Source organism: Bacillota bacterium, from assembly GCA_029961055.1.
GTDB lineage: Bacteria > Bacillota > Sulfobacillia > JAIMAT01 > JAIMAT01 > JAIMAT01.
This window is the reverse complement of the sequence record JASBVM010000012.1, coordinates 112976-165474: the sequence shown is the minus strand read 5'-3', so window position 1 is coordinate 165474 and position 52499 is coordinate 112976. Positions and strand designations below refer to the sequence as shown.

Below are 52499 nucleotides of genomic sequence, written 5' to 3'. Positions count from 1 at the left end.
GACCATGATGGTCACGGCTCCCGACATCACCGATGGCAACCTGACCGATCCGCGCGGGATGCTGGAGCCGGACGGGCAGCGGGGGATGCGCTACACCGACGAGCGGATCGCCCGGGCGGTCACCCAGGGGCTGGACGCGGAGGGGAAGCCGCTCGACCCGATCATGCCGCGCTGGCAGCTGACCCCCGACGAGGTGCGCGCGCTGATCGCCTACCTGGGGACGCTTCGCTAGCCGGGCCTGCCGCGGGTGCCCGGGGAGCGGGTCCGCTCCGGCATCATGGCGTCGGATCCGCCACCATGACGCCGGACCCGGACGGACTTGGGGGGGACGTCCCCTCCACCTGCCGTGCCTGGATTCCCACACTTCGCGAACGGCGAACTGGACGCGCCGGCCATCATCGGTAGACTGGAGGCAGCGGGGCGGCTTTCCGGCCCGCGGGGAGGTCAGCCATGAAGAGCTTCCGGTACCTGATCGTCGGCGGGGGCATGGCCGCCGACGCTGCCATCGATGGCATCCGCGAGGTCGACGGGGAGGGCTCCATCGGCCTCTTTTCCGAAGAACGCTTCCCGCCCTACAACCGGCCGCCGCTCTCCAAGGGGCTCTGGAAGGGGGAGCGGCTGGAACAGAACTGGCGGAAGGTGAGGGCGCCCGAGGGCGTCGAGGAGCACCTGGGGACGCGGATCGTCGCGCTCGATCCCGGGGAGCGGACGGCGTTCGACACGGACGGGAACAGGTGGGGATACGAGAAATGCTTCCTGGCCGTGGGCGGACGGGTGAAGCGGCTGCCCTTCGCCGGGGAGCTGGCGCAGGCGGGCGACCTGATCTACTTCCGGACCATGGAAGACTACCTGCAGCTCCGCTGGAAGGCGGCCGTGGAGGGGGAGTTCGTGATCGTCGGCGGCGGCTTCATCGGCGCCGAGGTGGCGGCCGCGCTGCGGATGCAGGGGAAGCAGGTGAGCATGATCTTCCCCGAGGCGACCATCCTGGAGCGCCTCTTCCCGGCGGAGCTGGGCCAGGCGGTCAACCGCGCCTACGAGGAGAAGGGGGTCCGCCTGCTCACCGGCGACGTGCCGGTGGAGATCGCCCGCCAGGGCGAGCTCCTGGAGGTGCGGAGCCAGAAGGGCGAGCGGCTGCGGGCGGGCGCGGTGGTCGCCGGGCTGGGCATCGCGCCCAACCAGGAGCTGGCGCGGGAGGCCGGCCTGGCGGTGGAGGACGGGATCGTGGTCGACCGCTTCCTGAGGACAAGCCAGCCGGACATCTTCGCCGGCGGGGACTGCGCCCGCTTCCCGGCGCCCGCGCTGGGTCCGGGGAGGACGCTCCGCGTGGAGCACGAGGACAACTCCAACGCCCAGGGACGCCTGGCCGGGCGGAACATGGCGCTGGCGGCCACCGGCAAGGCGCCGGGGGCGGCGCGCGACGACGGGGAGGGGCTGGAGCCGTACGACTACCTGCCCTTCTTCTACTCCGACATGTTCGACCTCGGCTACGAGGCGGTGGGGGTCCTCGACTCGCGGCTCCGGACCTTTGCCGACTGGAAGTCGCCCATGGAGGAGGGCGTGGTCTACTACCTCGACCAGGACCGGGTGGTGGGCGTCCTCGACTGGAACGTCTGGGACGCCATCCCCCAGGCGCGCGCCCTGATCGAGGAAGGGGGCTCCTACCCGGACCCCAGCCGGCTGAGCGGAAGGATCGGCGCATGAACGAAGCGCTCCGCTGGCCGCGGCGGAACGACCCCGCCTCCGTCCTCCGGCGCCAGGCGGTTCTGCGCGGGCTGGAGGGCTGGCGCGACGTCGGCGCGCGCGAGGCGGTCTTCCGCCTGCCGGAAGAGCGCGCGGGCTGGGATGAGGCGGTGGAGTGCCTGACCGCGCAGGTGGCCATCCCGGTCAGCGTGGTCGGGCCGCTGGAGGTGGAGCTGGGCGAGTACGGCCTCGACGAGGGGGGACGGCTCCGGGAGCACGCCCGCAGCCGGCAGCGCGTCTGGGTCCCGCTGGCCCAGACCGAGGGCGGCCTGGCAGCCAGCGTCCAGCGCGGGGCCATCGCCGTGGCCGCGGCCGGCGGCATACGGACCTTCGTCCTGGAGGACCGGATCACCCGGGACACCTGTTTCTTCTTCCGCACCTCCGCCGACGCCATCGCCTTCGCCCGCTGGGTGGAGGCCGAGGCGCCCCGCATGGCCGACTGGCTCCAGGAGACGGCCGCGGGCCGGAGCGAGGCCTCCCACCTGCGCCTGGGCCAGAAGCCGCTGGTCAGCCGGCACGCGCTCCTGCGCGAGGTGCGGACCCACGTGGTCGGCCCCTACTGCCACGTCCTCCTCCGTTTCACCACGGGGGACGCCTGCGGGCCGAACATGATCACGCGGAACGCCTACCTCCTGGCCAAGCACTACCTGATGCCCCGCTACCCGGCGGAGGCGGGGGCCCCGCCGGAGGAGTTCGCCCTGGAGACCAACATGGGCGGGGACAAGAAGCCCAGCTTCCTCTACTTCCAGGAAGGCCGCGGCAAGACGGTGCTGGCCGAGGCGACGCTGGCGGAGGGCGTGCTCCGGCGGCTGCTCCGCACCAGCTCGCGGCGGATGATGCGCCTCGGACTGGCCGGGATGCACGGCACCATCGCCAGCGGCATGCAGTCCATGGCCTTCACCCCCGCCTCGGCGGTGGCGGCGCTCTTCGCGGCCACCGGGCAGGACCTGGGCATGGTCGGCACCAGCTCCATGGCCCACGCCACGGCCGAGCGGGTGGAGGGCGGGCTCCACGTCTCCATCCGCTTCCCCGGCCTGGAGGTGGGCACCGTCGGGGGCGGGACCGGGCTTCCGCACCAGCGCGCCTTCCTGGAGATGATGGGCTGCACCGGCCCGGGTTCCGTCTACCGGCTGGCGCAGATCGTGGCGGCCACGGCGCTGGCGCTGGAGGTCTCGGCCGCGGCCGCCATGTCCATGGCCGACAGCGAGGGCTTCGCCCAGGCGCACACCGAGCGCGGCGGCCTGCGCGGGCGCCGCGAGGTGGAAGACGGGCGGTCGGACCGCCCGAAGGAGGTGGGAGCGCGATGATCGAGCTGTTCCCCAAGCTGGAGGAAGACGTCTTCCTTACCCTCTACCACAAGGCGAGGAAGACGCAGCTCACCTCCCTCGACTTCGACTGGGAGGCGCCGAGCGGCTTCGACCCCCGGGAGATGCAGGCGCTCGCCCGCGTCCTGACGCCGGTCTACCTGGGCGAGCAGTCGGCCATGCTGGGCGCGGCGGCGGCGCTGCCGCAGATGTTCAACGCGCACGAGACCAGCGTCCAGCTCTACCTGAGCAGCTTTCTCTCCGACGAAGGCAGGCACTTCGAGATTCTCACCCGCTTCTACCAGCGCGCCGGGGAGCACCCCGCCCGGCTGCGCGAGATCCCCGAGATGCTCCGCTACCACCACCGGCTCCGGCAGGGCGACCGCTTCGACTGGGCCTGGGGCATCCTCATCTCCGACCTCTACTCGAGCCTCTTCTACAAGCTCTTCGCGGAGGCCCGGCCGGACGCGGTCTTCGGCCGCATCTCCTCCGCCGTGCTGGTCGACGAGTCGCGCCACAAGGCCTTCGCCCACCACTACCTGAAGCGGGCGCTGCCGCGCCTGGGCGAGGACCGCCGCCGCGGCCTGGTCCGCATGGAAGAAGACCTGATCGAGATCATCCGCGCCATCGAGAGGAAGCTGGAGGAGGACGCCCGCGTGCTCGGGCTGGACGGGCGCGAGATCGTCGACCGCTGGATCGCCGACATCGAGTACCACGCCCGCCGGATCGGGCTGAAGCCGGCCACCGGCCAGGACGGCGACGACGGCGACGACGGCGGGCCGCTGGCGGCGGAGCCGGGTCCGGAGGCGCTGGCGGGTACGGGGACGGCCCTCCCGGGCGACGACGACCGGGGACAGGACGCCGCCGCGGGCCTTGAGGGCGCCTTCGAGCGGCCGGACGACCAGCCGCGCCGCCGTCTCTTCACCATCCCGCTCGACCGGCTGGCCGAGCCCCTGGGCCAGGCGACCGGCCGGGTGACGGAGAAGCTCCGCCACTGCGGGGCCTGCGCCGTGGCGCTCCTCTGCAAGAGCCGGATCGTCCGCAGCGCGCTGTCCGCCGGCTCGTAGCGGGCGGTGGCCGTCGGCGCCTCCCGGGGCGCGCGGGGCGGCTTCCTCTTCGGCGGCTCCTTCCGGACGGAGCGGAACCTGCGGATGGCGGCCTCGTCCTGACGATCTTGCCGGTGCGCGTCTCTTTCTTCGCGCAGCGCTCGCGCGTCGGGGGGCAAGTTCAGCGGCGGCAAGGGCCGATGGCCGGAGGGGAGCGTGGAAGAGGGGGACGGAGCGGGAAGCGTCTTGGAAGGGGCGGGCGCCGGGCCTGTCCCCTTCCGCGTGCGCCTGGGGGTCCGGGCGGAGGTTTCGCCGCTCAGGTGCTAGCCTCCGGGGGAACCGTCTGCCGAGGTGGGCCGGTCGGATCGGGGCCGGAAGAGCGGCGTCAGGGGGCGGACGCCGGGCAGGCCGCTTCGACCCAGCGGGGGAAGCCCCCATGCATCCTCCAACGTGCGGAGCAGGGAGAGGTGCGAGAAGGGCAGCCCCGACCTGTAGCCCGGCCTGGCCAGAGGGGAGAGCGCCACCAGAAGCGTCCGCCCGCCGCCCGGAGCGAGCCCGGGGGCGGCGCTGGCGTCGTCGCCCGCCCCCTCGTCCCAGGTGACGAAGAGGACGCTCCGGCTGTCCCAGGCGCGCGAGGCGGTCAGCTGCCGGACGAAGGCGCCGAGCCAGGCGTCCGACGCGGCCAGCGGGCAGTCGTGGCCGTCGTGGCAGAGGTCGGGGACCACGAAGGCGAAGGCGGGCAGCCGTCCCGCGCGCAGGTCCCGCGCGAGCGCGTCAAAGCCGACGATCCGGCTCCTGCGGGCAGGCGAGCGGCGGATGTCCTGGAAGTAGCGGAACGGGTTGTGTTTGCCCGCGTAGCGGGTGAGGGGGTTCCAGGGGCCGAGCCAGCCGGGACGGGGAAGGCCCTCCATGTACGCCTTCCACGAGAGGCCCGCCGCCTCCAGGCGGTCGACCAGGTTGGGAGCGTCCACGGTGCAGAACCAGCAGTCGCTGTGGATGCCGAAGGTGTCGCCGCCCAGCAGGGCCAGGTAGTTGGGGAGGCTGGGGTGGGCGACCCCGTAGGTTTGGAGGGCGGTGGCGCCCTGCCGCATCAGCTGCTGGAGTCGAGGCGCCGCACCCGGAGCCAGGAGCGCCGGCGCAGGCCGGTTCTCCAGCACCACCAAGACCACGTGGGAGAAGCGCGGGACGCCTTCCCGGCCGAGCGGCGGGAGGCCCGCGCTTCCGCCCGGACTTGCCGCCGGCGGAGATCCCGGCGAAGCCGCCGGGCTGCCGGAGGGGGCGAGTTCTCCCCGGGGGCGAGCCGGGCTTCCTCCGGTCGAGCCCGGAAGGTGGGCGCAGGCGGCGAGCCCCACCCCGGCCGCCAGCAGGAGCGGGAAGAGAAGCGCGAGGCGCGTCCGGCCCCGCCGGAGCCCCCGCCGGATGCCGGTGCCCGCCCGCCGCGGCCGCCCCGGAACCACGCCACCGGCGGCTTCGCCGGGATCTCCGCCGGCAGCAAGTCAGGCGGAAGCGCGGGCCTCCGCCGCTCGGCCGGGAAGGCGTCCCGCGCTTCTCCCCACGTGGTGGTGGTTTTGGGAGAACCAGCCTGCGCCGGCGCTCAGGGGAAGGAGCGGTGTCAGCGACCCTGCCGTTCCCAGCCGTGATCGGCGTCAAGCCGGTCGGGCCGCCGGGCGCTTCTCGGGCAGCCGCCTGCGCTGGTCTCGGGTGCCGCTCCCGGAGACGGACCGGTGACCGGCTAGCCCCGGCTTCCCCCGGGTCGGGTCGCCCTGCCGCCGGCCTTCCGGCGGGCCGCCGCCCGCCGGATCCGGCGACGTGGCGGGGCAGGGCGCTCGGATGGGCAGCCCAGGAGCCAGCCCTGCCCCAGAGGAACCCCGAGGTGGCGGACGCGCTCGAGCTGTTCCGGTCGCTCGATCCCCTCGGCGACGATCCGGCTGGGCAGCCGGCTGGCCCAGTCGATGAGGCCCTTCACGGCCGGCCCCGAGGTGGCGTCATCCGCCACCAGCCGGGTGAGCTTCCGGTCCATCTTGACGTAGGCGGGGCGGAGCTCCATCACCTGGGCCAGGTTGGAGTAGCCGGCGCCGAAGTCGTCGACCGCCGCCTCGACCCCCTGCAGGCTGGCACAGAGACGGCCCAGCAAGGCGACGGCCTCCGGCGAGCTCTCCGCCTCGCTCAGCTCCAGCACCAGGCGATCCCCTGCCCGCCGGCCGCGGTCGATCCGTTCGCGCAGGTCCGGCACGGCCAGAAGCGTGGCCGCCCGCACGTTGAGGAAGAGCCGGGCGCCGGAACGCACGGCCGGCGCCAGCTCCCGCCAGCTGGCCAGCGCCAGGTCCAGCGCCCCGGCATCGAGCCGATGTACGACGCCCACGGCGTGCGCGGCAGCGAAGAGCCGCGAGGGCGATTCCCACGCGCTCCGCCGCGGGCCGCGGAGGAGCGCCTCGTAGCCGTGGACCTCCCCGCTCTCCAGATCGACGACGGGCTGGAAGACCGTGTGGAATCCCAGCCGGCGCAGCCAGCGCGCGCCCGATCCCCGCTTCCTGACGATGCCCATGCGCCGCCTCGCTTCCCGCCGACCCCCCAGGCTAGGAAGGGAGCAGCGCCCCCGGCTACCCTCCGCACGGGCGATGTTGGGCCGGCAGCTCCTCCGATGGGGCGGGTCGCAAAGGATGAGGCGGGAGGGAAGGCGGTGCGGGCGGCGACCGGTGGCGCGCGCCGCCCTCCGTCTCCGGACCGATCCGACCCCTACCCCCGCGCCAGCGCTCCCAGAAGCGCGGAGACCATGCCCACCAGGAAGATCCCGTCGAAGACGCCGGCGCCGCCCACGCTCAGCGACAGCGCGTCCTGCCGCAGCACCTCGCGCAGGTGGAGGAGGTCGGCGCCGATCAGCGTGCCCAGGACGCCGCCCACGTAGGCCACCGGCGAGACCTCGGCGCCCCGGGCCAGGAGGAAGGCGACCGCCGCGGCGGCCAGCGGCGGGATGAAGGGCGGCAGGACGATGCCGACGCCGGCCCGGGGCCGGGCGATCCGCTCGGCCACCAGCGTGACCACGCCGATCGTGACCAGCATGGGCAGGAGGGGGCCGCGGATGAGCAGGTAGAGGGCGAAGAGACCCGGCAGCAGCGCCCCGCCCACGTTGAGGTAGACCACCTGCTCCCGCACCTCCGGCGGGTAGTAGAAGAGAAACGACCGCAGGCCCGCGGCCGGCCGCTCGTAGTAGACGGTCCTTCGCCAGACGGGGATGTTGATCACGCTTCCCACCAGCGAGCCGGCGAAGAGCCAGAAGGACTCGGCCGGCGAGAGCCCCAGGGCGCTGAACGAGGCGGCCGAGAGCTGCGCGAAGAACGAGAAGAAGAGCCAGGGCAGCGCCAGCAAGAGGAGCAGGAGCAGGAGGAGCGGCACGCGTCAGACGCCTCCCCGCAGCGGGGCGATTTCCACCTCCTGGCCGCGCTGGAGCCCCAACTCGCGCCGGGCGCTGCCACGGTGGACTGCCACCAGGATATCGCCGGACGAGTCCTCGAGTAAGAGCGCTGCACCCTCGGGCACGTCGCCGAAGGTGCGGGCCACGGGCAGCCGCCAGCTCCGGCCGCCCGCCGCCAGCCGCGCCGGCCGCCCGGGGGCCAGTCCGAGGTCGCCGAGGAGCCGGGCCGGTGCGCGCAACCGCGCCGACCCGAAGGGGTCGAAGAGGATCACCGTGGCGATCAGGCGCGGCTCGGGCGCCTTCTCCAGCCGCGGCTCCGGGAGCGGGGCGGGGAGCAGGCTCTCGGGCTCCACCGGGGGTCCCATGGCCTCCGGCGGGAGACCCTTCGCCAGGTGGGCGGCCGCCGGCGCGAAGAGGTCACGGCCGTGGAAGGTGGAGGAGAGCCCGGGCAGCCGGTAGGCGGGATTCTCCAGGCTCCAGGCGCCCTTCACCCCACCCAGGGCGGCGGCCGCGGCCATGAGCAGGCCGTTGTCGGGTCCCACCAGCAGGTCGCCGCGCGCCGCCAGCACCACCACGGCCCGCCGCCCGCCGCCGACGCCGGGGTCGACCACCGCCAGCCAGACGCTGCCCGGCGGTGCATAGGGAGCGGCGTCCATCGCCACCAGGGCGCCCGCCGCCACGTCGAAGGGCGGCACGTGATGACTCAGGTCGATCACCGGCACCTCCGGCGCGATGGAGGCGATCACCGCCCGGCAGATCCCGGGGTATTCCGACGCGCCGAAGTCGCTCAGGAAGAGGACAGGCCGCACCCCGTCCCTCACCACCTCAGCTCAACCACTCCCCCGCGTCCACCGGGAGCGCCGCACCCGAGAGCGGGCAGGCGGGGTCGGCCAGCCAGCGGACCACCGCCGCCACGTCCTCCAGGGGCGCCGCGGGCCGGGGCAGGACCGCCCGCTGCCGGGGCATCCCGCCCTCCGCCCGGCGAGGAGGCCGCCCGCCGCCTCGGCCGGACGCATCCAGGTGCCCTGCGCCCCCGGTCGCCCGGAGCACCGCGTTGACGCGGACGCCGGCGGGCGCCAGCTCCCGCGCCAGCCGCCAGGCCAGCGCCAGGCGGGCGCGGGAGAGCATGGCGTGCAGCGACCCTTCCCCGAGGCTGCGGACTGGGGCGGGGCCGGCGTCCACCACCACGGCGCCCCCTTCCGGCCCGAAGTAGGGCGGCGCCAGCCGGCAGAGCTGCCAGGCGCCGAGAAGCCCGCGTTCCAGCAAGTCGTCCAGGTCTTCGCCCCCCGACCCGTCCTCCCTTCGCGCAGGGCCGGGGGCCGCTCCCGGGGAGAGCTCCGCCCCCGGGGCCGCGATCTCCTCCCCGAGACCGACGAAGAGGGCGGACGCCGGCCCGAAGTGGTCGCGGGCCCGCCGGAGTGCCTGCTCGACGCCCGCGGCGCTGCGCACGTCGACCCTCACCGGCAGCGGCTGGCCTCCCAGGCTGCTCACCGCCGCCACCAGCTCCCCCCCCGGGTTCCGGTCGAAAAGCGAGAGCGAGGCGTGCTCCGCGGCCCAGAGGAGGGCGCACGCCCTGCCCAGCCCGGTGCCGGCGCCGGAGACGATCACGTGCCCGCGGCGGCGGGAGCACGGCTCGGGGGGTGCGGTGCCGCCGGCCCACCGCGGCCCGGCCGCCAGCGCCTCCGGCCAGGTGGCGATCGGCCCGGGGAAGAGCGGTGGCAACGCCGCCCCCGGCGCCGCCTGGACCGTCCCCGTCAGCCAGTCGGCGCGCCGGGAGAGGAGGAAGGCCGCCAGCCGGGCCAGCGCCTCCTCGCCCCCGGCGGCGCCGGGCAGGAGGAGATGGGCGGTGGCGCCGCGCGGACCCAGCTCGTGCGCCAACGCCTGCACCAGCCCGGCCAGGGCGGCGTTGCCCAGCTCGGCCAGCGCGCCGCCCGAGGCGGCGAACCCCACCAGGAGGTGGCGCCGGACGGGGGCCGGGGCGCTGCGGACGCTCCGCTCCGTGGCGGCCAGCGCCCTGATCAGCTGGCGCAGCTGGCCGGGCTGCGCCTCCAGGAGCGAGGCCGCGGGCGGGAGCGCCCCGGCCACCGTCACCCGTCCGGCCGGCTCTCCGGCGACCCCCGCGGGGAGAAGCGCCTGCTGCTCCGAGCGGAGCCGCTCCAGTGCGCCCAGGAAGCGGCGGATCCCCGGCTCGAGCCCCTCCCCCGCGACCGCGACGCCGTCGGGCGAGACGGGCGCCGTTGAAAGCCTGGCCATCGCATCCACCTCGGCCCGCCTCTTCCACGGCCTCTCCGCGGCTCCTCCCGCCTCTTTCCCCGCTCCCGCGCCAGGAAGCGCGCCAGCCGGTCCTCGCCGTCGCAGCAGCAGGGAAACCGTCGGCGTGCGGCGAAATGTGGGGTCGAATGTGGTATATACCACAATAAGCCAGTACGTACCGCGCAAAGGCGGGCTGAGGCCGGTGAGCCGCATGGAGGAGCGCCGGGAGCCGGAGGCTGTCGGGGGTGGAAGCTCTGCGACGCGGGGCGGACGGCGGGGCGTCCGGCTCGACCCCGGGCGCCCCTATCACGAGCAGATCCTCGGCCACCTCCTGGAGGCGATCCAGACCGGCCGGCTCGCGGTGGGGGCGAGGCTTCCCTCGGAACGGGAGCTGGCGGAGCGATACGGCGTCAGCCGGATGACCTGCCGGCGCGCGTTGCAGGAGCTGGTCGACCTGGGCCTGGCCGAGCGGCAGGTGGGCCGCGGCAGCTTCGTCGCGCAGGCCAAGGTGCGCCAGCAGCTGCAGGGGCTCACCTCGTTCACCGAGGACATGCGGGCGTTGGGGCTGCGGCCGTCGAGCCGGCTGCTCGCGGTCGGCCGGCGCCTGCCCGACGCCGAGGCGCAGCGCCTCCTCGGCCTCCGCCGGGGAGAGCCGGTCCTCTACCTGAAGCGGCTCCGCCTGGCGGACGGGAGGCCCATGGCGCTGGAGATCAACCACCTGCCCATCCTCCGGCTGCCCGGCCTGGAGGAGCTGCCGGAAGAGGTGCTGGAGGGCTCGCTCTACCAGCTCCTCGCCGGGCGCTGGGGGCGCCGGCCCACCCGGGCCACGCAGACGCTGGAAGCGTGCCGGGCGGGACCGGAGCAGGCGAGTCTCCTGGGGGTCGAGCCCGGCGCGCCGCTTCTCCGCATGACGCGCCTGACGCTGGACCAGGACGGAGTGCCGCTGGAGTTCGTCCGGTCATACTACCGGGGAGATCGATACCGCTTCCAGGTCGAGTTGCGCCGCCCGTGGAGCGCGGCACCCGGCGCGGCGGTCGGAAGGCAGGAAGGGGGTGACGGCCCCGGCGAGGCCGCGGGGAGGAACGGAGAGGTGTAAAGGATGCAGCCCGTCCGCCCGGATGAGGCGGCGGGCCGTGGTCCCGCGAGGAGGGACGAATCGATGGAAGGTTATCCGATCTGGGTGGCGGCGGCGCTGGCCCTCTGGGGCTACGTCGGCATCGTGCTCCAGCTGGGCCCCGGGCTCTGGTGGCAGGAGGCGCTCATCGCCGGTGCGGTCACCGGCCTGATCGTCGGGGATCTGCCCCTGGGGCTCACCATCGGAGCCACCCTGACGCTGATGTCGCTGGGCCTCTGGACCTACGGCGGGGCGACCATCCCGGACTTCCAGACCGGCGCCATCATCGGCACGGCGATCGGCGCGCTCGGCGGCGGCATGTCGGCCGGCCTGGCCGTGGCCGTCCCCACCGCCCTGCTGATGACGCAGATGGACGTGCTCGGTCGTGCCGTCACCACCTTCTTCATCCATGCGGCCGACCGGTACGCCGAGGAAGGCAACGAGCGCGGCCTCGCCTGGATGCACTTCCTGGGACAGATCCCATGGGGTCTCACCCGGGCGATCCCCATCTTCCTGGCGGTCTGGCTGGGCGCGGGCCCGATCCAGTCGCTGGTCCACTCCATGCCCGCATGGTTCACCGACGGCATGACCACCACCGGCCGGATCCTGCCCGCCCTGGGCTTCGCGCTCCTGCTCTCGCAGCTGCCGCTGAAGAGGTACTGGCCGTTCCTGCTCCTGGGATTCATCCTCTTCGCCTACCTCAAGATGCCGGTCATCGGCATCGCGCTTCTGGCCGTGGCTGTCGGCTTCATCGTCAACATGGTGCAGGCGGGGGGGCAGTCCAATGTCTGAGCCGGTGGAGAACCGTCCCGTCGACGGCGGCGGCGAGGGGCCGATGGAGCTGGATCAGGCGACCGTCCGCAGCGCCATGTGGCGGCACATCCTCACGCTGCAGTGGTCCTGGAACTACGAGCGGATGCAGGCGCTGGGCTACTGCTACTCGATGCTGCCCGTGATCGACAAGGTCTACAAGACCAAGGAAGAGCGGATCGCCGCCATGAAGCGGCACCTGGCCTTCTACAACACCAACCCGCAGGTCGGCTCGCCACCCATCTTCGGGGCGACGGTGGCGCTGGAGGCACAGAAGCAGGGCCAGATGGTGGACAGCCTGAAGGTGGCCCTGATGGGCCCGCTGGCCGGCATCGGCGACACGCTCCAGGCCGTGCTCTACCGGCCCATCATCGCCGTCTTCGCCGCCTCCATGGCGCTGTCGGGGAGCCTGGGAGGACCTCTGCTCATGTTCCTCTCCGGGCTGCTCTGGACGGCGCTCATGATCCCGCTCTTCCGGCTCGGCTACCGCGAGGGCGTGGGCCTGGCCGCGCAGGTGGCGGAGGGCGGGCTGGTGACGCGCATCACCGACCTGGCCACGCTGATGGGCGTCATCGTCATCGGCGGCTTCGTGCCCAGCATCATGGCCAAGGTGCAGACGCCGCTCGAGTTCGCCCGCAGGGTGACCGTCCAGGGCAAGGTGACCGAGCAGGTGGTCAAGATCCAGTCGGTCCTCGACCAGATCGTGCCCTACCTGATCCCGGTCCTGCTGGTCGCCTTCGCCTACTGGCTCCTGCGCGGGCTGCGGCTTTCGCCGGTCTGGGTGATGGTCGTCCTCTTCGTGGTCGGCTTCGGCCTGAGCGCGCTCGGCGTGCTCTGAGATCCATCGGATGAGGGTGCGTCCCGCCTCCGGCGGCGGGCGCACCCTCGCCTGGCGGGGGGGTCTGACCGACGTGGTGGGCGTGGTCCTGGTCTCGCACGGCCCGCTGGCCGAGGGGCTGAAGGGGGCGGCCGAGATGATCGTCGGCCCCCAGGAGCGTCTGGCGGCTGTCGGCATGGATGCGGCGGCCGACGTCGAAGCGTTGCGGGCGGAGATCGAGGGCGCGCTCGCCCGCGTCTCGGAAGGCGCGGACGGCGGCCTGATCCTGGCCGACATGCTGGGCGGCAGCCCGTCCAACGCCAGCGGCTACGCGGCCCTGGCCGGCACGCCGGTCATCTGCGGCGTCAACCTGCCCATGCTGCTCGAGGTGCTCATGCGCCGCGAGTCGGCGGGCCCGCTGGAGCTGGCGGCCGCAGCGCTGGAGGCGGGCCGCCAGGGGGTCACCGACCTGGGCGCCCGCCTCTCGGGGGGCGCGGGCTGAAGGGCGGGCGGGATGCCCGGAGGGGGGAATGATGTGGCGGTCGTGCACATGCGGATCGACAACCGGCTGATCCACGGCCAGGTGACGACCAGCTGGGTGGGCGCGGTGGGCGCGGACCGGATCGTGGTCACCAACGACGACGTGGCCAAGGATCCCGTCCAGAAGCTGCTCCTGCCCCAGGCGGCGCGGGGGGTGCCCACGTCCATCCTCTCCGTGGAGGAGACGCTGGCGTTCGCCCAGAGCCCCCAGGGTCAGAAAGAGAAGGTTTTCGTCATCGCCAAGCTTCCTTCGGATGCGCTCAGGCTCCTGGAGGGCGGGCTGAAGCCGGGCGAGGTCAACGTGGGGAACCAGGCGCCCGCGCCGGGCACCAGGTTCAAGATGGTGACCCACTCCATCGCGGTGACTCCCGAGGAAGCCGAGATCTACCGGAAGATCGCGGCGCAGGGCTACACGCTCACCTGCCGGATGATGCCCAGCGACCGCCCCACCGACTTCCTGGAGCTCCTGAAACGGAACGGCCTATGAGCGCGGGGCGGGAGCGACCGGCCCGCGCCGCCCGGGCCGGCTGGGCGACGGCGTCCGTCCGGCTCCGGCCGCCCGTCGCCATGGGTGGCTACGCGGCCCGCCGGGAGCCCGCCCGCGCGGTCCACGACCCCCTCGAGGTGCGGGCGCTGGCGCTGGGCGACCCGGAGGACGGAGCGGCCGGTTCCGGGCAGCCCCTGATCCTGGCCGTGGCCGACCTGCTGGCGGTGGACGCCGGCCTGGTGGCGGAGGCGCGGCGGCGCCTCCAGGCGAGGCGACCCGGTGCCCGGCTCTGGCTTGCGGCGACGCACACCCACTCCGGGCCGGACGTCGGGCTGGGGCGCCTCTCCGACGGCCCCTCCGATCCGGAGGTGGAGGAGGCCGTCCTGGCCGCCGTGCTGGAGGCGGCCGAAGCGGCATCCGGCTCCCTGCGGCCCGTCCGCCCGGCCTGGGTCTCGGCGCCGGCCGCCGGGGTGGGGACGCCCCGCGACCATCCCCAGGAAGGGGCCGAGCTCGACCTCGACCTGCTGATCCTCGACCCGGCGGACGGCGACACCTCCGGGAAGCCGCTGGCGGTCTTCGGCAGCTTCCCCTGCCACCCGACGGTGCTGGGCGAGTCGAACCTGGAGATCTCGTCCGACCTCCCCGGCGCCTTCCGGCGCCGGCTGGGGGAGAGGCTGGACGATCGAACGTGGGTGGCGCTGGCCACCGGGGCGGCGGGCGACGTCAGCACCCGGCACACCCGCAGGGGGCAGGATTTCGCGGAGGTGGAGCGGCTGGGCGGCCTCCTGGCCGATCGCGCCCTCGAGCTCCTCCCCCGCAGGCGCCCTCTCGCGCCGGGAGGTCCGGTCGCGGCAAGCCGGCTCCGTCGCTTCGCGCCCAAGGAGCCGCCTGACCCCGTCCTCCTGGAGCGGACCGAGAGCGAGTTGCGGGCGCGCCTGGAGGCGGCGCGGCGAGCCGGGCGCCAGGCCGAGGCGCGGACCGTGGTCACCGCGCTCCAGGGGGTGGAGGCGGTCCGGAGGCTCTCCGACCGGCTCGGCTCCCTCGACCTGGAAGCCGAGCTGGCCGCGGCGGCCTGGGGGGAGCTCCGCCTGGCGGCCGTCCCAGGCGAGCTCTATCACCGTCCCGGGGACGCCATCCGGCGGTCCGGCGGCCGGCCCACCCTGCTGCTGGGCTACGCCAACGGCTACCTGGGCTACATTCCGGAGGCGTCGGCCTACGGCCAGGCCGACTACGAGGTGCTGACCAGCCCCTTCGGGCCCGGCGCCGCGGAGGAGATGGTCTCCGCCTTCCGGGAGCTTCTGGCGGCTCTCGAGGTCGCGGCGGGCGGCGAGCACGGAGAGGGAGGCGCGGGGGCATGACCGGGGCGACGGAGAAGGGGTCGGAACGGGTGGCGCTCTTCGCCGAGCGGGTGAGCGGCATGATCCGGGCGGCCGCCGAGGAGCAGGGCGAGGCGATCGGGCAGGCCGCCCGGCTGGTGGCGGAAAGCCTCGCGCGGGGCGGTCTCCTCCACCTGCTGGGCACCGGCCACTCCCACCTGCTGGCCGAGGAGATCTACTCCCGGGCAGGCGGCCTGCTCCCGGTGCAGGTGATCGAGTCGGCGCCGCTCATGCTCCATGAGGACGCGGTCGCCTCCGGCGACTGGGAGAAGCTGCCCGGCGTGGCCGCCATCCTCCTGGAGCATGCGGCCGTCGACCCGGAGCGGGACGTGCTCCTGGTCATCTCCAACTCCGGCCGGAACGCCGTGCCGGTGGAGGCGGCGGAATGGGCGCGGAGCCGCGGGATGCCGGTCATCGCCCTGACCTCGCTCGCCCACTCGCGCTCGGTCGCCTCGCTGGCGCCCTCGGGGCGGCGGCTCTTCGAGGTGGCCGACGTGGTCCTGGACAACCTGGGCGAGCCGGGGGACGCGGTGATGGAGCTGCGTCCGGGCCTGCGCGTGGCCGCCACCTCGACGGTGGTCGGCGCCTGGCTCCTCCAGGCGCTGGTCCTGGCCACCGCGGAGCGGTTGCTGGAGGAAGGGGCGGAGCCGCCGGTCCTCCGCTCGGGCAACGTCCCGGGCGCCGAGGAAGCCAACCGCGCGTTGCTCCTGCGCTGGACGGGCAGGCTTCCTGACGCGTACGAGCGGCTGCGGCGAAGCGTCGCGAAGGGGGTTGGAGCGGATGACGGGAAGGCTTGACGGCCGGGGAGGGGAGCGTTTCGGGAAGGAGCTCTTCTGGCGCCGGGCCTCGGAGGTGCTGGAGCGCGTGGTGGCGACGCAGGGCGAGGCGGTCCGCAGGGCGGCGGAGCTCTTCGCCGGCCGCATCGAGCAGGACGGCGTGATCCATGCCTTCGGCACGGGCCACTCCCGCGCCTTCGCCATGGAACTGGCCAACCGGGCAGGCGGGCTCGTCCCCTTCGACATGATGAGCCTCGAGCAGCTGGTGCTGGCGGGCTGGCCTCCCGAGCGCGTCTTCGACCCGGAGCTGGAGCGCGACCCGGAGGCGGGGCGGGCGCTCCTGGCGCTCCACCGGCTGGAGCCCCACGACGCCTTCATCATCGCCTCCAACTCGGGCGTCAACCCGGCCGTCGTCGAGGTGGCGCTGCGGGCGAAGGAGGGCGGTTACCCGCTGGTGGCGGTCACCTCGCTGGAGCACACGCGGCAGGTGGAGTCGCGCCACGAGAGCGGGAAGAAGCTGGTCGAGCTGGCGGACGTGGTGGTGGACAACTGCGGGCCCTTCGGGGACGCGCTTCTGGACCTGCCGGGCGGCGGGCGCGCCTGCTCGGTCTCCTCGCTGACCGGTGCGCTGATCGCCCAGATGCTGACGGCGGAGATCGTGGGGCTGCTCCTCGAACGCGGCCAGCGGCCGCCTGTGCTCATCTCCGTCAACGTGCCCGGCGGGAGGGAGCGGAACGAAGAGCTCCGCCGGCACTACGCGGGGCGAGTCTGAGGGCGGGAGGAGGCGGGCGCCCGTGCCTCCCAGGGTCCTGCTCGCCGGCCCAGGCTCCATCGCGGAGCGGGTCTACCTGCCGCTTCTGGCCTCCGGCGGCCGGGTGGAGCGGGAGCTCCTCTGGGCCCGGCGGCCGGAGCGGGCGGAGGCGGCGGCCCGGCGGTGGGGCTTCCGGCGCTGGAGCGCGGAGCCGATCGACGCCGCGCTGGCGCGCCGCTGGCGCGAGGAAGGGATCGTGGCCGCCTTCGTCCACGTGGCCACCGAGGCGCACGCGGCGGTGGCGGTGCCGCTCCTGGAGGCGGGGCTGGCGGTCTACCTGGACAAGCCGCTGGCCTACCGGCTGGAGGAGGCGGAACGGATCGTGGAGGCGGCGCGCCGCTCCGGGGCGCCGCTGGTGGTGGGGTATAATCGCCGCTGGGCGCCCCTGGTAGAGGCGGCGCGCGCGGCGGTGCCCGGACCGGTCTGGGTGCTGGCGGAGAAGCACCGCGCGGTCCCGGGGCCGTTCAGCGCTCTCCACGACCTGTGGGACGACTTCGTCCATCCCCTCGACTTGGCGGTCCAGCTGGGCGCCGATCGCCTGGGCTGGGTGCAGGCGCGGTGCGACGACGAGGGCCATCTCCTCCGCCTGGTGGTGGGCCTGGAGGGGGAGGGTCCGGCGAGCGCGGTGGTGGCCATGGTCCGCGGCGCCGGAGCCGACAGCGAGCGGCTGGAGTTGTGGGGCGCCGGCGGGCGGAGCGCGCGGGTGGAGGGCCTGGAGCGTCTGGAACTCGCCCTCCCCGGCCAGCCCGGTTGGCTGCGCCGCGAGAGCGGCGCCTGGGAGAGCGTCGCGCGGCGGCGGGGATTCGAGGGGGCGATCGCCCACTTCCTGGGGCGGGTGGCCGCCTGGAGGCAGGCAGACGACGGGCGGTCGGCGTTGCGGACGGAGCGGCTGGCCGACGAGATCCGGCAGAGGGTCGGGTGGTGAAGGTTGGAGGCGCGGCTGCAGCCCGAGGCGCAGGAGGGGTCGGGACTCCTGGCCTTCGACGTGGACGGGACGCTCATCCCGTACGGCGGCGTGATCTCGCCCCGCGTGCGCCAGGCGATGGAGCAGGCCCAGGCCGCGGGGTGGCGCCTGACCATCCTGACGGGGCGCTCCTGGCCCGAGCTGCGGCCGATCCTGCGCCAGATCCCCTGGTTCTCCGGGCCGGTCGCCTGCGCCAACGGGGCGGTGGTGGCGCAGGCACCCGGGGGCGAGCTCCTGCGCGTCCGCCGGCTCGAACGGGAGGCGGCGCTGCGGGCGGTGCGCCTCCTGGAGGAGGAGCGGGCGCTCTTCTGGGTCTATGGCGTGGAGGAGGCGTACGTCGGCTGGCGCACCTGGCGCGACCGGATCGCCCGTGATCCCATCCTGGGGAAGGCACGGGCGCTGGGCTGGCTGGTGCGGGCGCTCCGCTTCCGGCGCGTCGGCTTCCGGGCGGTCCGGCGGACGCTGGAGGTGGTGGAGCGGCTGGACGCGCCCCCGACCCACCTGACGGTGCTGGTCCGGCCGGAGGCGCTGGAGGCGGAGCGGGAGCGATACCGCGCGCTCTTCCCGGAGTTCCAGGTGGAGGCGGTGACCGAGGCGTCGCTGGATTTCCTTCCTCCCGGCTCCGACAAGGGGGAGGCGCTCCTGGCGGTGGCGCGGCTCCACGGCATCGATCCCCGGCGGACGGTGATGGTGGGGGACAACTTCAACGACGTCCCCGCCTTCAAGGCGGCCGGGTACGCGGTGGTGATGGGCGGCGCCCCCCGCGAGGTCCGCCGCCACGCGGACGTGGTGGCGCCGGCGGCGCGGGAGGACGGCGCGGCCTGGGCGGTCGCCCACCTCCTCGCCCGGGACGAGCATCGCAGCGGGAGATGAAGCGAGGATGGAAGCAGGAGCGAGCCGGCGGCCAGGAGGGCCCGGGGAGCGCCTGACCGCGCTGGTGGCCGGGCGGGTCTATGCCCCGGAGGAGGTGGCCGGCCCGGTGACGGTGGTGCTCCGCGGCCAGCGCATCCTCGATCTCTGGCGGGGGACGGGCGCCGAGGAGGCCGCCGCCCGCCTGGGCGAGGCCGGCCGGGTGATCGACCTGGGGGAGGCATGGCTGGCGCCGGGCCTGATCGACCTCCACACCCACGCCTTCCGCGGCCACGACGTGACCACCGGCAGCGCCGGGGAGATCGCCGCCATGGCGCGGGAGCTGCCGCGGACCGGCGTCACCGCCTTCTTCCCCACGGTGGCCAGCACGCTGCCCGGGCCGACCGAGCAGCAGGTGCGGCGGATCGCGGCGCTGGCCGAGGAGGGACCCGAGCCGCCGTCGGCCCAGGTGCTGGGCGCCCGGCTGGAGGGCCCCTTCATCAGCAAGGCGAAGAAGGGCGCCCAGTACGAGCCGGCGATCCGCCCTCCCGACACCGGGGAGCTGGCGCGGCTGGTGGAGGCGGGACGGGGTTGGCTCCGCCTGATCGACTTCGCGCCGGAGGAGGATGCGGGCGGCCGCTTCCTGGCGGCGGTGGTGGCGCACGGCATCATCGCCTGCGTCGGCCACACCATGGCCAGCTACGAGCAGGCGGAGCGGGCGATCGACGGCGGTGCGCGCCACTGCACCCACCTCTTCGACGCCATGACGCCGGTGGGCCACCGGGCGCCGGGGGTACCCGGCGCCTTCCTGACCGACCGGCGGGCGACGGTGGAGGTGATCGCCGACGGGATCCACCTCCATCCCGCCGTCCTGCGGCTGGTCCTGGCGGCACGGGGGGCCGACGAGGTGGCGCTGGTCACCGACGCCGTGGCGGCGGCGGGACTGGGCGACGGCGAGTACGAGTTCACCGGGCGCCGCGTGGTGGTCCGCGACGGGGCGGTGCGGCTACCGGACGGGACGCTGGCGGGGAGCACGCTGACCATGGACCGCGCGGTCCGGACCATGGTCACCCGCGCCGGCGCCTCCTGGGAGGAGGCGATCCGCATGGCCAGCTGGACGCCCGCCCGCATCGCCGGCGTCGACGGCCGCAAGGGGCGGATCGCCGCCGGCATGGACGCGGACCTGGTGGCGCTGGACCGGGAGGGCGAGGTGCTCGCCACGTGGACGAGGGGCCGGCTCGCCTTCGAGAGGGAGGGCTTCGGTTCGGGCCGCTAGCGTCGGGAGGTCCTACAGGAGGGGTGGAGGATGACGGAGGAGACCCGGGTGGTGATCGGCCAGGCCGAGGGGCTGCACGCGCGTCCTGCGGCGGAGTTCGTCAAGCTGGCCAACCGCTTCCGGTCGACCGTGCGGCTGGAGCTGAACGGGCGGCAGGCGGACGGCAAGAGCATCATGGCGGTGATGGCGCTGGGCGCCAACCATGGCGCGGAGGTGGGGCTGCGCGTGGAGGGGGAGGACGCGGAGGAGGCCCTGCGGGCGCTGGAAGCCTTCCTGAGGGGGAGCGGCGCCTGATGGCCGGACGGCGGCTGCACGGGGTCGCCGGGGCGCCGGGCGTGGCGCTGGGGCCCGCCTTCGTCTTCGCTCCGGTCGCCGGGGGCGGGGCCGACGCGGAAGAGGCGGCCGGTCCGGCCGGGACGGCGGGAGGCGGCGAGGGCGCCGCCCCGTCGCCGGAGCAGGAGGTGGCCCGCTGGTTGGATGCGCGCCGGCGGGTGGAGGAGGCCTACGCGCGGCTGGTGGAGCGGGCGCGCCAGCTCTCCGCAGGCGGCGCCGCCGGGAGCGCCGCCGAGGAGGGCGTCGCCATCCTCGAGGCGCAGCAGATGATGGTGGACGACTCGGGGCTGGAGCAGGCGGTGCGCGAGGCGGTGGCGGCGGGGAGCCGGGCGGAGGCGGCGACGCGGGCGGCCATCGAGCGGTACGCCGCGCTCTTCGCGGGGCTGGAGGACGCCTACCTGCGGCAGCGGGCGGACGACGTCCGCGAGGTGGGGGAGGCGCTCCTGCGCGCCCTGGCCGGCGAGCCGCCCATCCCGCTGGCCGACCTGCCGCGCGGCTCCATCCTCTGTGCCCGCGAGCTGGGCGCGGGGGCGCTCCTCGCCCTGGACCGGGAGGCGCTGGCCGGCCTGGCGCTCGGCAGCGGCGGGCCGACCTCGCACGTGGCCATCCTCGCCCGCTCCATGGGCGTGCCGGCGGTGCTCGGTCTGGGGGCCTTCCTCGACCAGGTGCCGCCGGGCGTCCAGGTGGCGGTCGACGGGGAGGCGGGCGACCTCTGGGTGGAGCCCGCGGGCGAGGAGCTCGAGCAGCTTCGTCGCGCCGAGCGGCGGGAACGGGCGGAGCGGCGCGAGCTGGCGGCGTTGACCGGCCAGCCCGCGGTGACGCCCGACGGCCTCCGGGTCGAGCTGGTGGCCAACATCGGCGGCCCCGGCGACGTGGAGCCGGCGCTCCAGGCGGGCGCCGAGGGTGTCGGCCTCTTCCGGACGGAGTTCCTGGTCACCGGGCGCGAGACGCTCCCCGGCGAGGAGGAGCAGGTGGAGGTCTACCGCCGCGTCCTGCGGGGCATGGGCGGCCGTCCGGTCATCTTCCGCACCTTCGACATCGGCGGGGACAAACCGGTCCCCGCCCTTGACCTGCCCCGGGAAGCCAACCCCTTCCTGGGCTACCGCGCCATCCGCATCGGCCTCGAGCACCCCGACCTCCTCCGCACCCAGGTGCGCGCCATCCTCCGGGCGGCCGCCGAGGAGGCGCCGGCCCCGGACGGGGTGTCGCCGGCGCGGATCATGCTCCCCATGGTGGCCACGGTGGAGGAGGTGCGCGGGGCGCGCCGGCTGCTGGACGAGGTCCGCGCCGGGCTGGTGGAGGAGGGGCGCTTCCCGCGGGAGCTCCGGGTGCCGCTGGGGATCATGGTGGAGATACCGGCCGCCGCGCTGATCGCCCGGCAGCTGGCCCGGGAGGTGGACTTCTTCAGCATCGGCTCGAACGACCTGGTCCAGTACACCCTGGCCGCCGACCGGACCAACGAGCGGGTGGTCGGCCTCTACCAGCCCTTTCACCCGGCGGTGCTCCGGCTGATCGGCCTGGTGGGCGAGGCGGCGGAGGAAGCGGGCATCCTCTGCGGCATCTGCGGCGAGATGGGCGGCGACCCCCGGGCGACGGCGCTCCTCCTGGGCCTGGGCGTGCGCGAGCTGAGCATGGCCGCCGCCTCCCTGGGACGGGTGAAGCGGGAGGTCCGGCGGACCCCGCTGGCACGGGCGCGGGAGCTGGCCGGAGAGGCGCTCGCCTGCTCCACGGCCGCCGAGGTCGAGGAGCGGGTCGAGGCCTTCCGCCGAGCGCTGGAATCCCGGGAGCCGGGCGCCGGGGGCGCCCCGACCGGCCGGCCATGAGGCTCGAGATCCTGGAGGACGAGGAGGCCATGAGCCGCCGCGCGGCGGAGATCATCGCCGACGCCATCCGGGGCAAGCCCGACCTGGTCCTCGGCCTGGCCACCGGCGGGACGCCCGTGGGCACCTACCGCGAGCTGGTCCGCCTCTACCGGGAAGGAAGGGTCGACTTCTCGCGGGTGACCACCTTCAACCTGGACGAGTACGTGGGTCTCGACCCGCGGGATCCCCGCTCCTACCACGCCTACATGGAGGAGCACCTCTTCCGGCACGTCAACCTGCGGCCGGGGGCGACCCACCTCCCCGACGGCTGGGCCGAGGACCTGGAGGCCGAGTGCCGGCGCTACGAGGCGGCGGTGGAGGCCCACGGCGGCATCGATCTCCAGCTCCTGGGCATCGGCCGCGACGGCCACATCGGCTTCAACGAGCCGGGGGCGCCCTGGGAGCGGGGGACGCGGGTCGTCCGCCTGAAGCCGGAGACGCGCCAGGACAACGCGCGCTACTTCGGCGGCGTGGTCGACGCGGTGCCCCAGCGGGCCATCAGCATGGGCATACGGACCATCATGCACGCCCGCCGCCTGCTCCTGCTGGCGGCCGGGCCGCACAAGGCCGAGATCGTCCAGCGCGCCATCGAGGGGCCGGTCTCACGCCACGTGCCCGCCTCGATCCTCCAGCTCCACCCCGACGCGCTGGTCCTTCTGGACGAGAGCGCCGCCTCGCGGCTGACGCGGGTCCGGCCCGGGGCGGAGAGAGGCCGCGGCTGAGGAGCCCGGGAGGTGGTGCGATGCGGCTGGTCGTGGGGATCACCGGCGCCAGCGGCGCCGTCTTTGCGGTCCGCCTGCTGGAGGTTCTGCGCGAGCTGGGCGTGGAGCGTCATCTGGCGGTGACCGCTTGGGGGAGGAAGACCATCGAGCACGAGCTGGGCCGCCCGGTGGAGGAGGTGCTCCGCCGAGGAGCTGGTCGACCACTTCGTGGGCCGGGTCCTCGACCGCTTCGGCGTCGCCCACGGGCTCTACCGCCCCTGGCCGGGGATGGGGCCGGAGCTCAGGGCGGGCTCGCCCCCGGAGCCGCCAGCGTCGCCGCCGCTGTGAAGGCGAAGAAGACGACGGAGATCCAGCCGTTGACGGCGAAGAAGGCGGCGTCCAGGCGGGAGAGGTCGTCCGGCGAGACGATGGCGTGCTCGTAGACGAGCAGACCGGCCATGACCGCCACGCCCGCCAGGTAGAGGCCCCCGCGCCAGTCGTCCACCCGCAGGCCGGGGCCCAGCAGTCCCGCCGCGTGGCCGACGGCCAGCGCCAGCAGCACCACCGCCGCATGGCCGAGGCGCGCGATGCGGAAGGCGCGCGGCAGGCCGAAGCGGGCGGGGATGGAGTGCAGCCCGTACCTTCGGTCGAACTCCAGGTCCTGGGCGGCGTAGAGGATGTCGAAGGCGCCCACCCAGAGCGCCACCAGCGCCCAGAGCAGGAAGGCCGCCGGCCCCACGGAGCCGGTGACGGCCACCCATCCCCCGAGGGGAGCCCACCCGTCGGCGATGCCCAGCACCAGGTGGTCGAGCCAGGTGAACCGCTTGGTGTACGAGTAGACGACCCAGCACCGGGCTGACCCGCGCGCGGACCCGGCGCAGTTCGCCCCGCTCCTCCAGCGCCTCCAGGAACTCGCGCAGGTCGCGGTACGCTCGTCTCTCCGCCATGAACCGCCAGAGCCTCCTCGTGCGCCGTTCCGCCGGTCGCCGCCCCGGCGGCCCGCTGCACCTCCCCCGTCGGGGCGGCAGCCTCGCCCTCCGGGCAGGTTCCCCCCCATGGTACAATCTTTCCGAGACCGACTGGTCGGTCTAAATGCTCCCTGGAGGTGCCGTATCCAGCATGAGCGAGCGATGGGGCTCCTGGCGGGAGCCTGGGGCGGCGGCCCCCCTGGCCACCGCGACGGGGGAGGCCAACCGCGGCTGGATCTCGCCGTCCCCCCTGCCAGGCCGGATGTGGGCGGCGGTGGCGCCCGGACCCGGAGGGCCGGAGGTCCTGAAGCTGGAGGAGCGGCCGCTTCCTGAGGCGGCTCCCGGTCACGTCCTGATCCGGGTGCGGACCGTCGGCGTCAACCGCGGCCTCGACCTGGAGGCGCGCCAGTTCGGGCCGGTCTGGGGTGTCACCTTTCCCCACGTGGGCGGCGTCGACGCCGCCGGCGAGGTGGTGGCCTGGGCGCCCGGGGTGACCGGCTGGGAGGCGGGCGAACGGGTGGCGGTCCTCCCCTGGCTCACCTGCGGTCAGTGCCCGGCTTGCCGCCGCGGCCAGACCACGGCCTGCGAGCGCTTCGCCATCTGGGGCGTCCACACCGACGGGGCCGACGCCGAGTACGCCCGCGTCCCGGCCTCTCTCCTGCTCCGCCTGCCGGAGGGGGTCGACTTCGCCGAGGCGAGCGCCGCCATGGTCTCCTACAGCGTCGCCTGGCACCTGCTGGTCACCCTGGGCGGGGTGCGGCCGTCGGACACGGTCCTGGTCCTGGCGGCGGGCAGCGGGATCGGGGTCGCGGCCCTGCAGATCGCCCGCCTCCACGGCGCCCGGGTGCTGGCGGCGGCGGGCGCGCCCTGGAAGCTGGAGCGGGCGCGGGAGCTGGGCGCGGACGGCGGCATCCTCTATCACGACCTTCCCCTGGACGAGGAGGCGCGCCGCCTGACCGGGGGGCACGGCGTCGACCTGGTGGTCGACAACCTGGGCGGCGAGTACTGGGAGCGTGCGGTCCGCAGCCTGGCCACGGGCGGGCGGCTGGTGACGGCGGGCGTCACCGCCGGCGCCGAGGTGAAGCTCAACGTCCGCCACGCCTACCGCAACCACCTGACCTTCTACTGCGCCGAGGCCTCCTTGCGCCACGAGGCCGAGGCGGTGCTCGACCTGATCGCCCGGGGGACGCTCCGCCCGGTGATCCAGCGGCGCTACCCCCTGGCGCGCATCGCCGAGGCGCAGGAGGCGCTGCTCAGCCGCGAGGTCTTCGGCAAGCTGATCATCGAGGCGTAGGCGGCGCGACCCCGCCCGGCCCGGCGTCGCCCGGCCCGCCGCCGGCACCGCCGCGCCCGCCCTCCCGGGGCGGCAGGCCCGGGTAGCGGTCGTAGACCACCGCCAGCGCCTGGACGGCGTCCAGCCCCCAGTGGGCCAGCCATGGCGCCAGGAGGCCGCCGCTCCAGGCGCGGAGCCAGGCGAGGGCGCCGCCGTAGACCAGGAGCGCCAGCAGCGCGGGCGGCCTGCGAAGGTACTGGACGTGGACCAGGGTGAAGAGGAGCGTGGCGGCCGCGGCCCCCAGCGCCGGCTGGAGCCAGCCGCGGAAGAGCGTCTCCTCGGCCAGCGCGACGAAGCCGGTGAAGGCGAGCGCGCCCGCGGCGCGGAAGCGGCGGAAGAGGAGCGGCGTCACCGTGTCGTTGTAGCGGGGAAATCGCCGGCTCAGCTCCAGGTCGAGGAGACCGAGGAGGAGCCCGGCGCCGGCCCCCGCTCCGGCCGCCGCCCAGCTGGCGCCGTTTCGCCAGCTTCCCACCGGGGAGCCGGGATCCCGGAGCCAGCTGCCGCCCCAGCCCAGCACCAGGAAGAACGCCTCCTGGGCCACCAGAAGCCAGGTGGGCGTCCGTTCCAGCGCCTCCCGCCAGCCTTCCTGCACCCGCACCCTCCCCCTTCCATAGGGTAGGAGCGCCGGGGGGAGGTCGGCACGTGGCGGAAGGAAGACGGCAGACGGCCTCCCGGGCGGTGGCTCCCGCCGGCCGCCCGGCGGGTCTCGTTCCCCGCCTGGGGACGCTCCTCCCGTACATGGGGCCGGCCTTCGTGGCCAGCATCGCCTACGTCGACCCCGGCAACTTCGCCACCAACATCGCCGCCGGCTCGCTCTTCGGCTACGACCTGCTCTGGGTGGTCCTGGCCGCCAACCTGGTGGCCATCCTGGTGCAGAGCCTGGCCGCGCGGCTGGGGATCGCCACGGGGCAGACGCTTCCGGAGCTGAGCCGGCGGTTCCTGCCGGCGCGGCTCAACCGCTTCCTCTGGGTGGTGGCCGAGCTGGGCACCATGGCCACCGACCTGGCGGAGCTGATGGGGGCCGCGCTGGGCCTCCGGCTCCTCTTCCACCTGCCGCTCCTGGCCGCCGCCCTGCTGGCCGGGGCGTCGACGCTCCTCCTGCTGAAGCTGGAGGAGCGCGGCTTCCGGCTGGTGGAGGAGGTGATCATCGGCTTCCTGGGTGTGATCGCGGTCGCCTATGTGGGGGAGGTCTTCCTGGCCCGGCCGGCCTGGGGCACCCTCCTCCCCCACCTGGTGGTGCCGCGCCTGGACGGCGAGGAGCTCCTCTACGCCGCCGGCATCTTCGGGGCGACGGTGATGCCGCACGTGGTCTACCTCCACTCGGCGCTGGTGCTGCCCCGGCGTACCGGCGCGGACCCCGCGGTGCTGGACCGGTACGAGCGCATCGACGTTCTGGTCGCCATGAACGTCGCCTTCCTGGTCAACGCCAGCCTGCTGGTGATGGCGGCGGCCGCCTTCGGCGCCCGGGGCCTGGAGGTGTCGGGCATCGAAGAGGCGCACCGGACGCTCCGGCCGCTCTTCGGCCCGGCGGCGGCGACGGTCTTCGCCGTCGGCCTCCTCGCCTCCGGGCTCGCCTCCAGCATGGTCGGCACCATGGCCGGCCAGACCATCCTGGCGGGCTTCGTGGACGTGCGCATGGGCCTGCTGGAGCGCCGGCTGCTGACGCTCCTGCCGGCGGTGGCGGTGGTCGCCCTGGGGTTCGACCCGGTACGGGTGCTGGTGCTCAGCCAGGTGGTGCTCAGCTTCGCCCTGCCCTTCGCGCTGGGCCCGCTGGTCTTCTTCAACGCCGACCGGCGTGTGATGGGGGAGCGCTCGGCGCCCCCCTGGCTGACAGGCCTGGCGACGCTGGTGGCGCTGGCCGTCGTCGCGCTGGACCTCCTGCTCCTGGCCCAGGCGGCGGCCGGGCTGCTCAGGCGGTAGGCGTCGCCCGGGGTTCGCCCCAGCGCCTCCTCGCCCAGGCGAAGAGGAGCGCTCCCGTGGCGCGGCCGGCGCCCGCCAGCAGGAAGAGCCCGGGAACCCCCGCCAGGGGGAGGAGGGCCGTCCCCACCAAGGGCGCCACCGCCGCCAGCGCGTAGAGCACCAGGTTGAAGAGCGCCACCAGGGCCGTCCGCTCCTCCGGGCGCGCCACCGCCAGGACCGCGTTGAAGTTGGCGATGGTGTAACCGGCCGCCCCGATCCCGGTGACGCTGTTGGCCAGCAGGAGGAGCCAGGGGTTCCGGGCCCAGGCGTAGACCAGGGGGACCGCGAGGAAGAGGGCGGTGCTGGCCGCGTAGGTCCAGAGCACGCCCCGCCGGTCGTGCCAGATGCCCCAGAGCCGCGAGGTGAGGATGGCGGCCAGCGAGCTGCCCATGCCGATGAGGCTGATCCAGGAGCCCGGCAGGTGGAGGAGGCGGACGTAGAAGATCGGGTAGGCGGCGGCCGGCAGCATCAGCCCCGCCTGGAAGATCGCCCCGCCCAGGAAGACCAGCCGCGGGAGCGGCCGCCGCAGCGCCTCGCGCGCCACCTCCAGGTCGCCCGGCCTCTCCGCCCCTCCCTCTCCCCGGATCCCCCCGATCGCCCCGCCCTGCGCCGCCGCCGGCGCGCCGCCCGCCTCCGGCGGCTGGAGCCTGCGCAGGAAGAGCCAGGAGGCGACCGCCGCCGCGCCGCCCGCGAAGAGTCCGGCCGCGCTCCCCAGGCGCGTGCCCAAGAGATCCAGGAAGAGGCCGCCCAGCAGGGTGCCCAGGAGCGTGGTCAGCGAGACGAAGAGGTTCCGGTCGCCGAAGACCCGTCCCCGCAGGTGGCCGGGGAAGAGCTGGGCCATCAGCGCCGTCCAGGCCACCAGCGCCAGGGTGGCCGCCCCGTTGGCCAGCGTGGTGGCGAGCACCAGCAGCCAGGCCAGGACCGGCCCCGGCGCGGGCAGAAGCGGCACCGCCGCGAGGAGGAGGAGGCCCGCGCGGGCGGCCAGCGCCCAGCGGAGCATCACCGGGCGGGCGCCCTGCCGGGCGATCAGGCGGACCGCCCAGGGCTGGACGAAGCTGGCCAGGAGGGGAGGCAGCGCCGAGGCGAGGCCGACCAGGAGGACGGGCCCGCCCAGGCGGACGACGTACACCCCGAGGAAGCTCCCGAGCACGCCGGTGCTCAGGTTCGCCAGCGCGCCCTCCAGCAGGCTCCAGGCGGCGTTCCTCCGGACCGCCCGCGGCGCCGGATAGGCCAGGAGGGCGCCCAGCCAACGGCGGGGCCCGTGCGTCATCCATCGGAACCAGCGCGCCGGACCGCGGCTGCGGGCGTGGGCCATGGCTCTCTTATAGCAGATCGCCGGGCGGAGGGGCCGGACGGTCCGGCGTGGAATGGCGGAAGGGACATCGGTCGACCGGGGGCGAGCGCGATGGAGGAGAGCGTCGTCCGCCTCGAGGAGCTGTCGAAATCGTACGGCGCCCACCGCGCCGTCGACCGGCTCAGCTTCGAGGTGCGGCGCGGCGAACTCGTCGGCTTCCTGGGGCCCAACGGGGCGGGGAAGACGACCACGCTGCGGATGCTGGCCGGGCTGCTGCAACCCAGCGGGGGTCGCGCCCGGGTGGCCGGCTACGACGTCTGGCGCCAGCCGCTGGAGGCGAAGCAGCGCCTGGGCTACGTGCCGGACGTCCCGGTCCTCTATGAGAAGCTGACCGGCCGCGAGTTCCTCGCCTTCGTGGGCGACCTGTGGCGGGTCCCTCCCGCCGTCGCCCACCGGCGCGCGGCCGAGCTGCTGGAGCTGTTCGCCCTGACCGGGCAGGCGGACGATCCGGTGCAGAGCTACTCCCGCGGCATGCGCCAGAAGCTGGCCATCGCCGGTGCCCTCCTGCACGACCCGGAGGTGCTGGTGCTGGACGAGCCCACCATCGGGCTCGACCCGCGCTCGGCCCGGCTGCTGAAGAACGTGCTGCGCAGCTTCTGCGCCCGGGGCGGGGGCGTCCTCATGTCCACGCACGTGCTGGAGATCGCCCAGCACCTCTGCGACCGCGTCGTCATCCTGCAGAACGGCCGGCTCCTCGCCCAGGGGCGTCCGGAAGAGCTGGCCCGGGGCGCGGACCGCTCGCTGGAGGACGTCTTCATCGAGCTGACCGGCGGCGAGGAGGTCGCCGACCTGGTCCGGCTCCTCGGGGAGGAAGAGCGCGGGTGAGCCTCGGTCGCCTCCTGGGCTGGAAGCTGCGCATCGCCTGGAAGGGCTTCGCCGCGGGGAGCCGGGGGAGGGGCTGGCTCTGGCTTCCCGTCGTCCTCGTCGTCGCCTCGGCCTTGGCCATCGGGTGGGGAGCGGCCGTGGAGGCGCTCTTCCGCGGGCCGATCCGCCCCGGCTCGCCGCTGGCGCTCCCGCTGCTGCACGCCCTGCTCTTCGCGGGTTCGGCGACCGCCCTCTTCCTCGCCGCGGGGGCCGCCTTCTCCAGCCTCTACGCCGCCTCCGATCTGGAGCTTCTCTTCAGCGCTCCGCTTCCGGAGCGGACCGTCTTCCTGAGCAAGTTCGCGGAGGTGGCGGCCACGCCTCTCGCCGGCGGCCTCCTCTTCGGCCTGCCCGCGGTGACCGGGCTGGGGCGGGCCTGGGGGGCGGGCGCCGCCTACGCGGCGGAGGCGATCTGGCTGCTCCTGGCCACGATCCTGGGCAGCGTCGGGATGGGGTTGCTCCTGCACCTCGTGGTGATGCGGGTGGTGCCTCCCTACCGGACCCGCGAAGTGGGGGCGGCGGTGGGGACGCTCCTGGGCGCCCTCATCTACGCAGGCGGCCAGCTGGCACCCCGCCTGGTTCCGGACGGCGGGAGCCTGCCCGCCCCGGACCGGCTCTCGGGCCTTGCCCACGGGCCCTGGCCCACGCTCTGGGCGGCCGAAGCGTGGACGCGGGCGGCGGGAGGCGATCCGGCCGGAGCTCTGGGCCCGCTGGCGGCGGCGACGCTGGTTGCCGCCCTGCCGCTGGCGCTCGGGCTCTGGCTGGTGCCCGAGACCTTCCGGAGCGGCTGGGCGGGCTCCCGGGAGACGGGTCGTCGTCTCCGTCGCCGGCGGCCGGAACCGGGGACCCGGGATGCCGAGCCGGCGGCGGGAGAGAGCCGGGTCGGCCGCCGGGTGGGTTCCGCCGCCGGTGGCGGGCGGGGGGGCTGGGCCCCCGCGGTTTCGGTGGCGAGGAAGGAGCTGCGCACCACCTTCCGGGACCTGCGGCTCTGGTCGGACACCGCCTACGCCCTGGTGGTGGCCGTGGTCGGCTTCATCCTGCCCAGCGGCGCGCCCGGCCGGGAGGGGCCGCTCCCCGCGCCCCTGGCGGGTGTGGCCGGAGGCGCCTCCCTGTGGGCGGCGGCCCGCGGCGCCCTGGTCGCCGCGCTCTTCGCGGCGCTGGTGAGCGGCCAGGTCGCCCTGACGGCCTACGGGCGGGAGGGGAAGAACCTCTGGATCCTGCGCGCGGCCCCCGTCCACGGGAGCGAGGTGGCGCTGGGGAAGCTCCTCGCCGCTCTCGCCGTGAGCGGCTCCCTCAGCCTGCTCCTCGCCGTCGCCGTGACGCTGCTGGCGGGGGGCGGCTGGGTACAGGCGACGGGGGCGGGCCTGATCGGCCTCGCGGTGGCCGCCGGTTTCTCCGCCTCGGCGCTGGCGGCGGGGGCCTCCTGGGCCCGTCCGGAGGCGGAGGATGTCCGCCACAGCGTGGCGAGGGTGCAGGCCCTGGCGACGATGGCCGCCGGCGACCTGCTCTTCGCGGCGGCGTTGGCAGCGGCTCTCCTCCTCGGGTACCTTGGATGGGTGCGTGAGGCGGGCTGGCTCCTGCGCGCCGGCCTGCTCCTGGCGGTGGCGGTGCCCGCCGGCACGGTGGCCCTGGCCGTCTCGGTCGCCGGTCGGGCCTGGGAGCGGCTGAGCGCCTGAGGGCCGGGGCGGGGAGGGGCGGGAGCGTGGAGCGAGAGGTCGAGGCGGGCGAGCGGGTGGCGGTGGGACGGGCCCTCGGCCGGAGGGGCATCGCCAGGGCCACCCTGACCATCCTGGTGATCACCGCGGTCTCCAAGCTCTTCGGCTTCGCACGGGAGGCGGCGATCGGGGCGGCCTTCGGCGCCAGCCGCGTGGTCGACGCCTACCTGGTGGCGACCAACATCCCGATCCTCTTCTTCGCGGCGGTCAACGCCGCCGCCACCAGCGTCATCATTCCCAACTACGCCCGGGTGCGGGAGCGGGAGGGCGAGGAGGAGGCCCTCCGCTACGCCAACGCCGCCCTGATCCTGATCTCCGTCGGCCTGATCGCGGTCACCGCGGCCAGCGAGCTGCTGGCGCCCTGGCTCGTGGGCTGGATGGCGCCGGGGTTCGGGCCGCAGGAGCGGGCGCTGACCGCAGGGCTCACCCGCATCCTGCTGCCGGCGCTCCTCTTCCAGAGCCTCGCGGGCTGGGCGGCCGGCATCCTGGAGTCCAACCAGCACTTCGCCGCGCCCGCCGCCATCGGCATCCCCTACGACATCCTGATCGTGCTGGGGGCGCTGGTGGGCGGGATCCCCGTGGCGGCGCGCTGGGGTCCCGAGGCCGGCGTCGCCTTCCTGGCCGCGGGAACGCTGCTGGGTTCCGCCAGCCAGCTCCTGATCCAGCTTCCCTTCCTCCGCCGCCACGGCTGGCGCTTCCGCTGGGTCTGGGCGCCGGGGATGCCGGCCATCGTGGAGAGCGGCCGCATGCTGGTGCCGGTCCTGATCAGCTCGGGCGCCAACGCCGTCAACCTCTTCGTCGACCGCCTGCTGGCCTCCTGGCTGGCGGCGGGGAGCATCGCGGCGCTCAACTACGGCAACCGGCTCTACGGCGTCCCCGCGGGGCTGCTGGTGACGCCGCTGGTCACCGTCCTCTACCCGACCTTCTCCGCGCAGACGGCGGCGGAGGAGATGGACGCCTTCCGCAACGGGGTCCGCCGCGGGCTCGGCCTGATGGCGGCGGTCACGGTGCCGGCCGTGGCGGGCATGGTCCTGCTGCGCTACGAGATCGTCCGCGCCGTCTACGAGCGGGGCGCCTTCGACGCCCGGGCGACCGGCATGACGGCGGTGGCCTTCGCCCTCTACGGCCTCTCCCTGCCGGGCGGCGGCTGGAGCCTTCTGCTGACGCGCGCCTTCTGGTCGCTCCGCGACAGCCTGACGCCCATGTGGGTGGGCGTGGCCACCGTGGCCATCAACGTCGGCCTCAACCTGGTCCTGGTCCGGATCATCGGGCTGGCCGGCCTCGCCCTCTCCACCTCGGTGGCCACGACGGCGGGGGGCTTCCTCCTGCTCCTGCTCCTCCGGCGGCGGACGGGGCCGCTCGGGGGCCGCAGCCTGGCCGTCGAGGTGGGGAAGTCGCTTCTGGCCAGCGCGGCCATGGCGATGGCGTTGGCCGGGCTCCAGCGGCTGCAGCCGGCCGCCCGCCTGGCGCACCTCCTGGGACGGAACCCCGCCGCCCCGGGTTCGCTGGTCGACCTGCTGGCGGTGGCGCTGGTGATCGTCGCCGGCATCGCGGTCTACGGGGCCGCAGCCGCCCTCCTGCGCATGGAGGTGGCCGCCTTCGTCACCGAGACGGTGGGCGGTCGGATCGGCCGCCGTACCGGCTCGGCTCCGGCGGAGGGCCGTCCCTAGCTCCCGCGGGCGCCGCTCGCCGCCCGTTCCCGTGCCGGGCGCGGGTCGCTCCCTGCCCGCGGCCAGAGGCGGACGGCGCGGAGGGGGATGGCGATGCGGCAGCGGGCGCCCGGCAGAGGCGCCTCGCCGCCCGCGGAGCGCCGGACCACCAGCGTCAGCGGGCCGGGCAGCTCCACCCAGGCCTCTTCCTGCTCGCCGGCGGTCCAGCGCTCGCGCAGGATCCCTTCCACCGCCACCTCCCCCGGGCGCGCCTCCTCCCCCTCCATCAGGAGGCGGACCGCGCCGGGAGCCACCGACCACATGACCTCGCCTTCCATGCGGTCCGGCGCCGGGTCGGAGAGGCTGGCGGGCCCCGCCGCCGGCGCAGGGGGGCCCGTCCAGGGCAGGAGCAGGCCGCCGCTCTCCAGACGCCCCCGCTCCAGGCGGCCGGGGAAGGTGTTGACCAGGCCGAGGAGGCGTGCCACCTCCGGCGTCGCCGGGCGGCGGAGCAGCTCCTCGGCGGGCCCCGCCTGGAGGAGGCGGCCGCCCCGGATCACCAGGAGCTCGTCCGCCAGGAAGGCCGCCTCTTCCGGGTCGTGGGTCGCCAGGACCGTGGCCAGGCCGGTCTCGCGCTGGAGCTGGCGGAGGTGGAGCCGGAGCTCTCGCCGCAGGGGGGCGTCCAGCGCCGAGAGCGGCTCGTCCAGCAGGAGGAGCCTCGGCCGCGCCGCGAGCGCGCGACCCAGCGCCACCCGCTGCCGCTGGCCCCCCGAGAGCTGGCCGGGCAGCCGCTCCGCCAGGCCGCCCAGCCCCAGCCGCTCCAGCCAGAAGGTTGCCTCGGTCACGTCGTCTCGCGCGGCGAGCAGGAGATGCTCCCGCACCGTCAGGTGCGGGAAGAGCGCGTAATCCTGGGGGACGTAGCCGACGCCCCGCTCCTCCGGGGGAAGCGCGCCCAGCTCCGCCTCCCCGAGGCGGAGCTCACCGCCGCCGCGGCCCTCCACCCCGGCCAGCAGGCGGAGGGTGAGTGACTTGCCCGAGCCGGAAGGGCCGAGCAGGGCCAGCCGCGGTGCGCGGGCGACGTGCGCCAGCCGGAGCGAGAAGCCGTCGAGCTCCGCCTCCAGGCGGAAGCTCAGCGTGCGCGCGCCGGCGGAGGCGGCGGAGAGCGCCGCCCGCGGGCGGGCGGGCGGGTCGGGCGGCGCTGGGGGGGCGGCCGGCGCGGGGCCCGCGCCGTCGACCCGGAGCAGGCCGGCCCGGCCCCGGTGCCCCAGCCCCGGGGAGAGGCGGCCGGCCAGGAGGAGGAGAAGCACCGCGACCACGATGGCGGGGGCGACCGGCACCAGCGCCGCCCCCAGGCCGGCGCTGCCGAACTGGACGAAGGTGTAGACGGGCAGCGAGGCCGGGTGGTAGGCCACCATCACCGTGGCGCCGAAGTCGCCGAAGGCCCGCAGCCAGGCCAGGAGGATGCCCGCGCGGACGCCCGGCCAGGCGGCCGGCAGCGCGATGCGCAGGAATCTCGCCAGCGGCCGCATCCCCAGCGTCGCCGCGACCTCTTCCAACGAGGGGTTGACGGCGGCGAAGGCGGAGCGGGCGGAGATGACCAGGAACGGCGCGCTGACGAAGGCCTCCGCCAGCGTCACCCCGGCCAGCGAATCGGTCAGGCGGCCGCCGCTCCAGCGGCCCAGCCAGGTGTAGGGGCCGATCACCAGCAGGAGCAGGATGCCGCTGACCAGCGGCGGCAGCGCCAGCGGCACCTGGACCAGCGCCTCCAGCAGGCCGAGCCAGCGGCCGGAGCGGCCGCGGCGGCGCGCCAGGAAGTAGCCCAGCGGAATCCCCCCGGCGGCCACCGCCAGCGTGGCCAGGCTGGCGCTGAGGAGCGAGGTCTTCAGCGCCCCGTAGAGCCCCGCCGGGTCCGGCGGGCCCAACCGGCCCGTGGCGGCCGCCTGACCCGCGTAGACGACGTAGACGCCGACGGGCAGGAGCAGGTAGAGGGCGAGAAGCCCGGCCAGCCAGGGGAGCGGCCCGGCGGAGGGGGCGGCGGGAGGCCGCGCTCCGGGCCGGCGTGCGGTCTCCGCGCTCACGAACCCGCTCCGAGGAGCTGTGCCAGTTCGGCCGGCACGGCGGTCCGGTCCCCGTGCAGCTCCGGCCTGAGCACCTGGAGCCCGTCCTCCTCCAGCGCCCTCCGCCCTCCGTCCCCCTCCAGCCAGCGGAGGAAGGCGATTCCCGCCTGCCGGTCCGGCGCCTGCTCCATGAGCGCGAAGGAGTAGACCGCCTTCAGCCGGATGGCCGGGTCGACGGAGAGGGTGGGCAGGCCGGCCTCTTTCGCCTCGTTGGCGTAGAAGAAGCCCGCGTCCAGCTGGCCGGCCTCGATCCGGCCCAGCAGCTCCTCCTCGGGGAAGATCTGTTCCGGATTCTCCGGCGAGCCCAGCAGACGCCGGACCAGATCCGGACGCCCGTACCGCCGGGCGGCCGCCTCGACCAGGCGGATCGTCAGCTCGCCCTTGGGGTCGATGCGCGGGTCCGTCCGCCCGAGGCGGAAGCCGGGCTCGGCCATCACCTCGTACCAGGGACGGTTCTTCAGCTCCGAGGCGAAGCGGCTGGAGGGGCTGTAGCCGATCAGGAGCGGCGCCTCGGCGAAGACGGCGTACCAGCGGAGCCGCTGGCCTCCCTCGTTCCCCATCAGCTGCCGGTTGACCGAGGGCGAGGCGCTGACGAAGACGTCGACCCTCTTCAGCCCGCTCCGGATCTGCTGCGCCAGCCCCTTGGAGCCGCCGGGATAGCCGCGGAAGCGGCAGCCGGTCGCCTTCTCGAAGGCGGGCCGGACGCGATGCTCCATCAGGTTGACCAGGGAGGCGGCGTACGCCACCTGGACGGTCTGCCCCTGGCAGGGCGGAGCGCCGGAGCCGCTCGGCCCGCCGCCCGCGCCCCGGGCGGAGTCCCCCGCACCGCCGCGGGTGGTGCCCGCCGCGCCGCCGCACCCCGCCAGCAGCAGAGCGACCAGGAGCACCGCCAGCCGGGCGGACCCGCCGCGCCTACCCCGCGCCTTCCTCGTGCGATCCGCCAACCACACGCCTGCCCACCCCCCGGGTGTCGTAAGGGCCGAAGAGTTCCAGCTCCCGCAGAAAGGGGCCGCTCACCAGCCTGTCCATCAGGAGGGCGGCCCAGGGCTCCTCCAGCCGCGCTTCGGGCAGCCAGAGCTCGGACTGCTCCTCGCTCACGGGCAGGAAGTCGAGCCGCCAGCTCTCGGCCGCCGCCGCGGCGGCCAGCGTCACGTCCGCCAGGCCGGCGGCCACGCGGGCCGCCGCCTCCCAGTGGCCGGAGACCTCGTCCTCGTAGCCGGCCACCTCGGCCGGGGCGAGCCCGGCCTCGGCCAGCTGGCGGTCGAGCAGGGCGCGCGCCCCGGAGCCGCGCTCGCGGTTGACCAGCCGGAGCCGCGCCAGGTCGCGGGCGTCCTGGAAGCCCAGGGGATTGCCGCGGCGGACCAGCCAGCCCATGGGCCAGCGCGCCACCAGGAAGCGGGCCACGCCCTCCCGGGGCGCCGGGGCCTCCCCCGCCGCGCCGCCGTGGTGGATCAGGGCGGCGTGGACCCATCCCGCCTCCAGCTGCGCCAGCGCCGAACCGTTGCCCGCCTCCCACCAGAAGGCTTCGAGGGGGCCGGCGTCGCGGCTGGCGTGGGAGGCCAGGAGCCCCAGCGCCGGGTCGCAGCCGGCCAGGAAGAGGCCCTCGCCCCCGGCCAGGCGCCGCACCCGGGCGGCCGCCCCCTCCCGCTGCTCCACCACCGCGTGCGCGGCCCGGGAGGGCCAGCGCCGGTCGCCCAGCCCCTCCAGGCCGCGGGCGATCCAGCGGGAGCCCATCCGGGCCAGGAGCACCCGCTCTCCAGGCCGGGCCCCGGGCGTCTCCGCCTCGACGGGACCGGCCTCCTCCTCCAGGGTGAAGAGCTCCTCCACCGTGCAGCCGAGCGCCTTCGCCAGGCGGAGGGCCGCCCCGACGCCGGGCGCGGTGCGGCCCGACTCGAGGAGGCTGACCGTCTGGCGGCTCAGACCCGCCTTGCGAGCCAGCTCCGCCTGGCTCAGGCCGGCGGCCAGCCTCCGCTGGCGCAGCCGGTTCCGGAGCCGATCCGGCCCGTTCTCGTCCATGCCGCTTCCTCCCGCGGGCCTGGTCATGTCGTGTGTATTGGACAACATGCCAACGATACCTTCCACGGCGACCGCATCGAGGGACCGACCCGGCTGCGGGCGGAGCCCGGGCGAGGTGGATAAGCCGGTCCCCTTCCGGCCAGACTCCCATGGATGAGCAATGTGGACAAAAGATGGAAGCGGGCGACGGCGCTCTCGGTCCTGGCCGGGTTGCTCCTGGGCACGGTGGTGGCCGCGGCGCGGTTGCCGGCCGGGGAGGCGGGGCCGGGCAGAGCGCCGCGCGTGACGCGGCCGGCCGGGCCGACCGCCGGCACGGCCGAGGCCCGGCCGGCCATGGCGCCCCCCGGGAAGACCGGTGCGGCGGCCGACCGGCAGGGCGTCTCGCGGGTCGACCTGGAGTCGCTCCGTCTCCCGCCCCTGCTGGACGGGTGGGCGCGCCTCGCCCTCCGCGACCCGCGGGCCGCCGTCCGGACCATGGAAGCGCTGGCGCGCACGCCCCTCTACCGTCCGACCGTGGGGGCGGCGCTGGCAACACCCTCCCTGCGCGAGGCGCTGGGGCGGGCGGCCGGGGAACTCCGCCGGCGACACGGCCGACCGGACGCCGCCTGGGTTCGGGCGACGCTGGCCCAGGCCGGGGGTGAGGGGTGGATGACCGCCCTGGACCTCCTCGCCCGCGACGCGGGGAAAGATCCGACGCTGGAGCGGCAGCTGCGCTGGACACTCCAGCAGCCCGGCGCCTCTCCCCTGCGGCCCTGGGTCGAGGCGCTGCTGGCGGGTGCACGGGCGGAGCGGGCCGGAGGGAGAGGATAGGCGGGCTCGGGGTCAGCCCCGAGGGCACCGGCCGCTGACCGGCCGTGGGCCGGGCGCGGGCCGGCGCCGGTGCGCTCTTCCTCGACGGGGCGCTATCCTCTCGGGGGAGGGGAGAGGCCGATGCGCGGCTGGCTGTTGCAGCCTTCGCCCGGGGCGGCGGGGAGGGGAACCCGCCTGGAGTGGCGCCAGGACCTGCCGGAGCCGCACGCGGGGCCGGGGCAGGTCCGCATCCGCGTCTCCGCCTGCGGCGTCTGCCGGACCGACCTGCACGAGGTGGACGGCGAGCTCCCGCTCTCCCATCCGGTGGTGCCCGGGCACCAGGTGGTGGGGCGGATCGACGAGGTGGGGCCGGGGGTGACCGGCTTCCGGCCGGGAGAGCGGGTGGGGGTGCCGTGGCTCTGGTCGAGCTGCGGCCGCTGCGCTTACTGCCGGCAAGGCCGGGAGAACCTGTGCGAGTCGCCCCGCTTCACGGGCCTGGACGTGGACGGGGGATACGCCGAGTGGACGGTGGCGCCCGAGGAGGCGCTCCTGCCGCTTCCGCCGGCCTACGACGACGCGGAGGCGGCGCCGCTCCTCTGCGCCGGCCTGATCGGCTACCGTTCGCTCCGCCTCTCGGGGGTGGAGCCGGGCGGCCGCCTGGGTCTCTTCGGCTTCGGCGCCTCCGCCCACCTGACGCTGCAGGTGGCCAGGCACATGGGCATCGAGGTCTACGTCTTCAGCCGCGGCGAGGCGCACCGGCGGCTGGCCCTGGAGCTCGGCGCCGCCTGGGCGGGCAGCGCGGGCGAGGAGCCGCCGCACCCGCTGGACGGGGCGATCACCTTCGCCCCCGCGGGGGCGCTCCTGCCGGCGGCGCTCTCCAGCCTGCGGCGCGGCGCCACCCTGGCCATCAACGCGGTCCACATGGACCGCCTGCCGGAGATGCCTTACCAGCTCCTCTACCACGAGCGGAGCCTCCGGTCGGTGGCCAACCTGACGCGGGAGGACGGGCGCCGCTTCATGGCCATCGCCGGCGCCGTCCGCCTGGAGGTGCGGGTCGAGCCCTTCCCGCTGGAGGGCGCGGCGGAGGCGCTAGCGGCCGTCCGCCAGAGCCGCCTCGAGGGAAGCGCCGTCCTCCTGGCCTAGCGGCCGCTCCAGCAGCTCTTCCAGGCCGTCCAGGGCGGCGGCCAGGCGCTGGCCGCCCCGGTCGAACTCGTGCCGGAGCTCGAAGAGCGCCCGCTCCACCAGGAAGGCGTCCAGGAGGCGGCGGAACTCCTCGGGACGCGAGGGGAGCCAGCTGACCCGGCCGGCTTCCTCGAGGTAGGCCCGGAGGTAGGCGGCGACCGACGCCCGGTACCAGCTCTCCGCCCGCGGCGCCAGCTCCGCGCGCCCCTCCGTCGCCATGCGGCTGGCGAAGTGGAAGGAGCGGAGCATGGAGGCGACGTCGCGGAGCGGCGACTGCTTGAGGCGGCGCTCGGTCAGGGAGCGGGCCGGGTTCCCCTCCAGGTTGAGGACGGTGTAGTCGTCCTCGCCCTCGCCCAGCAGGAACTGGCCGAGGTGAAGGTCGCCGTGGCAGCGGATCCGCTCCGCGCTCAGCCGCTCCTCGGTCAGCGCCTGGAGCCGGCGGAGGAGGTCGCTCTCGCGCGCGATCAGCCGCTCCGACCGGCCTCGCCGCTCCTCGGGGAGCGCGGCCAGCTCGGCGCGGAGGCGGCCGAAGACCTCGCCCAGGAGGCCGCGCATCGACTCGTAGAGGGCGCGCTGGACGAAGGGCGTGAAGGGCTCCGGCCGGAAGTCGGCCTCCGTCGCCCGGAGGCCGGTCCGGGTGCCGCGGCCTCCCGCCGGCCCCGGCACGAGGAAGCGATGGAGCTCGGCCGTCGCCCGCCCCAGCTTCCGGGCGACGGCCAGCCACGCCTCCAGCGGGGCCGGGTCGTCGGACGCACCGGCCTCCGCCCCACCCGCCAGCCAGCCGGCCAGTGACCGCTGGGCCAGCGACCAGGCGTCGCCCTGGTAGGGGACGAAGCCCTCCAGGATGCCGACCAGGGTGGGCTCGCCGCGGTCGGGCCGGTACTCCAGGCTGCCTGCGAGCGGGCGGATGTGGCGGTAGCGCCGGGCGGTCAGCCAGTCCGCCAGCTCCAGCACCGGGTGGCGCCCCGGCTCCAGCCGCCGGAAGAGCCGGAGGAAGAGCCGCTCGTCATAGGCGACGAGGCTGGTCCCGTTGCCGTGGCGGAGCATGGTGGGCTCCCGCCGCTCCGGCGCCTCCCGCCGCAGGAAGGGGGCGGGCCGCGCCACCAGGGCGCCGCGCGCCCCGCGGAAGCGCCGCCGGTGGTGGAGCGCCTCCACCAGCCGCCGCCGGAAGGAGGGCAGCTCCAGCGCGTCGACCAGCAGCCCCCGCCAGGGCGGCGCCGCGGGCGAGCGGCCGATGCTCACCCGCGCCAGCGGCTCTCCCACCCCCGCCGCCTCTTCGCCCCGCTCCTCCACCAGCGCCAGCGGCACCGCCAGCAGCAACGGCTCGGCGTTGGTGAACTGGGCGCGCAGGAAGACGAACCAGGCGGGCGGCTCCTCCTCCCCGGCGGGGATCACTTCCTGGAGGGTCACCGCCTGGAGCCGCGCCCTGACCGGTGTGCCGGCCGCGCTGAAGGGCCCCATCTCGGTCCGCGGGAACCACGGTTGCCCGTCCAGCCAGCGCGCGAGGCGGAGCTCGAGGCGCTCCGCCGTCCGCCCGCGGAAGAGCTCGCCGGCGCTCTCCAGCTGGAAGAGCGGGCGCTCCTCCAGGCCGTCGGGCCGCTCGCCCAGGAGGGTGAGAAGCGCGGGATCGGGCTCCAGCGCGAACCAGTAGAACTCGTGAGGGCCCAGCGTCAGCGGGTAGGCCGCCTCGCCCACGCGGGGGAAGGGGGACCGGCCGAAGAGCTCCACGGGCACCCGGCCCTGGTAGGAGCGGAGGTCCAGCTCCGCGTACTGGGCGAAGCGCGAGAGGTTGGCGACCACCAGCACCGCCTCCTCGCCCAGGCGGCGGACGAAGGCGAGGACGTGCCGGTTCTCGGTGGAGACCGGCTCCAGCCGGCCGCGGCCGAAGGCGCGGGCGCGCGCGCGCAGGGCGATCAGCCGCCGGACCCACATCAGGAGCGAGTGGGGGTTCTGCCGCTGCGCCGCCACGTTGACCGCCTCGTAATGGTATTCGGGATCGGTGATGACGGGCAGCAGGAGGCTCTGGGGGTTGGCGCGGGAGAAGCCGGCGTTGCGGTCGGCGCTCCACTGCATGGGGGTGCGCACGCTGTTCCGGTCGCCCAGGTAGACGTTGTCGCCCATGCCGATCTCGTCGCCGTAGTAGAGGACGGGCGTACCCGGCAGCGAGAAGAGGAGCCCGTACATCAGTTCGATGCGCCGCCGGCTGTTGCCCAGGAGCGGCGCCAGGCGCCGCCGGATGCCCAGGTTGACGCGGGCGCGGGGTTCCTGGGCGTAGGCGCGGACCATGTACTCCCGCTCTTCCTCGGTCACCGTCTCCAGCGTCAGCTCGTCGTGGTTCCTCAGGAAGAGCGCCCACTGCGCCCCCTCGGGCAGCGGCGGCGTCCGGCGCAGCACGTCCACCACCGGCGCCCGGTCCTCCATGCGCAGCGCCATGAAGAGGCGCGGCATGAGCGGGAAGTGGAAGGCCATGTGGCACTCGTCCCCCTGGCCGAAGTAGGCGGCCGCCTCCTCGGGCCAGAGGTTGGCCTCCGCCAGGAGGATCCGCCCCGCCGCCCGCCCCTCGATGTGGCGGCGCAGCTCCTTCAGCCAGGCGTGAGTCTCGGGCAGGTTCTCGCAGCTGGTCCCCTCGCGCTCGAAAAGGTAGGGGACCGCGTCCAGGCGGAATCCGTCCACCCCCCGGTCGAGCCAGAAGTCGACCACGCCCAGCATCGCCTTGCGCACGTGCGGGCTGTCGTAGTTGAGGTCCGGCTGGTGCGCGTAGAAGCGGTGCCAGTAGTAGGCGTGGGCCAGCGGGTCCCAGGTCCAGTTGGAGGGCTCGAAGTCCTGGAAGATCACCCGCGCCTCGCGGAAGCGGTCGGGTGTCTCGCTCCAGACGTAGAACTCCCGTTCGGCCGAGCCGGGGGCGGCGCGCCGGGCGCGCTGGAACCAGGGGTGCTGGTCCGAGGTGTGGTTGAGGACCAGGTCGACGATGACGCGGATGCCGCGGCGGTGCGCCTCGCGGGTGAAGCGCTCGAAGTCCCGGAGCGTGCCCAGGCGGGGGTCGACGCCGGTGTAGTCGGCCACGTCGTAGCCCCCGTCCTTCCACGGGGACGGGAAGAAGGGCAGGAGCCAGACCGCGGTCACCCCCAGGTCCTGAAGGTAGTCGAGCTTCTCCGTCAGCCCCCGGAAGTCGCCGATGCCGTCCCCGTCCGCATCGCAGAAGGAGCGGACGTCCAGTTCGTAGATGACCGCGTCCCGGTACCACTGGGGATCGTCCGCTTCCGGCAGGAAGCCGCGCGTCCTCCGAGCCATCCTCCACCCCCGCCGAGCCTGAAGTATAGCGCCGCGGGCGGCGGGCCAGCACCGTCTCCCGGCCCGCCGTCCCGGCCTCCCCGGCTTTCAGGGAGCCTCCCCGGGGGTCGCTCCCGCGGCGGGTTTCCGCCCCCCCGGCCGGGCCTGCGCCCGTCCCGTCCCCGCCTCGCCGCGGGCGGTCCTCCGCCTCCCCTCCGGGGGGCTGGCAGGCTGGATCCGGTACCGCTCCAGCACCGTCTCGACGAAGGCGCGGACCGCGGCCGACTGCCGCCGCTGGCGGAGGAGGGCGAGGGTGGTCGTCCGGCGTAGCTCGGGGAAGCCCTCCACCTGAAGCTGAACCAGCCGCCCGCTCCGCAGGGCGTCCTCCACCGTGCTGGCAGGAAGCAGGCCCACCCCCAGTCCCAGCTCCGTCATCACCCGCACCGCCTCGTGGTTGTCGAACTCCATCACCACCCGGGGCAGGATGCCCAGGGCATCCATGGTGCTGTCCACCAGGGCGCGGAAGCGGGAGCCGGCCTTGTGCGTGATCAGGGCCAGCCGCGGCAGATCCCGCAGGGTGAGCGGCTCGGGCAGCTGCCGGGCGAGGCGCGGCTGGGCGACGAAGCAGATGGGGTCGTCGAAGAGGGGGTAGCTCTCGATGCGCGGGTCGTTGACCGGCGTGGTCACCAGGGCCACGTCGATCTCGCGGTTGAGGAGCCGGTCGACGGTCTCGCGGATGGCCGCGATCAGGACCTGGATGCGGACCTCGGGGTAGCGACCGGTGTAGAGCTGGAGGAGCTCGGCCAGGGTCGTGGGGACCAGCGTCTCCACGCAGCCCACGGAGACCTGGCCGTGGTGGGGCGAGCGCAGCTCCTCCACCCGCTGGCGGTACTCCTCGATCGTCTCCGAGACGCGGACCGCGCACTCGTAGACCAGCTGACCCGCCTCGGTCAGGTGGGGGTGGGCGTGACCCCGGTCGATGAGAAGGGCGCCGAACTCCCTCTCCAGCGCCGCCACCTGGCGTGTGACGGTCGACTGGGTGACGTGCAACGCCTCGGCTGCTGCGGTGAACGAGTGGCGCTCGACGACCTGGCGGAAGGTGAGAAGGTGCTGGAGCAGCAGCGGCATCGCTTCCCCCGCGGAGGTAGTGATGCGCCGTCGCCTCCCCCGGTATGCGCCCGGCGCATGGGACGGTTGCAAACTCTTCATTGGGATTATACCGGCGCGGAGCCTATTCTTAGAGACGAAAGAAGCGCACTCCATCGCGAGGTGAGTGGGAATGGCCGCATCGCCACGCGTCTTCGCGTGGAAGATCGGCGGGGACCAGGGCGAGGGGATCGATTCGACGGGGACGATCCTGGCCACGGTCCTCGCACGGGCGGGATACTGGATCTACGGGTACAAGTGGTTCTCCTCGCGCATCAAGGGCGGTCACACCAACTTCAAGATCCGGATCTCGGACCGGCCGGTGAACGGGGCCAGCTCGGACACCCACGTCCTGGTTGCGCTCACCCAGGAGGCCATCGACAAGAACATCGACGAGGTGCTGCCGGGCGGCGTGGTCCTGGCAGACGAGGCCTTCCAGGCCCGACTGCCCGAGACGGCGCCTGCCGGCGTCCGATTGGTGACGATCCCGCTCAGCGAGATCGCCAAGCAGGCGGGCGGCGTGCTGATGCGGAACATGGTGGCGCTGGGGGCCAGCGTCTACCTGATGGGCCTCGAACTGGGGCCCTTCCACGAGTTCGTCCGGCGCCGCTGGGGCTCCAAGGGCGAAGCGGTGGTCCAGTCCAACTTCAAGGCGCTGGAGCAGGGCTACGCTTTCGCACAGGAACACCTTCCGGGCGAGCCCTTCCGGCTTCCGCCGGCCGACGGCAGGCCCAAGCTGACGCTCACGGGCAACCAGGCGCTCGCCCTGGGCGCCGTGGCGGCCGGCTGCCGGATCATGGCCGGCTACCCCATCACGCCGGCCACCAGCGTCATGGAGACGCTGGCGGGGATGCTGCCCAAGTTCGGCGGCGCCGTGGTCCAGATGGAGGACGAGCTGGCCGCCGTCCACGTGGTGGCGGGTGCCGGCTATGCCGGCGCCCGGGCCATGACCGCCACCTCGGGTCCCGGCATCTCGCTGATGCAGGAGGGGATCGGGCTCCTGAGCATGACGGAGACGCCCTCGGTGATCGTCGACGTCCAGCGGGCAGGCCCCTCCACCGGCGAGCCGACCAAGGTGGAGCAGTCCGACCTGCTCGCCCTGGTGCATGGCGGCCACGGCGAGGGCCCGCGCATCGTGATCGTTCCCTCCTCGGTGGAAGAGTGCTTCCGCGACGGCGCCGAGGCCTTCAACCTCGCCGAGCGCTTCCAGTGCCCGGTGATCATCGCCTCGGACCTGGCGCTGGGCGAGTTCACCTACACGGCGGAGGACCTGCCGCTCGACCAGGTGCGCATCGAGAGGGGCGCCCTGGTCGACGCCGGGGAGTTGAGGAGGCTCGGAGAGAGGCGCTTCCAACGCTACGCCTTCACCCCGACCGGCGTCTCGCCGCGGAGCATCCCCGGCCAGCCCGACGGCCAGTTCCTGGCGACCGGTTCCGAGCACAACGTCTTCGGCCATGTGACCGAGGATCCGGGGAACCGCACCCGGATGATGGAGAAGCGGTGGAAGAAGATGGAGTCCGTCGACTTCCCCGCCTTCACCTACGAGGGACCGGAGCGGCCGGACGCGGTGGTGATCGGCCTCGGCTACACCCGCGGCGTCATCGAGGAGGCGCTGGAGGCGCTCCGGGCACACGGCGCCAGCGTCGGCCACCTGCACCTCCGGCGCCTCAGCCCGTTCCCGGCGAAGGAGCTGCGGGAGCGGCTGGCGGGTCTGCCCTTCGCCTTCGTGGTCGAGCAGAACGCCACCGGCGAGCTGCGCTTCCTTCTGGAGGCGCATGACGCCGTCCCGGCGGGCGTGGTGGTCGGCGAGGTGCACAAGGCGGACGGGCGTCCCTTCGTTCCGGAGGAGATCGCCAGGCCCGTGGCGGAACGGCTGGGCGTGCACGGCGACCTGGAGGGCTGGTTGCGTGCCGGTGACCGGGTGGCGCCGGTACAGGAGGCGGTGCGCTGATGGCTACGCTGGAAGCCTTCAAGACCGACGAGAAGGCCTGGTGGTGCCCGGGCTGCGGCGACTTCGGCGTCCTCTCGGCGCTGCAGAAGGCGCTGGCCGACCTGGACCTGGAGCCGGAGAAGGTGGCCCTGGTGGCCGGCATCGGCTGCTCGGGCAAGATCGGCAACTACATCAACTCCTACAACCTGCACGTGACGCACGGGCGGACGCTGCCCGCGGCGCTCGGCGTCAAGCTGGCCAACCCGTCGCTGACGGTGATCGCCGCCGGCGGCGACGGCGACGCCTTCGCCATCGGCATGAGCCACTTCGCCCATGCGGTCCGGCGGAACCCGGACATCACGTACATCGTGATGGACAACCACATCTACGGCCTGACCAAGGGGCAGAACTCTCCCACCAGCGACCCGGGCGCCAAGAGCAAGGCGACCCCGTGGGGCAACGTGGAGCAGCCCGTCCGGCCCCTCTCCCTCGCGCTCAGCGCCGGCGCCACCTTCGTGGCGCAGGGCTTCTCCGGCAACCCGCGGCAGCTGACCGCGATCATCGAGGAAGCCATCCGGCACAAGGGCTTCAGCTATGTCAACGCCATCAGCCCCTGCGTCACCTTCAACCGGGTCAACACCTACGACTTCTACCGGAAGTCGCTGGTCAACCTGGAGGAGGATCCGGAGTACAGGACGAACGATCGGGCTTGGGCGCTGCGGAAGCTCCTGGAGACCGACGAGCTGGTGACGGGCATCATCTACCGGGACGACGAGACGCTCTCCTTCGAGGAGCGGCTGCCCGGCTTCCTGGAGGCGAAGCCGGCGGCGCAGCGGACGCTGGAGGAGCTGGAGGCCGAGAAGGCGCGGGTCCGCCAGCTGATCGAGAGCTACCGCTGAGCGGAGCCGTCCGGTCGGCAGCCGGCAGTACGGGGGGAGCGGCCGCGGGGCCGCTCCCCTTCCGTCGGGACGGCCCGGTTTGCCCGCGCTCCGGGCGGTGGGGTATGAAGGTATCGCTGCGATCCGTCGAGGAGGGGAGTGGTGGAGCCTGGAAAGGTTCCGCGAGACCGACCTGGTGGACTTCGAGTTTGTCGGCGACGCCCAGATCGCACCGGAGGGCGCCGTCGTCGCCTATGTGCAGACGGTGGTGGACAAGGAAGAGAACCGCTACCGCTCCCGCATCTTCCGCCTTCCGTTCGAGGGCGAGGGGGAGGAAGGCGAGGCGGAACCGATGACGACCGGCCCGGGCCGCGACTTCCACCCCCGCTGGTCGCCCGACGGGCGCTGGCTGGCCTTCCTCTCCGACCGCGAGGCGGCGAAGGGGAAGGATGCCGGCCTGGACGCGGAGGGCCGCCCGCTCCAAGCCCTGGGGGTGCAGCTCTACCTGATGCCGGCGACGGGGGGTGAGGCGCTCCGCGTCACCGACCTGCGCGGCGGCGTCGAGGGCTTCGTGTGGGCGCCGGACGGCCGGCGTGTGGCCTTTGTCGCGCGGGTGCCGCTGGCCGGGCCCCGCTTCCTGGACGAGAAGGCGGCCGACGACGACGAGCTGGACGAGAACGAGCGCCTCTTCCGCAGGTTCAACGCCGACGTGAAGCACCACACCCGGGCGCGCTACCGGGAGGACGGCGTCGGCTACCTGGAGGATCGCTTCCTCCAGGTCTTCGTCCTGGACGTGGTCGCCGCCCGGCAGGCGGTGGCGAGGGGAGAGCCGCGCCCGCGGCCGCTCCAGCTGACCGGGGGGCCCTACGACCACGCCATGCCGGCCTGGTCGCCCGACGGCTCGACCGTGGCCGTCTCCGCCGCCCGGGTGGAGCGTTCCGACCTGGCCCGCTTCACCGACATCTGGCTCTTCCCCGCCGACGGCCAGGGCGAGCCGAGGAAGCTGACGCCCTCCCGCGGCATCTGCACCTCTCCCGCCTTCGCCCCGGACGGGCGCACCCTTGCCTACCTGGGCCACGAGCGGGAGCAGGGCTGGTACACCGACGTGCAGCTCGTCCTGATCGACCTGGAGGCCGCCCGCCGCGGCGCGACGGACGAGGAGGTGCGCCGCTCGCTGACGCGGGGGTTCGCCCGCTCGCTGGAGGACGCCTCGGTGGTCGACATGCGCTTCGCAGGCGAGGGCTTCCGGCCCACCTGGAGCGCCGACGGCCGGCAGGTGCTTCTCCTCGCCTCCGCCAACGGGACCACCCACCTCTTCCGCGTCGACGTGGCGGGGGCGCTGGAAAGCGGCTCCGGGGCCCGGGTGGAGCGGCTGACCACGGGCGACCTGGTCGCCTTCGACGGCAGCTTCGACCCCCGCAGCGGGCGGGTGGCGCTCTCGGTGGGGACGGCGGAGAACCCCAACGACATCTACGTAGGCGACCTGCGGGAGTTCCGGCCGCTCGCCGCCGGGCCCGGCGCCGAGGCGCTGGAGCGGTTGCTGGCGGCGCCGCCCGAGGCGGGGGGCGGGCTGCCGCTGCGGCGCCGGACGCACACTTCCAGCCGGCTCCTCCAGCGCCGGGCGACGGTACTGCCCGAGCGCTTCACCTTCCGCTCGCCCGGAGGGCCTGAGCTCGACGGCTGGCTGATCCGGCCGCTCGGCTGGCGGGAGGGCGAGCGCTACCCCGCCGTGGTGGAGGTCCACGGCGGGCCGCAGATGATGTACACGAGCGAGTTCTTCTTCGAGTTCCAGGTGCTGGCGTCGGCGGGCTTCGCCGTCCTCTACGCCAACCCGCGCGGCAGCCAGGGCTACGGCGAGGCGTTCACCGCCGACATCCGCGGCCACTGGGGCGAGCACGACTACGCCGACGTGATGGCGCTGGTGGACGCGGCGCTGGAGCGCTACCCCTGGATCGACCCGGAGCGGCTGGGCATCGCCGGCGGCAGCTACGGCGGCTTCATGACCAGCTGGGTGGTCGGGCACACCGACCGCTTCCGCGCGGCGGTCTCCATGCGAGCGCTCAACAACATGCAGAGCTTCTTCGGCACCTCCGACGGGGGTTACCACTGGGATGAGGTCTTCGGCGGCAAGCCCTGGGAGGTGCCCGACCGCTACGATGCCCAGTCGCCCATCACCTACGTGGGGCGCGTCCGTACGCCCACCCTGGTCCTCCACAGCGAGGAGGACTACCGCTGCCCGCTGGAGCAGGGGCAGCAGATGTTCGCCTCGCTGCAGGTGCAGGGGGTGGAGAGCGAGATGTTCCAGTATCCCGGCGAGAGCCACGGCCTCAGCCGGCAGGGGAGGCCGTGGCACCGCGTCCACCGCCTGAGGGCGATCCGGGAGTGGTTCGAACGCCACCTTCAGCGGGGCGCGCAACCGGAGCCGCAGCCGGCGCGGAGCCGGCGCTGAGCAGGGGGTCGGCCCGGCCGGCGCGGCCGACTCGGCCGGCCGGGCCGCCGGATCCCGGGGAGGTGAGCCGGGAATGCGCGTGGTGGTGGGTGCACGGAGCTTCGGCGACCTCTTCGAACGGCTGCCGCGGCTGCTCCCGGGCACGGAGGTGCTGCCCAGCGAGCCCGGGCGCCTGGCCGAGACGCTGAGGCGGGTGGGCGGGGCTGACGTCATCGTCCCGGGCATGTCGCCGGTGGACGAGGCGGTGCTGGAGCAGGCCCCGGGCGTGCGGCTGGTGCAGCAGTGGGGGGCGGGTCTGGACACGGTGGACATCGACGCGTGCAGCCGGCGCGGCGTGCCGGTGGCCAACGTGCCCTCCGCCGGCACCGGCAACGCCGAGTCGGTGGCCGAGTGGGCGCTCCTGGGGGCGCTGGCGGTCTCCCGGCGCATCGAGGAAGCGCGCCGCAACCTGGACGGGGGTTCGGCCACCTGGGGTCGGCCGGTGGGCCGGCTGCTGATGGGGAAGGCGGCGCTGGTGGTCGGCCTGGGCGGGATCGGACAGCTCCTGGCCCCGCGCCTGCGCGCGCTGGGGATGCACGTCTGGGCGGTCCGCCGGCGCGGGATGGGGGAGGACGGCGCCGCCCTGGTGGCGCGTCTGGGTCTGGAGGGGCTGGGCGGTCCCGCCGACCTGCCGGATCTCCTGCCGCGGATGGATGCCCTTTTCCTCTGCCTGCCGCTGGGGCCGGAGAGCTACCACCTGATCGACGGGAAGATGCTGGCGCGCATGAAGCCGGGTGCCGTCCTGGTCAACGCGGGGCGCGGCGGGCTGGTCGACGGCGCGGCGCTGGCCGAGGCGCTGCACGCGGGCCGGCTGGGGGGAGCCGCCCTCGACGTCTTCGAGCGCGAGCCGCTGCCGGCGGACGATCCGCTCCGCAGCGCGCCCAACCTCTTCCTGACGCCGCACATCGCCGGCGTCACGGAGGAGTCCTACGCCGGCATCGGCGCCGCGGTCGCCGAGAACCTGCGGCGGGTGGAGCAGGGACTGCCCCCGCTCCACTGCGTCAACGCGGCCGCGCTCACGCGGCGCTCCTCGGCCGCAGGCGGAAGGCCCGCCTGAGCGAGAAGGGCTGCTGGACCAGCAGGTTCTCCTGGTAGACGCGGGCGGCCCAGCGGATCAGGAGCCAGAGGGCCGCCAGGTTGATGGCCAGGCCCAGGAAGGGCTCCCAGATGGGGACCGGCAGCGTCAGCACGCGGAGGAACATGATCATCGGCGTCAGGAAGGGCACGAAGGAGCCGATGGTGGCCACCCGGCTCTCCGGCGAGACCACCGCGAAGATGGCGACGAAGTAGGCCACCATCATCAGCATGGAGGGGAGGCCCGCCGCGTTCTGGGCTTCCTCCGTCCGGCTGACCATGGCGCCCATGGCCGCATAGAGCGCCGAGTACATCAGGAACCCCACCAGGAAGAAGACCACCATCCAGGCCCAGGCGCCCACCGGAATGGTGGAGAGCTTCAGCTCGCCCCCCGCCTGGAGCGCCCCCGGCAGAAGGCCGGAGGGAAGACCGCGGAGCAGCGCCACGCCCAGCCCCACCAGCATCATGAGGAGGAACTGGAGGAGGCCGGCGGCGCCCAGCCCGGCCAGCTTGGAGAGGAGGATGGTGGCCGGGCGGGTGGCCACCAGGAGGACCTCCGCGATGCGCGAGGTCTTCTCCGTGGTGACGCTGTACAGCATCATCGAGCCGTACATGGCCAGGGCGACGTAGAGGAAGATCATCAGGAAGTAGCCCAGCCCCTGCGTCACCAGGAAGTCGGCAGGCCTGCTCTTCGGCTCCAGCGCCACCTGCCGGATGACCAGCGGGGACATCGCCGCCTGGAAGGCCGCGGGGCTGATCCCGGCCCGCTCCAGGCGCAGGGGGAGCGAGGCCTGGCTCAGGGCTGCGGAGAGGACGGCCACCGCCTGCTCGGCCCGGTCTTTGGAGATGTACCGGGCGGAGACCGCCTCCGGTCCGGCGCTCGGCCGGAGCCAGAGCACGCCGGAGACCCTTCCCGCCCGCACCGCCTGCTCCACGGCGGCCTGGTCGGCGGGGCCCCGCCAGGGCTGGAGCGCCAGCCGTCCCGCCGAGGGTTGCGCCTTGACCGCCTGTTCCAGCGCCGGCGCCAGCCCGGTCCCCTGGTCGAGGACGGCCACCCGGCTGGTGCCCATGCTGCCCAGCCAGTCCATCAAGGCCGGCAGGAAGGCCAGCGCCACCACCAGCACCAGCGCCACGACGGTGGTCACCTTGTAGCCGGTGGAGCCCGCCATCTGCCGGAACTCGCGCTGCGTCAGGACCCAGAACTGGTTCACGCGCCCGCCTCCTTTCCCCGGCGGACCCCTGCCCGCGCGGGCGCCGGGGCCGGGGACTCCCCGGGCTCCGCCTGCAGGCTCTCCACCCGGTCGATGTAGATCCGCTCCAGGCTCGGCAGGCCGATCTCGAAGCGGAGCGGCGTGCCGAAGGTCCGAATCCGGTCCAGGAGCGGGCCCGGTTCCACCGGGCGCCCCGGCTCCAGCAGGTACTCCCAGTAGTCGACGCCCCGCCGGGAGACCGACAGGCCGAGCTCCCGGGCGACCGCCTCGTAGAGCGCGCGCCCCCGCCCGCCCTGCACCGGCTCGCCGTCCTCGCCCGCCTCGGCGAAGGCGAGCCGCAGCGTCCGGCGCCCGTCGGCCTCCTTCACCCGGCGGACGGGGCCGGCCAGGACGGCGCGGCCCGCGGCGATCAGGCAGACGCCCTCGCAGAGCTCCTCCACGTGCTCCATGCGGTGGCTGGAGAAGAGGAGCGTCCGCCCTGCCGCCACCTGCTCGCGGATGACCGACTTCAGCAGGTCCACGTTGACCGGGTCGAGACCGCTGAAGGGCTCGTCCAGGATGATCAGCTCCGGCTCGTGGAGGAGGGCCGTCGCGAGCTGCGCCTTCTGGGCGTTCCCCTTGGAGAGCGTCTGGGCGGGTTTGTTCGCCCACGGCTCCAGTCCCAGCCGCTCGATCCAGGCGTCGGCGCGGCGCTGGGCCTCGCCGGGGGGGAGACCGGCCAGCCGGCCGAAGAAGGCCAGCTGTTCCCGCACCGGCATGCGCGGGTAGAGGCCGTGCTCCTCGGGCAGGTAGCCGAAGGAACGGCGGGGAAGCTCCCTGGCGGGTCGCCCCAGAAAGAGGACCCGGCCGGCGTCGGGCTCGAGGATGTTCAGGATCATGCGCAGGGTGGTGGTCTTCCCCGCGCCGTTGGGCCCGATGACCCCGAAGGCGGTTCCGGCGCGCACCTGGAAGGAGACGTCGAGGACGGCCCTCACCGGGCCGAAGGACTTGGAGAGCCCCTCCAGCTCCAGGACGGGGAGTGCGGACAGGCTTCCCGGCAAACGGGTTCCTCCTTCCACGCCGCCAGCGACGTGGCCCGCACCGCGGGCGGCCGCTCCTACGCGCTGACGAACGGGTTGTCGCGGATCCAGAAGCGCCAGGGCCGCTCCCGCCACGCACCGGCGTAGTCGACGCCCACCCGCGGCCCCGTGGCGATCCGGCCGGGCGGGAGCGGCGCCTCGCCGCGGTGGATCCGGAGCGGCGAGGACGGCTCCCAGAGAGGAAGCCCGTACGCTTCGCCCGTGATGCCCAAGGCCTGGCAGAGCCGGGCCGGGCCGGCGGTCAGAAGGCGGGATGCCCGTTCGGGCCGCCTCGACTCTACCAGACGCTCCGCCGCAGGAGAAGAATGGCAGTGGAAGGTTTCGTTAAGACGAGCCGGCGCGGCGCCGACCTCGGGCTGCGGTCCCCGCAGACGCGCCGGGCGGCTCCGGCGGCGGCGCATCAGCTCCAGGCCGCAGAGCGGCTCGAGCGCCCGGACCAGGATCGCCTCCGGCTTCCCGCCCGGGCCGGCGACCACGTTGAAGCACCAGTGCATGCCGTAGATGGCGAAGACGTACGTCCGCCCCGGCGGGCCGTACATCACCTCGGTCCGCGCGGTCCGGCGGCCGCCCCACGAGTGGGCGGCCCGGTCCTCGGGCCCGGCGTAGGCCTCCACCTCGACGATCCGGCCGCAGGTGCAGCCCTCGGGGCCGTCATGGACCAGGACGGCACCCAGCAGCTCCGGCGCCACCTCCACGGCCGGGCGGTCGTAGAAGCCCTGGGGGAGGAGCGGGCCCGGAATCCGCTGCGGCTCCTTCGCAGACGATTCGACCACCGGTTTCACCTGCCGCCGCGAAACCTCTCGCCGCCGGGGACGTCTTCCTCCAAGGGTGGCCGCCTGCGGGCCGCTCCACGCGCGGGGAGTCGGCGTCCGGCTGCAGAAAGGCATGGAGGGGGTTCTTCCTTGCGCTTCGATCCACCTTTCCGGGGCGGCCGGCGCCGGTCGCCGGAACGAGGGCGCGGGCCCGCCCTCGCCCTCCTGCTCGTGCTGCTCCTCTCCGCGCTGCCGGCTCT

The 52499-nt window shown here is 74.6% G+C and carries 46 protein-coding genes and 1 pseudogene (1 of these 47 cut by a window edge); 31 read left to right on the top strand and 16 right to left on the bottom strand.

The window, feature by feature from the left end; translation table 11 throughout:
- The 4 genes from QJR14_05420 to QJR14_05405 all read left to right on the top strand — a co-directional run.
- The coding region (locus tag QJR14_05420; protein MDI3317039.1) for a c-type cytochrome at positions 1-232 on the top strand (232 nt) is incomplete at its 5' end.
- 218 nt (positions 233-450) lie between these two features.
- Positions 451-1701, top strand: coding sequence for an FAD-dependent oxidoreductase (locus tag QJR14_05415; protein ID MDI3317038.1), 1251 nt, complete (start codon positions 451-453; stop codon positions 1699-1701).
- Complete coding sequence (locus tag QJR14_05410) at positions 1698-3047, top strand: 3-hydroxy-3-methylglutaryl-CoA reductase (GenBank protein MDI3317037.1); 1350 nt, start codon at positions 1698-1700, stop codon at positions 3045-3047. Before QJR14_05415 ends, QJR14_05410 begins: the two co-directional genes overlap by 4 nt.
- Entirely contained in the window at positions 3044-4111 is a 1068-nt protein-coding gene (locus tag QJR14_05405; protein MDI3317036.1) for a hypothetical protein, read from the top strand. The genes QJR14_05410 and QJR14_05405 overlap by 4 nt, the downstream gene beginning before the upstream one ends.
- A 302-nt stretch (positions 4112-4413) precedes the next feature.
- Here the strand turns inward: QJR14_05405 and QJR14_05400 are convergent, their stop codons facing one another.
- The 5 genes from QJR14_05400 to QJR14_05380 form a co-directional block, all read right to left on the bottom strand.
- Positions 4414-5259, bottom strand: a complete 846-nt coding sequence (locus tag QJR14_05400; GenBank protein ID MDI3317035.1) for an alkaline phosphatase family protein — start codon at positions 5257-5259, stop codon at positions 4414-4416.
- 563 nt (positions 5260-5822) lie between these two features.
- Positions 5823-6635 (bottom strand): EAL domain-containing protein, encoded by an 813-nt coding sequence (locus QJR14_05395; protein MDI3317034.1) that lies wholly within the window; start codon positions 6633-6635, stop codon positions 5823-5825.
- A 191-nt stretch (positions 6636-6826) separates the two neighbouring features.
- Complete coding sequence (locus QJR14_05390; protein ID MDI3317033.1) at positions 6827-7483, bottom strand: DUF1614 domain-containing protein; 657 nt, start codon at positions 7481-7483, stop codon at positions 6827-6829.
- 3 nt (positions 7484-7486) lie between these two features.
- The gene (locus QJR14_05385; protein ID MDI3317032.1) at positions 7487-8323 is read right to left on the bottom strand and encodes an SAM-dependent chlorinase/fluorinase; all 837 of its coding nucleotides are present in this window, start codon (positions 8321-8323) and stop codon (positions 7487-7489) included.
- Between the two features lie 4 nt (positions 8324-8327).
- On the bottom strand, positions 8328-9755 hold the full coding sequence (locus QJR14_05380) for an SDR family NAD(P)-dependent oxidoreductase (GenBank protein MDI3317031.1): 1428 nt from the start codon (positions 9753-9755) through the stop codon (positions 8328-8330).
- Between the two features lie 211 nt (positions 9756-9966).
- Between QJR14_05380 and QJR14_05375 the strand changes: the two genes are divergently transcribed.
- The 15 genes and pseudogenes from QJR14_05375 (at position 9967) to QJR14_05305 (ending at position 22635) form a co-directional block, all read left to right on the top strand.
- On the top strand, positions 9967-10851 hold the full coding sequence (locus QJR14_05375) for a GntR family transcriptional regulator (protein MDI3317030.1): 885 nt from the start codon (positions 9967-9969) through the stop codon (positions 10849-10851).
- Between the two features lie 63 nt (positions 10852-10914).
- A complete protein-coding gene (locus QJR14_05370) occupies positions 10915-11661 on the top strand; it encodes a PTS sugar transporter subunit IIC (protein ID MDI3317029.1) in 747 nt (248 codons plus the stop codon).
- On the top strand, positions 11654-12517 hold the full coding sequence (locus tag QJR14_05365) for a PTS system mannose/fructose/sorbose family transporter subunit IID (GenBank protein MDI3317028.1): 864 nt from the start codon (positions 11654-11656) through the stop codon (positions 12515-12517). The genes QJR14_05370 and QJR14_05365 overlap by 8 nt, the downstream gene beginning before the upstream one ends.
- 10 nt (positions 12518-12527) lie before the next feature.
- Positions 12528-12998, top strand: a complete 471-nt coding sequence (locus QJR14_05360) for a PTS sugar transporter subunit IIA (protein ID MDI3317027.1) — start codon at positions 12528-12530, stop codon at positions 12996-12998.
- Positions 12999-13031: 33 nt separating this feature from the next.
- Positions 13032-13523, top strand: a complete 492-nt coding sequence (locus QJR14_05355; protein MDI3317026.1) for a PTS sugar transporter subunit IIB — start codon at positions 13032-13034, stop codon at positions 13521-13523.
- A complete protein-coding gene (locus QJR14_05350) occupies positions 13520-14881 on the top strand; it encodes a hypothetical protein (protein ID MDI3317025.1) in 1362 nt (453 codons plus the stop codon). Before QJR14_05355 ends, QJR14_05350 begins: the two co-directional genes overlap by 4 nt.
- Positions 14878-15696: an SIS domain-containing protein gene (locus tag QJR14_05345; GenBank protein MDI3317024.1), complete on the top strand. Its 819-nt coding sequence runs from the start codon at positions 14878-14880 to the stop codon at positions 15694-15696. Before QJR14_05350 ends, QJR14_05345 begins: the two co-directional genes overlap by 4 nt.
- Positions 15680-16447, top strand: a complete 768-nt coding sequence (locus QJR14_05340) for an SIS domain-containing protein (protein MDI3317023.1) — start codon at positions 15680-15682, stop codon at positions 16445-16447. Before QJR14_05345 ends, QJR14_05340 begins: the two co-directional genes overlap by 17 nt.
- A 22-nt stretch (positions 16448-16469) precedes the next feature.
- Positions 16470-17411, top strand: coding sequence for a Gfo/Idh/MocA family oxidoreductase (locus QJR14_05335; protein ID MDI3317022.1), 942 nt, complete (start codon positions 16470-16472; stop codon positions 17409-17411).
- Positions 17412-17414: 3 nt separating this feature from the next.
- The gene (locus tag QJR14_05330; protein ID MDI3317021.1) at positions 17415-18323 is read left to right on the top strand and encodes an HAD family hydrolase; all 909 of its coding nucleotides are present in this window, start codon (positions 17415-17417) and stop codon (positions 18321-18323) included.
- Between the two features lie 7 nt (positions 18324-18330).
- Positions 18331-19575 (top strand): N-acetylglucosamine-6-phosphate deacetylase, encoded by a 1245-nt coding sequence (gene nagA, locus QJR14_05325; protein ID MDI3317020.1) that lies wholly within the window; start codon positions 18331-18333, stop codon positions 19573-19575.
- Between the two features lie 30 nt (positions 19576-19605).
- The gene (locus QJR14_05320; protein ID MDI3317019.1) at positions 19606-19869 is read left to right on the top strand and encodes an HPr family phosphocarrier protein; all 264 of its coding nucleotides are present in this window, start codon (positions 19606-19608) and stop codon (positions 19867-19869) included.
- Positions 19869-21731: a phosphoenolpyruvate--protein phosphotransferase gene (gene ptsP / locus QJR14_05315; protein MDI3317018.1), complete on the top strand. Its 1863-nt coding sequence runs from the start codon at positions 19869-19871 to the stop codon at positions 21729-21731. Before QJR14_05320 ends, ptsP begins: the two co-directional genes overlap by 1 nt.
- Positions 21728-22492: a glucosamine-6-phosphate deaminase gene (gene nagB / locus QJR14_05310; GenBank protein ID MDI3317017.1), complete on the top strand. Its 765-nt coding sequence runs from the start codon at positions 21728-21730 to the stop codon at positions 22490-22492. Before ptsP ends, nagB begins: the two co-directional genes overlap by 4 nt.
- Positions 22493-22512: 20 nt before the next feature.
- Positions 22513-22635, top strand: a pseudogene (locus QJR14_05305) (flavoprotein).
- A gap of 137 nt (positions 22636-22772) precedes the next feature.
- On the opposite strand, the gene QJR14_05300 reads toward QJR14_05305, so the two are convergent.
- Positions 22773-23528: a UbiA family prenyltransferase gene (locus QJR14_05300; protein ID MDI3317016.1), complete on the bottom strand. Its 756-nt coding sequence runs from the start codon at positions 23526-23528 to the stop codon at positions 22773-22775.
- A 62-nt stretch (positions 23529-23590) separates the two neighbouring features.
- On the opposite strand from QJR14_05300, the gene QJR14_05295 reads away from it, so the two are divergent.
- Positions 23591-24733, top strand: coding sequence for a zinc-binding dehydrogenase (locus QJR14_05295; GenBank protein ID MDI3317015.1), 1143 nt, complete (start codon positions 23591-23593; stop codon positions 24731-24733).
- Here QJR14_05295 and QJR14_05290 read toward each other — a convergent pair.
- On the bottom strand, positions 24720-25364 hold the full coding sequence (locus tag QJR14_05290; GenBank protein MDI3317014.1) for a CPBP family intramembrane metalloprotease: 645 nt from the start codon (positions 25362-25364) through the stop codon (positions 24720-24722). The two genes, QJR14_05295 and QJR14_05290, sit on opposite strands and share 14 nt — an antisense overlap.
- Positions 25365-25414: 50 nt before the next feature.
- Between QJR14_05290 and QJR14_05285 the strand changes: the two genes are divergently transcribed.
- On the top strand, positions 25415-26692 hold the full coding sequence (locus QJR14_05285) for an Nramp family divalent metal transporter (protein ID MDI3317013.1): 1278 nt from the start codon (positions 25415-25417) through the stop codon (positions 26690-26692).
- On the opposite strand, the gene QJR14_05280 is transcribed toward QJR14_05285, so the two are convergent.
- Positions 26682-28001: an MFS transporter gene (locus tag QJR14_05280; protein MDI3317012.1), complete on the bottom strand. Its 1320-nt coding sequence runs from the start codon at positions 27999-28001 to the stop codon at positions 26682-26684. The two genes, QJR14_05285 and QJR14_05280, sit on opposite strands and share 11 nt — an antisense overlap.
- 135 nt (positions 28002-28136) lie before the next feature.
- Here QJR14_05280 and QJR14_05275 point away from each other — a divergent pair, with 135 nt between their 5' ends.
- The 3 genes from QJR14_05275 to murJ are packed head-to-tail and all read left to right on the top strand — an operon-like array spanning position 28137 to position 32331.
- On the top strand, positions 28137-28910 hold the full coding sequence (locus QJR14_05275; GenBank protein MDI3317011.1) for an ABC transporter ATP-binding protein: 774 nt from the start codon (positions 28137-28139) through the stop codon (positions 28908-28910).
- Entirely contained in the window at positions 28907-30622 is a 1716-nt protein-coding gene (locus QJR14_05270; protein ID MDI3317010.1) for a hypothetical protein, read from the top strand. Before QJR14_05275 ends, QJR14_05270 begins: the two co-directional genes overlap by 4 nt.
- 26 nt (positions 30623-30648) lie before the next feature.
- A complete protein-coding gene (gene murJ, locus QJR14_05265; protein ID MDI3317009.1) occupies positions 30649-32331 on the top strand; it encodes a murein biosynthesis integral membrane protein MurJ in 1683 nt (560 codons plus the stop codon).
- On the opposite strand, the gene QJR14_05260 is transcribed toward murJ, so the two are convergent.
- Genes QJR14_05260 through QJR14_05250 form a run of 3 tightly spaced genes read right to left on the bottom strand, consistent with a single transcriptional unit; the run spans position 32328 to position 36488 of the window.
- On the bottom strand, positions 32328-34385 hold the full coding sequence (locus QJR14_05260; GenBank protein MDI3317008.1) for an ATP-binding cassette domain-containing protein: 2058 nt from the start codon (positions 34383-34385) through the stop codon (positions 32328-32330). The two genes, murJ and QJR14_05260, sit on opposite strands and share 4 nt — an antisense overlap.
- Entirely contained in the window at positions 34382-35368 is a 987-nt protein-coding gene (locus tag QJR14_05255) for an extracellular solute-binding protein (GenBank protein MDI3317007.1), read from the bottom strand. Before QJR14_05255 ends, QJR14_05260 begins: the two co-directional genes overlap by 4 nt.
- Positions 35337-36488, bottom strand: a complete 1152-nt coding sequence (locus QJR14_05250) for a substrate-binding domain-containing protein (protein ID MDI3317006.1) — start codon at positions 36486-36488, stop codon at positions 35337-35339. The genes QJR14_05255 and QJR14_05250 overlap by 32 nt, the downstream gene beginning before the upstream one ends.
- 114 nt (positions 36489-36602) lie before the next feature.
- Between QJR14_05250 and QJR14_05245 the strand changes: the two genes are divergently transcribed.
- Together QJR14_05245 and QJR14_05240 are read left to right on the top strand one after the other, a co-directional pair.
- Positions 36603-37250, top strand: coding sequence for a hypothetical protein (locus tag QJR14_05245; protein ID MDI3317005.1), 648 nt, complete (start codon positions 36603-36605; stop codon positions 37248-37250).
- A gap of 120 nt (positions 37251-37370) precedes the next feature.
- Positions 37371-38372, top strand: a complete 1002-nt coding sequence (locus tag QJR14_05240; GenBank protein ID MDI3317004.1) for a zinc-binding alcohol dehydrogenase family protein — start codon at positions 37371-37373, stop codon at positions 38370-38372.
- Here the strand turns inward: QJR14_05240 and treS are convergent.
- Together treS and QJR14_05230 are read right to left on the bottom strand one after the other, a co-directional pair.
- Entirely contained in the window at positions 38319-41702 is a 3384-nt protein-coding gene (gene treS / locus QJR14_05235; protein ID MDI3317003.1) for a maltose alpha-D-glucosyltransferase, read from the bottom strand. The two genes, QJR14_05240 and treS, sit on opposite strands and share 54 nt — an antisense overlap.
- Before the next feature lie 87 nt (positions 41703-41789).
- Positions 41790-42809, bottom strand: coding sequence for a LysR family transcriptional regulator (locus QJR14_05230; protein MDI3317002.1), 1020 nt, complete (start codon positions 42807-42809; stop codon positions 41790-41792).
- A gap of 151 nt (positions 42810-42960) precedes the next feature.
- Here QJR14_05230 and QJR14_05225 point away from each other — a divergent pair, with 151 nt between their 5' ends.
- The 4 genes from QJR14_05225 to QJR14_05210 all read left to right on the top strand — a co-directional run bounded on the left by QJR14_05225 (position 42961) and on the right by QJR14_05210 (position 49180).
- On the top strand, positions 42961-44778 hold the full coding sequence (locus tag QJR14_05225; GenBank protein MDI3317001.1) for a 2-oxoacid:acceptor oxidoreductase subunit alpha: 1818 nt from the start codon (positions 42961-42963) through the stop codon (positions 44776-44778).
- Positions 44778-45656, top strand: a complete 879-nt coding sequence (locus QJR14_05220; GenBank protein MDI3317000.1) for a 2-oxoacid:ferredoxin oxidoreductase subunit beta — start codon at positions 44778-44780, stop codon at positions 45654-45656. The genes QJR14_05225 and QJR14_05220 overlap by 1 nt, the downstream gene beginning before the upstream one ends.
- A 97-nt stretch (positions 45657-45753) precedes the next feature.
- The gene (locus QJR14_05215; GenBank protein MDI3316999.1) at positions 45754-48084 is read left to right on the top strand and encodes a S9 family peptidase; all 2331 of its coding nucleotides are present in this window, start codon (positions 45754-45756) and stop codon (positions 48082-48084) included.
- Positions 48085-48157: 73 nt separating this feature from the next.
- Complete coding sequence (locus tag QJR14_05210) at positions 48158-49180, top strand: 2-hydroxyacid dehydrogenase (GenBank protein MDI3316998.1); 1023 nt, start codon at positions 48158-48160, stop codon at positions 49178-49180.
- On the opposite strand, the gene QJR14_05205 is transcribed toward QJR14_05210, so the two are convergent.
- From QJR14_05205 to QJR14_05195, 3 genes are read right to left on the bottom strand one after another with little or no spacing between them, the layout of a single operon-like run.
- Positions 49140-50408, bottom strand: coding sequence for an ABC transporter permease (locus tag QJR14_05205; GenBank protein MDI3316997.1), 1269 nt, complete (start codon positions 50406-50408; stop codon positions 49140-49142). The two genes, QJR14_05210 and QJR14_05205, sit on opposite strands and share 41 nt — an antisense overlap.
- Positions 50405-51448 (bottom strand): ATP-binding cassette domain-containing protein, encoded by a 1044-nt coding sequence (locus tag QJR14_05200; protein MDI3316996.1) that lies wholly within the window; start codon positions 51446-51448, stop codon positions 50405-50407. Before QJR14_05200 ends, QJR14_05205 begins: the two co-directional genes overlap by 4 nt.
- A gap of 56 nt (positions 51449-51504) precedes the next feature.
- Entirely contained in the window at positions 51505-52260 is a 756-nt protein-coding gene (locus QJR14_05195; protein MDI3316995.1) for a DNA-3-methyladenine glycosylase, read from the bottom strand.
- A gap of 129 nt (positions 52261-52389) precedes the next feature.
- Here QJR14_05195 and QJR14_05190 point away from each other — a divergent pair, with 129 nt between their 5' ends.
- Positions 52390-52499: the 5' portion of a putative glycoside hydrolase gene (locus QJR14_05190; protein MDI3316994.1), read on the top strand. The gene runs 1570 nt beyond the window's last position; 110 of the gene's 1680 nt are visible here — the first part of the coding sequence; its start codon is at positions 52390-52392; the stop codon falls past the right edge of the window.

Coding starts and splice junctions, on each gene's coding strand:
- QJR14_05320 (MDI3317019.1), top strand. CDS start 19,606: ATGACGGAGGAGACCCGGGTGGTGATCGGCCAGGCCGAGGGGCTGCAC.
- QJR14_05380 (MDI3317031.1), bottom strand. CDS start 9,755: ATGGCCAGGCTTTCAACGGCGCCCGTCTCGCCCGACGGCGTCGCGGTC.
- QJR14_05350 (MDI3317025.1), top strand. CDS start 13,520: ATGAGCGCGGGGCGGGAGCGACCGGCCCGCGCCGCCCGGGCCGGCTGG.
- QJR14_05230 (MDI3317002.1), bottom strand. CDS start 42,809: ATGCCGCTGCTGCTCCAGCACCTTCTCACCTTCCGCCAGGTCGTCGAG.
- QJR14_05415 (MDI3317038.1), top strand. CDS start 451: ATGAAGAGCTTCCGGTACCTGATCGTCGGCGGGGGCATGGCCGCCGAC.
- QJR14_05225 (MDI3317001.1), top strand. CDS start 42,961: ATGGCCGCATCGCCACGCGTCTTCGCGTGGAAGATCGGCGGGGACCAG.
- treS (MDI3317003.1), bottom strand. CDS start 41,702: ATGGCTCGGAGGACGCGCGGCTTCCTGCCGGAAGCGGACGATCCCCAG.
- QJR14_05250 (MDI3317006.1), bottom strand. CDS start 36,488: ATGTTGTCCAATACACACGACATGACCAGGCCCGCGGGAGGAAGCGGC.
- QJR14_05365 (MDI3317028.1), top strand. CDS start 11,654: ATGTCTGAGCCGGTGGAGAACCGTCCCGTCGACGGCGGCGGCGAGGGG.
- QJR14_05410 (MDI3317037.1), top strand. CDS start 1,698: ATGAACGAAGCGCTCCGCTGGCCGCGGCGGAACGACCCCGCCTCCGTC.
- QJR14_05360 (MDI3317027.1), top strand. CDS start 12,528: ATGAGGGTGCGTCCCGCCTCCGGCGGCGGGCGCACCCTCGCCTGGCGG.
- QJR14_05300 (MDI3317016.1), bottom strand. CDS start 23,528: ATGGGGGGGAACCTGCCCGGAGGGCGAGGCTGCCGCCCCGACGGGGGA.
- QJR14_05405 (MDI3317036.1), top strand. CDS start 3,044: ATGATCGAGCTGTTCCCCAAGCTGGAGGAAGACGTCTTCCTTACCCTC.
- QJR14_05395 (MDI3317034.1), bottom strand. CDS start 6,635: ATGGGCATCGTCAGGAAGCGGGGATCGGGCGCGCGCTGGCTGCGCCGG.
- QJR14_05340 (MDI3317023.1), top strand. CDS start 15,680: ATGACGGGAAGGCTTGACGGCCGGGGAGGGGAGCGTTTCGGGAAGGAG.
- nagA (MDI3317020.1), top strand. CDS start 18,331: ATGGAAGCAGGAGCGAGCCGGCGGCCAGGAGGGCCCGGGGAGCGCCTG.
- QJR14_05370 (MDI3317029.1), top strand. CDS start 10,915: ATGGAAGGTTATCCGATCTGGGTGGCGGCGGCGCTGGCCCTCTGGGGC.
- QJR14_05240 (MDI3317004.1), top strand. CDS start 37,371: ATGCGCGGCTGGCTGTTGCAGCCTTCGCCCGGGGCGGCGGGGAGGGGA.
- QJR14_05220 (MDI3317000.1), top strand. CDS start 44,778: ATGGCTACGCTGGAAGCCTTCAAGACCGACGAGAAGGCCTGGTGGTGC.
- QJR14_05375 (MDI3317030.1), top strand. CDS start 9,967: ATGGAGGAGCGCCGGGAGCCGGAGGCTGTCGGGGGTGGAAGCTCTGCG.
- QJR14_05275 (MDI3317011.1), top strand. CDS start 28,137: ATGGAGGAGAGCGTCGTCCGCCTCGAGGAGCTGTCGAAATCGTACGGC.
- QJR14_05280 (MDI3317012.1), bottom strand. CDS start 28,001: ATGACGCACGGGCCCCGCCGTTGGCTGGGCGCCCTCCTGGCCTATCCG.
- ptsP (MDI3317018.1), top strand. CDS start 19,869: ATGGCCGGACGGCGGCTGCACGGGGTCGCCGGGGCGCCGGGCGTGGCG.
- QJR14_05210 (MDI3316998.1), top strand. CDS start 48,158: ATGCGCGTGGTGGTGGGTGCACGGAGCTTCGGCGACCTCTTCGAACGG.
- QJR14_05345 (MDI3317024.1), top strand. CDS start 14,878: ATGACCGGGGCGACGGAGAAGGGGTCGGAACGGGTGGCGCTCTTCGCC.
- nagB (MDI3317017.1), top strand. CDS start 21,728: ATGAGGCTCGAGATCCTGGAGGACGAGGAGGCCATGAGCCGCCGCGCG.
- QJR14_05295 (MDI3317015.1), top strand. CDS start 23,591: ATGAGCGAGCGATGGGGCTCCTGGCGGGAGCCTGGGGCGGCGGCCCCC.